We start from the raw sequence: 45,804 nt of genomic DNA on the forward strand, positions 1-45,804 counted from the left end.
CTGCTTTTAAAGCAAAATTGTAGCTTTCAAGCTCTTTTATTTTGCAAAAAGAACTTATCAAGGAGAGGATAAAGATATTTATATTTGGGGGTGTTTGATATTGTTGAAATTTTAAAGATAAATTGGAAAGACATATCTTGGAATAAATCTACTTATGCCCAAGTAAAAGAAAGTATAAAATACGGTTGCTCGAAGGATTTTTATCACAGTATGAACTCAAAAGAAGAAAATCAAAGCTTTTTCAAAGAATTTCAGTCTTTAAATAGAAAAGGTATTGTAGCAATGATTGGCACAGATGGATTAAGGCATACTACGCTATGGAATGGAAATGATTTTGTGGATACTGCACTAGGAATAAGCGTTAATTACCTTAATGATGTCACATATTTAATACGAGAATTATTTTAGGCTCAAGACAACTTAAACTCAAATAAAGGAGTTTTAAGTTATGATTACAGCGATGAAAAATAAGTATATCAATCGTTTCAAAATTTCAGAGGCTAAATTTAAAGAATTGTAAAGTATTTTTTTGCTTCGTTACAACTTTTGAGGAAGCCTTGTTCTTAAAGCCACACAAATTGCAAAATTAAGCAACAATTCTTGCCAAAGCATCAATAAAATAATCAAAAATATTAGAATTTTAACCCTTAAAGAATGTGAAAAATTTCAAAAAGGCGAGATCGAAATAGCTGAGAGTTATTTCGGTGCAAAACGTGTTCGTGGCAAGCGTGGACGTGGGGCTGGTAAGAAAACACCAGTTTTTTACTTCGTGCTACACACTCGTCCCTTTGCGAGAAGGAGCAAAGTTATAGAGTAAGACATAGGGAAAATGAGTTTGCAAAGGGCACAAATCACATAAATGGCATTGAGAATTTCTGGGGCTTTGCCAAGCATAGATTAAGCAAATTTAAAGGAATTAAAAAGGAAAATTTTGTCCTTCATTTAAAGGAAACAGAATTTAGATATAATACGAAAATTTTGAGACAAAATATTTATCAAAATTTATTAAAGTTGATAAGAAAAAATCTGCTTAAGTTGTCTTGAGCCTTATTTTATTTTCAAATCCAAGCTTAAGTTGAAAAAATTCACAAAGGCTCTTAGAGCCTTTATTGTCGGCTTGTAGGGGCTTTTAAGGGCTAATAAATCGCACATTTAAAACTTGAAATGTTTAAGCTAATGCCTTGCAAGATAATTTGTATCAAAGGTATTGTTTATAAAATCCTTATTATCCATCATATTAAGATGAAAGCTTTTTGTAGTCTTAATGCCTCTTACTATAAGCTCATTTAAGGCTACCTTCATCTTTGCTATGGCTGTGTTTCTATCCTCGCCCCACACCACAAGCTTTCCTATCATTGAGTCGTAAAAGGGAGGCACGCTGTATCCTTGATAACAATGACTTTCCATTCTGACATTTCGCCCAGCAGGTGCTACATATTTTACAAGCTTGCCAGGACTTGGCACAAAGCTTTTTGGATCCTCTGCTGTTATGCGACATTCTATGCTGTGCCCTCTTAGCTTTATGCTTTCTTGAGGGGGTAATTCATAGCCCTCAGCCACCTTTATCATAAGCTCTATAATGTCAATCCCACTTACCATCTCGCTTACGCAGTGTTCTACCTGTAAGCGAGTGTTCATTTCTATGAAGTAAAAGTCTAAATTCTTATCCACTAAAAACTCAAAGGTTCCAGCTCCCTCATAGCCTATAGCCTTTGCAGCCTTTATGGCTGTATCGTGTAGTTTTTTGCGTGTTTTATTATCAAGCAAAATCGCAGGGCTTTCCTCGATTAGCTTTTGATGACGGCGCTGCATAGAGCAGTCTCTTTCTCCTATGTGAATGATATTTCCAAAGCTATCGCCAATGACTTGCACCTCTATGTGTCGGGGGTTTTGAATGTATTTTTCCATATACATAGTCCCGTCTCCAAAGGCTGTCATAGCCTCGCTTTCAGCCGACCAATAAGCCTTTTCTATGTCGCTTTCTTTTTCTACCACACGCATACCACGGCCGCCCCCACCTGCTGCAGCTTTAAGTATGATAGGATAGCCTATCTTGCTAGCAAGTTTTTTGGCTGCTTCAACTCCATTTAAGGCTCCATCGCTTCCAGGAATGACAGGCACACCAGCCCTTTGCATCATCTGCTTTGCCTTGCTTTTATCAGACATCAAGCTCATAGCCTCAACAGAGGGTCCTATGAATTTTATCTTGTGTTTTGCGCAAATTTCAACAAAGTTTTGATTTTCACTTAAAAAGCCATAGCCTGGGAAAATGGCATCTGCTTCTGCTATTTCTGCTGCTGAGATGATGCTTGGTATGTTAAGATAGCTTTCTGTGCTTCTTGGATTACCTATGCAAATGTTTGCATCGGCATATCTTAGATAAAGTGCTTCTCTGTCGGCAGTAGAATACACGCAAATTGCCTTTTTTCCCATTTCTTTTATGGTTCTTAAGGCTCTTAGTGCTATTTCTCCGCGGTTTGCGATTAAAATTCTTTTAATTTCCATTAAATTTTCTCCACCACAAACAAGGGCATATCAAACTCCACAGGCTGACCGTCAGCCACAAGTAGCTCTAAGATACGACAGTCATACTCAGCTTGAATTTCATTCATAATCTTCATAGCCTCTATAATGCCTATGGTATCTCCTTTTTTAACCGTGCTTCCTGCCTTCACAAAGGGTGCAGCACCAGGGCTTGGTGCTTGATAATAAGTGCCAACCATAGGGCTATTGAGGGTTGGTTTGTTTCTTTTGCTAGGATTTGCTTCATTTACTACATTTACATTTATGGGTTGAGGGGTTGGTGCGGTTGGAGGGGGAGGGGTTGGTGCTAATTCACAGCACATATCCCGTTCTAGTTCTATCTCAAAGCCGTCTTGTTCTTTGATCTTAATCTTGCTAATGTTAGCCTCGGCAAACATATTGACGAGTTCTTTAATCTCTTCTTTTGTCATAAAAGCTCCTAAAAATTTTATGATTAATTTTTAATTGTAATACAAAATTTTTAATTTAACTTTAAATTTAACAAATTTTTTACATTTTGATAAAAAAGCCTTACTAAACAGCAAGTTGGCTTTTAAAATAAAAAGAAGGCGATTGATACTTTTAGCTGATATAATTACAGCCCAAAGCTTGGTACAATCGATCTTAGTATATATTTTTGCCATATATTTGGGAGCGAAAATTTAGACAAATTTTGGAGTGTTTTTGTGCTGATATTTATGTAAGTAAAATCGCTCTCTTTGCAAGGTTTCTCGCCCTTGTGTGAATAGGATAGTGCAGCAAGCTTTTAACCCTTAAAAAATGCGAAAAATATCTAAAATGAGTGGTGAAATCGAAGTTGATGAGAGTTATTTCGGTGCAAAAAGAGTTCGTGGTAAGTGTGGATGTGGAACTGACAAAAAGACGCCTATGTTTTTACTTCCTTAATCCTCTTGCAACTCTGCGAGAAGGTATGCTAAAATGCAATTGCACGAGTTTATGCACTCAAACGCTTGCTCTGCCAAAGAGTTGCAGTCCATAATAAAGGACTTTGCAGAGCTTAAAGAAAGTGAAATTTACAGCGATAACTTCAAAGCCTATGATGGCTTGGTGGATTTTTTACTTTGCTGGGCTTGTGTTTTTGTAAGAAGAAACAAAGACACATTATATGGTAAAATACGCCAAATTCAAGTTTGCAAACAAACAAAATCACATAAACGAAATTGTGAACTTTTTTATTTCCTTAAGCTTCTTGCAACTGTGTAGTAGAAGTTTGCAAAATTTATACTTGCTAAATTTAGAAGCACAAAAAAGAAAATTTTGTCCTTCACTTAAAAGAAACAAAATTGAGACGAAAATTTTAAGGCAATATTCTCATCAAAATTTGCTGAAATTGATAAGGGAAAATTTTGTTAAATTTAATTGAGCCTTAAAGATTTCATAATGATTAAGGCTTAAGCCTTTTTTATAAGTGCCTTTGCCTTTTCCCAAAGGCTAATGCCAAGCTTTTTTGCCTCATTTACATTAAAGTCCTTGTATTTTTCACCAACCACCCTTTCTAGCTCAGCAAGTTCTCTTAACTTGCTTTGAGCTAGTCTTGAAAGATCGTCTATTTTGGGATTTTTTTTCAATTCATTGAGGCTTAAAATAAGCTGTTCTCTGCTTTCGTGCATTAATCTTGTAAATTTAGCAAACACAGTATCTAACTCGTTTTCAAGCAGATCTTTTAATATAGCCCTAATAGGCTCGTCAAAGTCCTTTTCAAGCTCCTTTAAAAGCAAGATAAGCTCATCCTCTAAGCCTATCAACTCCTTTTCTTTAAGTGCTAGATCCTCTTCAAAGGTGCAAAAGCTAAAGCTTTTTTTGAATTTTTCCACCCCAAGTTCTATCCCATCTCGCACTCCTTTGATTGCACCTATACAAAGATCCTTTGAGAAATTTTTTGACTCAGCTGCTAAGTCAAATGCTACGTTTAAAATGATCTTAGAGCTTTGAATTATATTTTCTTTTTTAAATTTAGCCTCGCAAATGGCGTTATAGATCAACTCCTTTGAGATCTCACTTGCAGTAAGTTCTATATCCTCGTTTCTTTCAAGTGTTCTTATAAAGGCACTTTCAGCCACTTCTTTAAGCAGCTCTAAGCTTTCTAGCTCAAATAAAAAGGCCTCATTTAGTGCACTTGAAACTTGCTCCTTGTAAGAGGAATTTTCAAGGCTTTGTTTTAGCTCAAAGAAATTTCGTCCTATTTCATTTTTTATGGTGGTTTTTTGAGTTTCTATCTTGTTTTTTATTAATTCTTGCTCACTTATGAGTTTATATAGGGTGTTTTGTTCATTTTGTATTTTTGCTTTGATTAAGGCCTTTATGATGCTTGTTGCGTTTTTGGTATTTAATAAATCAAGCCTTTCAAGCACCCCTAAAAAGTCATTTAAGCTAGTTTCAAGCTTATCATTTGCAGGAAGTTTTTGCAAGGCTAGGTTAAAGACTAGATCCTCTAAAAGCTCACTGGCTCCTTCCTTTTGAGCCAAAAGGGAATTTTCAAATATAATCAAAGCGTTTTGCATTCTTTATCCTTTGTTTGTTAATCTTTATCAAGCCTTAAATTTTTTAAATTCAAGGATACATTTAAATCTTTGTCCTTTGTGAATTCTATCCTATTTAAATTTAAAAGCCTTGAATTCCGTGTAAAGCCTTTAATTAAAAGCCTATTTAATACACTTAGTTTAAATCACTAGCCAATAAAATTTAAAACAAGTTTAAAAAATTTGTGTTTAAAGCTTAGCCTTTTAAAAGCCATCAAGCCTTGAATTTTATTTAAATTCAAGCTTTTAACATAAATCACACTAAAAGCTTAAATTTAAAGCACAAAGCTAGCCCTTTTTTTAAGCAAATTAAATACACTAAGCCTATCCTCTTCGCTTTCTACAAGCACACTTAACATATAGCTTTGATACTTGCCATTTTGAAGCGAGTTCTTGCAAGAAAATTTTTTATCCCTTAAAAGCTCTTTAAAGATCAAAGCCACTTCTTCGTTTTTTTTAAAGATTACCCTATACTCCCAAAAAAGAGGATATTCAATCCTTGGCTTAGTATCAAGCTCGTTTAAATTTAACACTCTTGTTTCCTTTTGTAATCTTAGATCTTTAATATTCATAGTTTGATATAGGCACAGCTAAAATTACATAGCATTTTTAACATAATTAAAAATTCAAAACAACTTAGCTACTATATTGCTATCTAATTTTACCCTCACAAAAAGCGTGAATTTAAGCCTTAGTTTATATGCACCTTGATCTTTGCAATATTTAATGCCTAAATTTAATCTTGTTTATTCTTTAAAAAATTTCAAAAATTATAGCAAATTGCGTAAAATTTAAGCTAAAATATTTCAAAAGAATTTTAAAAGAGGGATTTTATGAGAAAAGAAGAGGAACTTGAAGATCTCCTTGATGATGAGTTAGATAATATAAGCTTGGATGAATATGATGAGCTTTCACATTCTAAGCATAAAAATTACGCTTATGATGAGGATGATTACAGCTTTGAGGATGAGGATAGCGATGATAGCTATGAGATGGACTAGGTTTAGGGGCTTTCAAAGGGCGTTAAACTTGTCTATTTTATAAACTTGTCCATCTTAAACAGTGCGTTAAGTTATCTTAAAACTTAGCTTTTTTTAGAAAGAGAAGTTTATTTGTTGAAGTGTAGTTTCTTTGGCAAAGGAACTTTGTCTTACAAGGAGTAGCTTCTTTGGCAAACTAAGTTTATTTATTAAACCGTAGCTTTTTGACAAAGGGCATTTTTAGAAACAGCTCTTTTGCCTCGCAAAGTCCTTTGTGTCGCTTTTCAACAAGGCTTCAAATAAAGTTTTTAACAAATAGAAGCTTCTTTGCTAAAATGCAATTTTTGGCAAAATTACAAGATTTTGTTTGAATTTACAAAGTATTTCTTTATAAACTAGCTTAAAACAGTTAAATTCAAAGCTTGTTTGTGAGAAACAAGACCTCTTGATAAAACATTTTAAATTTTTGATTAAAGGATATTTAAGTATGCAAAAAACACTAAATAAAAAAGATATTAAGACCCTAGGGCTAAGCTCCTTGGGCGGAACCTTGGAATTTTATGATTTTATCATCTTTGTCTTTTTTGCCAACATCATCTCTCAGCATTTTTTTCCAGCCAGTTTAAGCGAGACCTGGAAGCTTGTAAATACCTATGGAATCTTCGCAGCAGGCTATCTTGCTCGTCCGCTTGGTGGCATAGTTATGGCACATTTTGGAGACAAATTTGGACGCAAAAATATGTTCATGCTAAGTATTTTATTAATGGTGATTCCAACCTTCGCCCTTGCCATAGTGCCTACCTTTGATATGATAGGATATTTTGCTCCTATATTTTTGATCTTGGTTAGAATTTGTCAAGGCATAGCCGTTGGAGGCGAGCTTCCTGGTGCTTGGGTATTCATACATGAACACGCCCCACAAGGACAAAAAAACACCTATCTTGGCTTTTTAACCGCTTCTGTAACGGCTGGGATCCTGCTTGGAAGCCTTGTATATCTTGCTACTTATACTGTTTTTGATGACAAGCAGGTGCAAGAATGGGCTTGGAGGGTGCCATTTGCACTTGGTGGTATCTTTGGCATTGTTTCTGTATATCTTAGAAAATTCCTAGATGAAACCCCTGTTTTTAAGAGGATGAGAGAGGATGATTTGCTGGTTAAATTTCCTCTCAAAGAGGTGCTTAAAAGCTCAAAATCAGGTGTAATCATCTCAATGCTAATAACCCTACTTCTAACAGGCTGCATACTCGTTTTTATCTTAATCGTTCCAAATTTTGTTGCAAATATGGCAGAGCTTAAATTCAACGCCTTTGAAAAGACCTATTTTCAAATTTGCGGACTTGTTGCTATAGTTAGTGCCATCATTTTAAGTGGGCTTTTAAGCGACAAGCTTAGTCCTTATAAGGTTTGCATAGCCTTTAATGTGGGCTTTGCCTTCTTTGCCTTTTTATTTTTCAAAGAACTTTACTCTCAAAATATAAGCCCTATAAGCCTCATATCCTTTTATGTTTTAACTTGTTTTTGTGCTGGGGTTATGAATTTTTGTCCCATTTATATGAGCGATGTTTTCGAGGCCAAAATAAGATTTAGCGGTATTTCCTTTGCCTACAACATAGCCTATGCCATAGCAGGTGGCTTTACCCCTCAACTTGCTGTGTTTTTACACTCTAAGGCTGTGCAAAACAGTGAAAGCTTTTTTGCTTATGGTCTAAGCCTTTATGTGCTACTCTTAGCCCTAATTGGCATAGCTGTAAGCTTGGCTATGAGGAGGATCTATCTTGCAAGGGGAGATGATTAAGCTAAAAAGCCTTGCTTGATTTATAAAATAATTTTTTTTAAATCATTGTGTTTGCATTATGTTTGTAATTATTTTATTTTGAAACTGCATAAATTCAATATAGACAAGGGCTTGAATTTAAAAAGCCTAAATTCAAAGCCTTTCTTGCAAAATAAGCCTTTGTCTTGTTATTAACACACTCTTTTATGAGAAGATGCAAACAGTGATGATGCTTACAAAATGGATCAAGTTTAGAGGTTCTTTGTCAAAAAGCATCTTATTTATATTCTTGTATTAACCATTTTAAATTCAAAGAGAGCTTTTAGCTTTGTTTTAGCAAGATCTAAAAATGATAAAAAGTGAGTTAGCAAGTTTTGCTATATGAATTTTGTTACATTAACTTCGCACCAAGTGCTTTAAATTTTTAACTTGAATTTGTGAAAACCGTGCCTCAAATTTTTAAAAAGCCTTAAATTTAATCTTGTCATTTTAAACCTTGCTACGAAAAATTCCACAAAAGAGTTGTTAAATTCACAAAAACTGTGAATTTTTATGTCCTTGCCACAGAGGGCTAAAAAAATTCATCATTTTTAAAAAATCTTTTTTAAAGCAAGAATTGAAATTCAACAAAGAGGACAAAAAGAGCTTTACAAGCTAAGAGTTAAGATGTGCTAGGCTTTTTTTTGCTAGCCTTGTAAGCTCTTGCCATTTTTTAGCCCTAATAAGCTCCTTATCGCAAAGCCAAGAACCCCCCACACATAAGACATTATCAAGTGCGAGGTATTCTTTGGCGTTTTCTAAGTTTATACCCCCTGTTGGGCAAAATTTCACCTCCTTAAAGGGTGCATTTAAGGCTTTTAGCATAGGCACACCTCCTATTTGTGTAGCTGGGAAAAATTTCAAGGCTTTTAGCTCAAATTCTAAGGCTAATAGTATATCACTTGGGCTTGAAACGCCTGGTATAAAAGCAAGATCAAGCTCTAAAGCCTTTTTTGCTAGCGTAGCATTTATACCAGGGCTTATGGCAAAAGAAGCACCTAGATCTTTTATCCTTTGAAGCTGATTTGTGCTTATCACAGTTCCAGCCCCAACTGTGATCCTTGGAAATTCTTTAATCAAAGCCCTTAATATATCTAAGGCTTTGGGGGTTCTTAGGGTAAGCTCTAAGATCTCTATGCCACCCTCATATAAGGCCTTAGCTAAATTTAATCCTTCTAATTCATCATCCACACTTACAACAGGTATGATCTTACTTAGACTTAAAATTTCTTGTGCTTTCATTCTCATCCTTTAACTAAAAATTCCACCAAAGCTCATAGCACCTGTTTCAGCACTAGAACTATTGGCTCTAAAAGAGGCAAAAAGCTCCCTACCAGCTCCAAAGACCTCTTTTTGTTTAGGCTTTTTACGTCTTCTTTTTTGCCAAATTTTTTCATCCACCAAGGCTTGAAGTTTGCCATCCTTAATGTCAAGCAAGATCATATCCCCATCTTCAATCCTAGCAAGATCCCCATCCAACAAGGCCTCAGGGCTTGTATGAATGGCAGCTGGGATCTTACCTGAAGCACCTGACATTCTGCCGTCTGTAACCAAACCCACCTTAAAGCCTTTATCTTGCAAAACCCCAAGGGGTGAGCTTAGCTTGTGAAGTTCTGGCATACCATTTGCCCTTGGTCCTTGAAAGAGTAAAACAGCTATGAAGTCTTGTTCTAATTCTTTGTTTTCAAAGGCTTGCAAGAACTCGCTTTGAGAGTAAAATACCCTTGCAGGAGCCTTGATTATATGATGCTTTTCATCTATGGCTGAGCTTTTAATTACAGCCCTTCCTATATTTCCTTTTAAAATTTTAAGCCCTCCGTCCTTTGAAAAGGCATTTTTAACCCCTCTTAAAATATCTTCATTTTTACTCTCGCTAAGCCCTTCTTTGTAGCAAAGCTTTCCATCTATCAAAAAGGGTTCTTTTGTGTAAAAACTCATACCCTCACCCATAATGCTTTGCGCATCCTCATGCATTAGCCCCTCTTTTAAAAGCTCTTTAAAGATAAAAGCTAAGCCCCCACAGGCACTAAATGCATTCACATCAGCCTTGCCATTTGGATACACCCTAGCTAAAAGCGGAATTAGCTCTGAAACGCAGTTAAAATCATCCCAATCTATAATAATACCAGCACACTTAGCTATGGCTACTAGGTGTATGGTGTGATTTGTAGAACCTCCTGTTGCCATTAGCCCTATCATAGCGTTTATGATGTTTTTTTCGCTAAGAAGTTTTCCAAGGGGCATGATCTTTTGAGTAGCCATATGTCTTGCAGCTTCTTTTATAAGGGCTACTCTTAGGGGGGTATGTGGGTTTATAAAGGCTGAGTTTGGAAGATGAAGCCCCATAAACTCCATCATCATTTGATTAGAATTTGCTGTGCCATAAAAGGTGCAAGTTCCTGGGCTGTGATAGGATTTCATCTCGCTATCAAGGAGGGCTGATCTTGAAATTTTACCCTCGGTAAAAAGCTCTCTTGCTTTCGCCTTTTCGTAGTTTGAAATCCCACTTGTCATAGGCCCTGAGGGTACAAAGATACTGGGTAAATGCCCAAAGCTTAAAGCACCCATCAAAAGGCCTGGAACGATCTTATCACAAACTCCAAGATAAAAGGCTCCATCAAAAATTTGATGACAAAGCCCTATTGCCGTGCTTAGTGCTATTACATCTCTTGAAAACAAAGAAAGCTCCATACCCTCATAGCCTTGAGTTATGCCATCACACATAGCAGGAACCCCTGCTGCAAACTGTGCAAAGGCTTTGTGTTTTTGAAGCTCTTCTTTAATTAGATCTGGGTAGTTTTTAAAGGGCTGATGGGCTGAGAGTAGATCATTATAGGCTGAAATAATGGCGTAATTTAAGCCCTCATTTTGCTTGATCCTATCCTTGATATGATCAGGCATAGTGGCGTAGCTGTGGGCTAAATTCGCACAGCCTAGTTTTGATCTAGAAATTTTAGTAGTGTTTTTTTCTAGCCTTTCTAGGTAAGACTGTCTTGTTTTTTTACTTCTTTCTTGGATCTTTTTTGTAAGTTCTTTAAGTTCTTTTCTTGGCATCTTCTATCCTTTGAGGCTAAATTCTAATGAAAATTACTAAACAAAGTTATTTTAAAGCATTCTTGCTATAAAATTATGGGAATTTAAAGAATAGAAAGGCTTATTTTATGAAAGACTGTGATTTTATTTTATTTGGAGCAAGTGGGGACCTGGCTTTAAGAAAGATCTTTCCTGCCTTGTTTCAAATTTACTCAAATAAACTCTTAAATTCAAGGCTAAAAATCATAGCCTCAGCAAGAAGCAAATTTAGCCAAATTGAATTCAAAGAGCTTTTAAGCTCAAAATTAAAAACGCAGATAAAAAGGCTAAATGAGAAAAAGCTTAACAGTTTTTTAGAAAAAATTCACTATCTAAGTATAGATCTAAATAATTTTGAAGATTTTAAGTCCTTAAAAGAAATGAGTAGTAAGGATGCTAGGACTGTGATTTATTTTTCCATTTCACCTGAATTTTTTATAAAAGCCTGTAAGAGTTTAGCCCTTATAAATTTAAATAATAAAAATGTAAAAATCATCCTTGAAAAGCCCCTAGGACGAGATCTTAACTCCTGTAAAATTATAAATGAGGAGCTAAAAAAATACTACAAAGAAAGGCAAATTTATAGAATAGATCATTATCTAGGAAAAGAAACAGTTCAAAATATCCTATATCTAAGAAAATATAACCCCATAATCTCAAAGCTTTTCAACAACAAACATTTAAGCTTTGTGGAAATTACTGTGTTTGAGACCTTAGGAGTAGAAAATAGAGGTGAATTTTATGATAAGATGGGTGCTTTAAGAGATATGTTTCAAAATCACATGATCCAACTTCTTTGCCTACTCACCCTTAAAATCCCTAAAAAACTAAGCCCATATTCTTTAAGAAGGGCAAAGATAAGGCTCTTAAAAGAGTTAAAAGGCTTTTCAAAAGAAGAGCTTCAAAATAATTTAATAAGGGCACAGTACAAAGGCTATCTAAACGAAAAGAACATAAAAGCACAAAGCAAAACAGAAAGCTTCCTAGCCCTAAAAGCCTTTATAGACAATAAAAGCTACAAAAAAATCCCCTTCTATCTAAGAACAGGCAAAAAAATGCAAAAATCCTTCGTGCAAATAGTACTATCTTTCAAAGAAGAAAGCCTTGTTAATAAGCTCATAATAAGCTTACAACCACAAAGTAAGCTAAGTTTAGCCTTAAATGTAAAAGAGAAGGGTAGGGCTAATTTTAAAGAAGAGCATTTAAGCTTGAATTTAAACTATGAGGCTAGAAATACCAAGCCTTATGAGAGCTTGATAATGGATGTTATAAGAGGGGATCTTAGTCATTTTAATCACCAAGAGGAGCTTGATCTTGCCTGGCTTTGGCTTGATCCTATCATTAAAGCCGAAGATGAGCTTGCCTTATATCATTATGAGGCTAAGAGCTTTGGTCCAAAGGAGGCTGAGCTTCTCATACAAAAGGATGGCAACAGCTGGCATAATCCTTAACCCAAACTGTAACTTTTTGTAAGCTAGGACTTAAATTTATTTACTTAGATGCAAAATAAGCCCTTATATGCTTTATTTTTGATTATAATGCCTTACATAAATCTTTATTTAAAGGGATATAATGGCTTATGTCTTGCATGAATTCAAAGACACAAAGGCTTCGCAGTTAGCACTAAGTAAGGCGGTTTCAAGGGACATAAAAGAAGAAAAACTAAAACACCTAGCCCTATCAGGAGGTAGATCTCCTTTGGGTTTTTTTCATTTTTTAAGAAAAGAGGATCTTAGCTGGGAGGACATAACCGTGTCTTTGGTGGATGAGAGGGTGGTTGATCTTAATGACAAAGAAAGTAATACAAATTTTATAAAAAAAGAGTTTTTACAAGAAAAAGCCTCAAAGGCAAGGTTTATTCCTTTCTTAGAGCATTTAAATTTAGAAGATAAAGAGCTTTTAAAATTTGCTAGAAGTAAATTCATACAGCCAGATCTCGCAGTTTTAGGAATGGGAAGCGATGGGCATTTTGCTTCTTTGTTTGCAAATTCTTTGGGATTTGAAGAGGCCTTAAAAACAACAAAAAATATAAGCTTGATAGAACCACAAAATGCCCCCTTTAAAAGACTAAGTATGAGCTTAAAGGCTATTAAGGCTTGCAAGAAGCTTTTTTTACTCATACAAGGTGGAGAAAAAAAAGAGGTTTTTGATAGGGCTTGTTTGGGGATTGATACAAATTTACCCATTTCTTTGATACTTTCTGATCAGGAGGTGCTTTGCAATGTCTATTACTCAGATTGAAAACTCCTATCCAAGATTACTTGCAGACATAGGGGGGACAAATGCAAGATTTGCCATTGAGCTTAGCGCTAATAAGATAACACACATAGAGGTCTTAGCCTGCAATGAATACGATAGCATAGTAGATGCTGTGAGCTTTTATCTTAAAAAAATAGGAGGCATAGAGGTTAAATTTGCAGCCTTTGCCATAGCAAATCCTATTTTGGGCGATTGGATAGAAATGACTAATCACCACTGGGCCTTTTCCATAGAAACAACAAGACAAGCTTTAAAGCTTGATGAGCTTATACTTATAAATGACTTTGTGGCCCAGGCTTACGCCATTAGTAAGATGACTCAAGATGATCTAGTGCAAATTGGAGGCACAAATTTAGAACTAGGTCATGCAAAGGCTGTCTTAGGACCTGGCACAGGGCTTGGGGTGAGTGCTTTGATCCCACAAACTAATGGTAGCTATTTAGCCTTAGAGGGCGAAGGAGGGCATGTGAGCTTTGCACCCTTTGATGATACCGAGCTTATGATCTGGCAATATGCCAAGCAAAAATATGGACATGTCTCAGCTGAAAGGCTTTTAAACGGAGCCGGGCTTGTTTTGATCTATGAGGCCTTAGCACATAGAGAAGGACTTACAAAGGCTAAGATGACACCTCAGTTAATAAGCGAACAGGCGATAAACGGACAGTCTCCTCTTTGTCGCTTAACCCTTGATATTTTTTGTGCTATGCTTGGGACAATCGCTTCAAATTTAGCCCTAACCTTGGGTGCAAGATCGGGAGTTTATATTTGTGGGGGCATAATACCAAGATTTATAGAGTATTTTAAGCATTCTCCTTTTAGGATGCGTTTTGAAAACAAGGGAAGATTTAGTGCCTATCTAGCAGCCATTCCTGTTTATGTGGTATTAGCAAGGCATCCTGGCATTGATGGGGTTTGTATAGCCTTGAATAATTATCTTAAAGAAAAACTAAAAGGCTAGTTAAGTGTAGGCTAAATCAAAGGCTTGATAGATATAAATTTAATGGATATAAAAGGGTGGTTTAAAATTTGTTTCTTTTTAAGAAAGTATTGATTTGTCATTATTAGACTGTGGGCGAAGAAGCCGTCAATTTAAGGCATTTTTCCATAAATTCGTGGATTTTTGGCGCACGCTTAGAATGATAAGAATTTTGTCATTTTGAGCAGAATGCAAAGCGAAAAATCTCTTTTTGGTTTTGAGATACTTCGCTTCGCAAAGAATGACAAATATGGTATTTTGTCTAAAATCAATACTTTTTTGAAAAAGAGCCTAAAATTTTAACTGTTAATTTTAGTTAATTTATTTTGAATTTTTTAGTGTTGAGCTTTATTAAACGGTGCAAAAGTTTTCAAAGCAAGGCTTTTTATAAGGCTAAGTTTTAAGGATTTTTTTTAAAAAAAAAGAAAATTTTTGGCGCTTGTATAATTTCAAGCTTATTTATTAGAGCTTAGCTTGTTTTAAGCTTATCTTTTTTCAAAGGTATGAAATTTGACAAGTTTATGCCAAAAAATAAACACTTTTTAAAAAGTTTGAATTTAATCTTAATAGAAAGGACATAAAATGAAGAGTACTAATTTCGCCCTAGCAACGCTAACTGCTTTGTTTTTTGCTATGGGTTTTATTACGGTGTTAAATGATATTTTAATACCGCACTTAAAGGTGATCTTTGATCTTAATTATTTTGAGGCAGCCTTGATTCAGTTTTGTTTCTTTGGGGCTTATTTTATCACAGGTGGGCTTTTTGGTAAGCTTATTTCTAAGATAGGCTATCCAGCAGGGGTGATCTCTGGCTTTGTCTTAACAGCCTTTGGTTGTGTGCTTTTTTATCCAGCAGCCTCTACTGCTTCTTATCCTATCTTTTTAGGAGCCTTGTTTATACTAGCAAGTGGGGTTGTTTTACTTCAAACAGCAGGAAATCCCTTTGTAACACTACTTGCACCAAACAAAGAAGCAAGTGCGCTAACCCTAGTGCAAGCCTTTAACTCCTTAGGAACTACCCTAGGACCTCTCTTTGGAGCTACTTTTATACTCTCAGGAACAGCTCAGTACGCAAGTAAAATGCAAGAAGCACAGTCCGTGCAAGTTCCATACTTAATCATAGCAGGGGTTTTGATCCTCTTAGCCGTGCTTGTGTATTTACTAAGACTTCCTGATGTGAGAAAAAGAGCACAAGAAATAAGCGAGGAAAATCAAGACAAAAGACTTAATGTATTTGAATATCCACATTTGATCTTAGGGGCTGCGGCTATCTTTTTTTATGTGGGTGCTGAGGTTGCCATAGGCTCGTTTTTGATCCTCACTATGAAGGAGGTTGCAGAAATAGACGAGGTAACTGGGGCAAAGTATATAGCCTTTTACTGGGGAGGGGCTATGGTAGGAAGATTCATAGGAAGTGCCATTATGTCTAAGATAGCACCTAATAAATGCCTAGCCTTTAATGCCACTATGGCTATACTGTTAAGCATAATAGCCATAGTAGTTGATGGGCAAATAGCTATGCTAGCCTTACTTGCCATAGGGCTTTTTAACTCCATAATGTTTCCTACCATCTTTTCCTTGGCTACTAAGAATTTAGGCAAGCTTAGCTCTGAGGCCTCAGGGCTTATTTGTATGGCTATAGTTGGAGGGGCCTTGATACCTCCTGTGCAAGGGCTTGTGGCTGATTATAGCAACTTGCTCTTATCTTACATAGTGCCTGTGCTTTGCTATTTTTATATCTTGTTTTTTGCCTTAAAGGGCTATACGCCTAGATAAATTTGCAAAAGTTCCTTTGTGAATTTAAGGACAAGATTTTAAAGTTGGCGGTTTTTAAATTTGGCTATTGATACTTTTAGCCTAAAATGCTAATAGAGGCTTTGAATTTAAATCTTTTTAAGAAGCTTAAATTCAAAGCTCTTTTGTAAGACTCTTACTCTTTTTCACTAAGCCTTGCAAGGTATCACAAGAAATAAAAAAGCTTTTTTTGCGAAAGTTAAAGAAGGCAAAATGAGCTTGAGTTTTTATTTGTTTTATTTTGTGCTACTTGCTTAAAAAGAGATCCTTTGGCTTAATCTTGCACAATTTTTGCATAAGCATTACAAAATTTTTGCATCAATTTTACAAAAGCTATGGCAGTGGGTTTTGTTATGTTTGTTTTATATCAAGCCTTGAGATCTGCAAGATTTTAGAATAGTTTTTTAAAAAAGATTTCAAGCTAGTTTCTTGTTTTGCAAATTTGCAATGACAAAAGAGATAAAAATTTGTCAAATTCAAGCAAAACCATCTTGTCAGGCATTGTTAAGTATCTAAATTTTGGTAAACATAGCTTTTTTGGCAAAGAAAAATTTGCTTATAAAAATAGATCTGTTTGTAAATATTATCCTTTCAAGTTCCAAATTCTTTGAAAGGCTTAAGGCTAAAAGTTTTGTGCTAGGCTTGACATTTTTAAAAAGCCTTTGAATTTAATGTCTTAAAAAAGGTTTAAATTCAAAAAAGCCTTTGAATTCAAGTTTTCAAAGTGCTTAAATTCAAAAAAGCCTTTGAATTTAAGCTTTGCAAAAGGCTTCATTTAAAAAGCCTTAATAATAACCCACGCAAAGACTTGGCGTTATTTGTATGCGCTTTTCAAGGGGGGTTGGGCTAAAAAAATGACATTTTTCTATGTAGATGTATTTTTCATAGCTAAGCCCTAAGAGATCATAAAAGGCTTTTAAATTTACAAACTTAACCCCACAAAGTTCCTTAAATTCCAAGAGCTTATAAATTTGTGAGCCGTTTTTTTCTACCAGATGAGAAGGAGAAAGGGTGGTAAAAGAACAAAAGGCACTTGCTAATATGAAACCATTTAAGCAAGTGCATGAATTTAAGGCATCTTTGTGTTTAGCTAGGATGTGATTTTTATGCAAAAAGACAAAGCGAGAGCCGCTATACCTAGCCACAAAGGCATTTTTCCAAAATTTATAAGCATTTTTTGAAATTTTAGCTAGCTTGCAAAACTCAGCATTTAGCACATAATCATCCAAAAAGGCATTTGGGGCTAGGGTGATTTTAAGCATTTAAGATTTTATTTTTTGCAAAATCAGGAAGCTTGGCCTTGAAATTATCTACATTAAATTTTATGCCTTGTTCACTTGCTTCTTCTATTAAATTCAAGGCTATATTTACATTAGAGCCATCATTATAAGGATCAAAGATGGTATTTGCTATGGCTAGGGCATAGGCATTTTTTTTGATATGATTCTCAGCTGAGTGAGGAGAAGTAGCAAACACAACGCTTTCTGTAACTAAGTCATCAAAATTCCACCTATAAAACAAAAAGCCCAAAAAGGAAAGATGATCAACTCCTAAAAAATTCTCCTCAATAGCACTTAAATTTTCAAAATTATTTTCCTTTAAACTAGCCAAAAAGTCCTTGTCCTTGTGGCTTTGAATCAAAAAATTCGCAAAAACCATCATACCAAATCTAAGAAGCATAGCACAAGGAACAAGCAAGTGAGATAGCTTTTTATCTTCTTGTGAGATCCAATCTATGATAAATCTAGTCTCCTCGTGGCAGTTTGCCAAAAATGTGCTTGTTTCAAGATTATAAGGAGACATATCCACCTTTAAATTACTTCTTACCGCATCAGCAGCTATGATATTTCTAATATTAGCAACCCCAAGTAGATTGATCACTTGTTGTATGGTAGAGATCTCCCTTGAAAAGCCATAAAAGGGCGAGTTGGCAAGCTGCAATAATTTTGCAGTTACAAGGGGATCATTTACTATGATCTTTGCTACCTTGTTTATATCTATATCCTCGCCATTACTGTCTAGGTATTTTTGAAGTTCGATGATAGTTTGTGGGAGGGGGGGCATGCTTTCTATACTTTGAAGCAACAATTCATTCATATCTTGTTCCATCACAAAACCTTTAAGAAAAATTTTAGCTATTTTAGCACAAAAACTTAAAAAGTGTTTTTTTTTTTTTGCTATTTCTTAAAATTTTCTTTAAATTCAAAAGCTTATGATCTTAGACTTTAAAAATGCTAAACATTGTTATTCCAAGCGAAGTATCTCAACAATACACTCAAAACGGCACTCTTTGTCATACTAGTGTGTAGCACGAGTGAAGTAGCTCGCAAGCAAAAAAGAGATTTTTTGCTTCGGCTATGTTTAAAAGTCCTGCATAGTCGCTACGCTGGGAATGACAAAATTCTTCTCGCACTAAGCGTGTGCTAAGAATCTCAAAAAAACGAAGATATTTCAGCTTTTGCAAAGCCTCAATATGACAAAGATAAAAAATCCTCTGCCTTGCGGTTTTAGGGATGAATCAAATTTTGCCTTAGCAAAATTATCATTTTATGAAATTTGTGAATTTTTTTGTATTGTTATTCTTTGTGCTGCGATAGCAAGGCGAAGAATTTCTATTTTCCTAAGATATTTCGCTTCTTTTAATAAGAATTTAAAGGATTGTGTAAATTTTTATATTTGCTTTGGGTTTCATTACCCACCCTCAACCCCTCCACACGGCAGAGGGCTTGCTTTTGGCAAATTCTACTTCGCAAGATGTGTCAACTTTCCAAAATTACTAGCAAACTCAAAGCCACAGACAAATCCCTTGCAAGTGGGCTTAAAATCGCTGACAAGTCCCACTCCCACGGTTTTGTGGGTGGGTAACAGAATACAGAATATAGAAAACGGATCTTCTTTTAAGCAAGGTCTGTGTTGCAATGCGTCTTTTGCAATAAAATTCCACTCACACTGCCCTTGCGTAGGGATTTTGCAACACTTGATTTGCAACTAGCTGGGTTGATATGAATTCTAAGCTTTAGGCTTTATACTTGCAATTTTTGAAGTCTTTTGAATTTTTTAAAGTCTTTGAATTTTAGCATTTAAGGCAGAAAAACTCTTGCATTTTTATGTCTAAAATTTACTTTAATTAACACTGTAAGGCTAAAAAGCCAAAATAATTTCATAAATTCAAGCAAGTTGTCTTAATCTCAGATAAAAGTTGAATTTAAAGGCAAAATTTGGCCAAAAAGCTTGAATTTATCATAGCAAAAGATATAAAATTCACACAATGAAAGCAAAAATTCAAAGCAAATGCTTCAATTTTAGGCAAATTCAAAGATAAGCTTTCACATTTGTGAGGTGTGGTTAACTTGGAGCGAAGCTTAATCTGCTTTTGTGGTTTTTGTTAGCGCTACGATTAAAGATCTTAAACACTCAAACCGTTTTGTTTCATTTTTTACCTTGTTACTGTCGCAACTACAAGCAAACACACTTTGTTTTTGCTCTTTATTGTCATTGTTTAAGACTGCCTCCTTGAATTTATGTGTAGTTTAAGGAAACACCTTAAAAAACCAGCTCTTGCAAAGAGGGTTTGGGTATTTTGCCTTAGCAAAAAGTGAAATTCAAAAAAAGCTTGAATTTATCATAGCAAAAGATCTAAAATTCACACAATGAAAGCAAAAATTCAAAACAAAAGCCTAAATTCTAGTCATATTAAGCAAGGCAAAATATCTCGTAACTTACGCAAAATTCACAACTTCAAAGTATTTGTTCATAAATTCAATGCCTTTTAAAAAAGCCTCAAAATTCAAACTGTTTTAATTTTTAGGTCAAATTCAAGGCATTTTTTGAATTTAGCACGAGGTTAAATCTACTTTTAAGCCTTTTTCTTTCTAAATAAAATTTACAATTTTTGAGTTTGCTTAATAAACACAAACAATGATTTTGCAGTTATTTAAAGCATATTATAGCCTTCAAGTGCTTATTTTATAAGCCCTTGACATCGTTTTTTTTTTTTTTTTTGTTATTATGCGTTTTCAAACGACAAATTCTACAAAGGAGTATAAATGTCTAAATTCAGCTTAGTTGCAAGTCTTGCTTTGTCCTCGTTAATTTTCGTGGGATGTGCTCAAAATATCGCCCGCTTTTCAGTCGCCTCCACAAGCAATATCCCCATAGCAAACTCAACAAAAGGAGAGTATGTTATGGGCGAAGAATGTGTCAATGTAATTCTTGGTATCCCGCTAGGAAACCTACAAAATCGCGTAAGCGGTGCGGTGGCAAAGGCACTTGAAGAAGCTCAAAAAAAGGGACAGTCAGCTGATGCCTTAACAAATGTCGATATAAGTGTTAGTTTTTGGAGTACCATCATCTATGGACGAAATTGCGTTACTGCCAAGGGACAAGCCATAGGCGTAAAATAAGCCAGGCAAAGGGTTTAAAATAAGCCTCAAATGAAAGTATAAGTCGAAATTGCCTTGTGCTTTTTTGTGAATTTTAGCTGAATTTGTAGGCTTTTTGAATTTGGCTTGGTTTGTGCGTTCAGCTTAAGAAAAACGGAATATAGATAACGTATTTTTATTTTAGCTAGCCTTGCTTTGATAAAAATCCTTAATCCATTCTCTGTAATCCATAATCTGTTCTTCGTAATCAGTGTTCTGTATTCTGTATGCAGTTTTGATTTAATTTAACTAAAAATTCACAGCTTTGCGTGAATTTTCTCTTTCATTTTAGCTTTTTTGTGAATTTTTAGCGAAAACTCATAAAAAATTCACAGTTTATGTGAATTTATGAATTTTCACTTTTTGCTAAGCTTGTTAAAATTGAAAGGCTTTGGTTCTTGCTTTAATCTTTTTGGTGTTGAAGTTTGTCAATTTTTGAAAAAAATTCACATCTTTGCGTGAATTTTCTCTTTCATCTTAGCGTTTTTGTGAATTTTTAGCAAAAACTCACAAAAAATTCACAGTTTGCGTGAATTTTAATTTAAGTGCTTGAAGTTAAATTCTAGTGAATTTTTTGATATTTTTAAGGTAGATTTTTGCTATATCTTAAACATTCATGCTTTTGAATTTTTGGGAAAATTATCCCGTAAGCTGGGCTATATTATAGCTTTCAACTAGCTTTTGTACCAATAAATTCCACCCATCGACAAGGACAAAGATTAAAAGCTTAAAGGGCAAGGAGATCATCACAGGTGGTAGCATCATCATACCCATAGACATTAGCACAGAACTTACAACCATATCTATGACAAGAAAGGGCAAATATATGAGAAAGCCTATCTCAAAGGCGGTTTTAAGCTCTGAAATCATAAAGGCTGGCACTATGATGGTAAGTGGGACATCCTCAACTGTGTTTGGATTTGGCAAATTTCTGATGCGGTAAAAGAGGGCTAGATCCTTTTCTCTGGTATTTGCAAGCATAAAGTCCTTAAAGGGTCTGCTTGCTCTATTAAAGGCTTCCTCATAGCCTATTTCCTCTGCTAAATAGGGTCTTACACCCTCATCGTAGGCTCTATTTGCCGTTGGTTCCATTATAAAAAAGGTTAAAATCAAGGCAAAGGTTATTAATATGGTATTTGGAGGCATTGTAGTTGTACCCATAGCCTGTCTTAAAAAAGAAAAAACGACAACAAGCCTTAAAAAAGAGGTCATTGCAAAAACTATGGTGGGTGCAAGGGCTAGTATGGTTAAGACTATGACTATGTTTAGCACTGTTACAAGCTGGGTGGGGGTATTGGGTGCGCTGAGGCTTAAATTCACAGTTGGTATGGTAGCCTCTGGAGCAGCCAAAACAGAGCCAAAAAACAAGGCTAGTAAAAGAATTTTTTTCAAAACAAAACCTTAAAAGCTTTCTAGCCTAAAATGCCTAAGAACTAGCATTTTTAAGCCTTGTCATTATAGCTAAAATATACTTCTTTTTGGATTAAAGCTTGAATTTAGTTTTTAGCACTTGAAAAAGGCTTAACTTTAAATAAGTCTTTTTCAACAAAACTTAAATTTAAGCTTTTTACTTAGCTTGAAAGGATGAAGTTTAAGGCGATTGATACTTTTAGCTAAAATGAGCTAGGATTTTTCCTAAGCCATTTTAACAAAATTTTATACAAATTTTCATTCTTAACTTTTACATTAGATCGAAATTCACTCTCTTTCAAATGTGTGAAAAATTCCTTTGCCGTGAAACCCCTTAATCTAGCCTTTGTAAGGTCCCCAGAAATTCACAATTTCGTTGATATGGCTTCGTCCATTTGCAAACTCAAATTTGGCGTGTTTTACCCTGTAATGTGCCTTTGCTCCTTCTTGTAAAGTTGCGAGCCTAGCGTTGTAAAAAATCCACCAAGGCACCGTAGGCTTTGAAGCTCTCCTGAAATTGTGGTGTTTAGGGCATCTGCAAAGTCCCTTATAATCGGCAATAGCTCTTTGACAGAGCAAGTGTTTTAGCGTATAAACGCTAGCCTAGCGTTTTAACATACCTTCTTGTAAAGGGACGAGTGCATAGCACGAAGTAAAAATTTTTGCGACCAGCCCCTCGCTCACATTTGCCCCTTACTCTTTTAGCTTCTTTGGCTAGCAGTTGCAAGACGAAACGAAGTAAAAAATAACTCTCATCAACCTCAACCACCCATTTTCTAAAGAAACTTCGTTTTGCTAATTTTTTCACATTCTTTGGCTATCAAAAGTTTGCTGCACAATTGCATTCACACAAGGGCGAGAAACCTTGCAAAGAGGGTAATTTTGCTTACGCAAATGTCAGCACAAAAAAACACTCTAAAATTTGTCTAAATTTCCGCTTTCAAATATAGGGCAAAAATATATACTAAGATCGATTTTACCAAGCTTTGGGCTGTAATTATATCAGCTAAAAGTATCAATCGCCAAGTTTAATGTGCCAAGCTCACATAAGATAAAATGACAAAGCTTACAAGACTTGTATAAATTTAAGCGCCTTTTAAATACTGTTGATATGTTTAGGGCACTTGATGCTTTGAGCTAAAATTACATATGATTTTTACACAGTCATTTTGATAATATTTTAGGCAAATTTTTATTCTTAATGTTGGTAATATATAGAAATTTGCTTGCCTTCAAATGATGATAAAAAGGTGAATAAATACCTTATCAAAGAAAATTCAAATACAGTATAAATCTATCAAAGCCTTCGGCAATGGTGGATAGCTTTACAAAGCAATGTCTTAACCCTTGCAATGCCATTTTTTATTTAAAATTGCAACAAGTGAGGCAAAAAGCTTTCAAAGCCCTTTGTATGAGTTTGCCTATTTAGAAATTCGTTTATTTTCACTCTATAAATTTATTTTGACATCATCTTAAAAACTTACAAGTGTTGCAAGGTAAAAGTGCCTTAAATATTATAATTTTCTTGTTAAAAATTCTAAAACAAGCTTTGCTTGTTTTGGACATTAATTTAAAAAATGTTAAATTGAAATTTGAATTTGTTAAAATAAATTTGGCTCTTTTTCAAAAAAGTGTTGATTTGTAATTAGCGAGCCTACGGACGAAGAGGCAATAACTCAAGGCATTTCTTTATAAATTCGTAGATTCTTAGCACTTGCTCACAATAACAAATATGGTATTTTGTCTAAAATCAATACTTTTTTAAAAAAGAGTCATAAATTTATGTTTAGCTGATGTTCTTATAAGCTTTTCTAGCTTATTTGCTAAATGAAAAAAGGGCTGAAATTTTTGAGATCTAAATGCCAAAAATAGCATATGAAGAATGTTTGACTAAAATGATAAAAGCTTATTTATGTAATTAAAGTAAATCATTCTTGCTTTTTTCTTAGCTCATGGTTTTCTATCAACAAAACACTAACTATCAAAAGCAAAAGCCCAGGTGTAGCACCTAAGCATAAAAAAGAAAATGAAAAACTATGATTTGTAAAAAAATAAAAGGCACCAAAAATAAGCAAGGCAAGGGACATACCCTTTAAAAACTCGTAAAAATAAATCATACAGTAAATTTTACTTAGCAGAATTTACTCAATGCCCCTCGCTGATCGCAGTTGCACCTGCTAGATACACATAGGTTAGTATCATAAAGATAAAGGTTTGTAAAAATGCCATAAAGGTAAGCAAAACATAGGCTGGAAGTGGAGCTATCCAAGGAACCAAGGCCAGGATCACAGCTAAAAAGAGATCATCTCCTTTTATATTTCCAAACAAACGAAAGGAAAGAGAAATTACCCTTGAAAAATGAGAAACTATTTCTATGGGAAACATAAGCGGAGCAATGGCTGGAACAGGACCCATAAAATGTGCAAAATACTTAAAAAAGCCCTGAGTGCGAATGCCTTCAAAATGATAATACACAAAGACTGTAATGGCCATAGTTGCAGTTAAATTTAGGCTTGCTGTGGGTGCTTCAAAGCCTGGGATGATGCCTATTATGTTACTAAAAAAGACTATAAAGCCTATGGTGGCAACCAAGGGCAGATACTTTCTAGCTGCCTTTTCACTTCCCATAGTGTCGCGTCCCATACTTACAATGCCTTCCAAATAAGCCTCTGCCAAATTTTGAACGCCTCTTGGCACAAGCTGCATAGAACCAGTAGCAAACTTAGCCAAAAGTACCGAGATGATGGCAACTAAGCCTAAATGAAAAAAATAAGCAAAGGTGTGGCTTGGATCTATAAAGGAGCTGAATAGAAATAAGTCTTTCATTGTATATCCTAGTAAGAAATTTCATTTATTATAACACAATTTACTTAAAATATCACTTGATTTTGTTAAAAATCTTAGTTTTAAAAATAGCTCTTTCATAAAAAGCATTTATCTTAGCTAGTGTATCGTTAGCTTAGTGTTTCAAATAGTAGCTTCTTTATAAAACAAAGTAGTTTGCTACAACATAAGTTTTCATCAAACGAAGTTTATCTAGAAAGACGGTCGATATTTTTAGCTAAATTAGATCTAAAAGCTTGATAAAATCTATCTTAATATATTTTGCCTTTGAAAGAGAAAATTTAAGGAATTTGTAGAGTGTTTTTGTGCCGATCTTTGTGTAAGCAAAATTACCCTTTTATGTAAAATTTTTAGTGTTTGCGTGAATGTAACCTTGCAGCAAAGTTTTAATCGCAAAAGAATGTGAGAAGCTTTCTAAAATGAGTGGTGAGATTGAATAGGGTGAGAGTTATTTTTTTGCTTCCTTGCTCTCGCAACTGCGTAGTAGAAGTGGACTTGCAAAGGCTATCTTAGGTGGTTTCACAAAATTAAAAAGGAATTTTTTACGCACTTAAAAGAAGCCAAACTTAGATCTAAGATCAAGCTTAAAAATGAAAATTTGTATAAAATTTTGTCAAAATGGCTTAGGAAGATCATGGGCAATTTTAGGCTAAAATTATCAAGCACCTAGAATTTGAAAGAAATTTTTGTTTGCTACGCAAGCTCAAAATGACATTTTTATACTAAGCCAAGTAGCTAAAATTTGGCTTTTTAGCAAATAGAGCTTCTTTGTAAAAAAGAGATTTTGCTATCTAAAAAAAGCTTAAAATGACAAATTTATGTGGCAAATCAAGTTGTTTAAAAAAGCCTTTAAGGTGCTTAATCACCTCTTCTTTGCCATCTTTAAAAAAAGCTTCAAGGCTCTTTTTTCTTTGTGGCTTATCTTGTAATAAATTAATTCTTTAAGATAAAACTGTATGTCTTTTATGCTTATTTGTCTTGTGTTTGAGTAGTTTTGAAGTATGTATCTTGGGATGAAAATTTTCTTTCTTAAAAAGGGCTTTAAGATCCTTGCAAAATATGCCTTATTTTTTGTGCAAGAAAATCTTGCAAAAACAAAGGGAAGCTTGGTTTTTTCATACCAAAGGCTGCAAAGATCTATGAACTCGCTTGGATCTTGAAGATAGGCTCTAAGCGCCCTATCTCCTATGATCACCTCTCCTCTTGCTTGAAGTGCTAAGGCTAGGGCATTTGAGCTAGCTGATGCCTTGTCTTTTTTATCTTGGCTATTTTTTCTAAGAATAACGCTTTGAACCCTTTTATTTGCACAAATTCCTAAATCAAGGCTTTTATACTTTCTCCTAGCACTTTCTATGCTTGAAATCACCGCCGCATCAACTCTTCTATAAAACAAATCCTTATTCAGCTTACTTGGCACACCTTTTTTATACTCACTTGCCTTTTTTAAGCCACTTGGAAGGGGGTATTTTTTAAGATAAATATGCAAGGGCAAGAGGTTGATAAAGTCTATTTTGCCAAAGATCATTCTAGCTCCTTTGGATAATTTACTTGTAAAACAAGTTTAAATTCAAGCTTTTTCATACATAAATTCAAAAAAAATAACTTCAAAACAGTGAAACTCAACATTGCAATTTATTTTTATAAAAATATGACAGTTAAAATTCACTCAAGGCTTGAATTTTTTACACGCAAAATTTGGCCTTGAATTTAAAGATAGCTTAAGCAAAAAATTCAAGGCTTGATTATAAACAAGGCTCAATTAAACTTAACAGGATTTTCTCTTATCAATTTTAGCAAGTTTTGATAAAGATTTTGTCCCAAATTTTTCGTCTCAATTCTGTTTCCTTTAAGTGAAGGATAAAATTTTCTCTTTTAGCCCTTAAATTTCGCTAAACTAAACTTCGCAAAGCCCTAGAAATTCACAATTTCGTTTATGTGATTTCGTCCATTTGCAAACTAGTTTTTGGAGTGCTTTACCCTATAATGTGCCTTTGCTCCTTCTTGCAAAGTTGCAAGACAAAACGAAGCAAAAAATCCACCAAACCATCGTAGGCTTTGAAGCTTTCCTGTAAATTTCACTTTCTTTAAGTTCTGAAAATTCCTTTATTATGGGCTGCAACTCTTTGACAGAGCAATGTTTGACGATTTGCGTATAAACTCGTGCGATTGCATTTTAGCAAACCTTTTGCTTGCAGTTACGAGTGCGTAGCACGAAGTAAAAACACAGGTGTCTTTTTTCCAGCCCCACGACCACGCTTGTCACGCACTCTGCGAGCACCAAAGTAGCTCTCACCCTCTTCGATTTCACCGCTGAGATTTTTTCGCATTTTTTGGCTATCAAAATGCGAATTTGCTTGAAAATTTTGCACAAACTTTGATGACGAATTTGACAAAGTTCAGCGATTTTTTTGCCTCTAAATCAATTCTTGCAAAGGGACGAGCCGTAAGGCGAAGTAAAAAATAACGCAAAATTTCCCTAAATTATATCTGCGAAATTTGGGAACTGACTATGTATGTGTTTTTCATAGGCGTTAACTTAAAAACCTTTCAATTTGGTTTAAGTTTAATTGAGCCAAAATAAAGTTTAAAACAAAGCTTAATATTTTAACAAAGCTCAAACTAGTTCTATTAAGAAGTTTTAAGCTTTAAATTTATAAAGCCCTAGCCGCATTTAATAAGTTTCTTTCATAATCAAGCCTTTCTTGCATTAGATCGTGCGTTTTTTCAAGCCATTTTTCCTCACTTAGATCAACTAGATCCAAGCATATAATCCTTAAAACCCCACCTTGAAGTGTAAATTCCTTGCTATCAAGTAGGTTGGCACTGTCTATTATAAGCAAGGGTTGTACCTTTAAATTGAGCTTTTGGGAAAGCACCTTCGCTCCAACTTGAAATTTTAGGATTTTATCCGTTTTTGACCGTGTGCCATCAGGAAAGATAGCTAAGATCCTCCCCTCAGCCAATCTTTCCCTTGCCTCCTTTAAAAGAGTGATTATAGAGCGGGGGTTTTTTCTATCCACACATAAGAGCTTTGGTTTTATCATAGTTTGCTTAAAGATGGGAAGTTCTTTGATCTCTTTTTTGGCTATCCAGGCTAAATTTTTAGGATAAAATGCCTCTAAGGCTATAATATCAAGCATACTTTGATGATTCATCATGATCATCGTAGCTGCTGGGTTTAGCTCGCCTATGAATTCAACCCTCACAGGCATAATTTTAAGCTGAATTTTCGCCCAAATTCTTCTAATTTTCCAAATTTTTTCTTGATTATTTGTAAATGCAAACAAAAAGATCACAAAAAGCACGCTTAGTATAAAAAACACGCTATAAAATGCTGCCCTAATTCTTTTGCAAGGCTTCACTCTTCACCCATCCTATCTTGCCACTACTTAAAAGCACCTTTATGTAATCTTTTCTTTTATCTAGCACCTCGACCTCTTCGTTAGCTTGGCTTGTGTAAAAATATGTTGATTGAGAGGTTGGAAGAAGCTGAGCCTTTGAATTTGCCTTTAAAAGAGCCACCTTTGCATCCCCTCCTCCTACAAAAAAGCTTAAAACAAAGCTTATAAAAGAAAGCGTTAAAAAACTGTAACTTTTTTTAAAGACAAAAATAAGCCCCCCTATGAGAGCAAGTGCCCACAAAAAAAGCCTTTTATAAAGATCAAGATCGCTACTTTGAGGATTTAGATCACTTTGAGTGCTAAGCTTATCATCGCTTAGCTCAACCCTTAAAAGAGCATGTTCAAGGCTAAGAGTTTGGGTATTAAAATATGAAAAATCAAGCTCAGTTAAGCTAGGATCAAAAACAGCAGAATAAAAAGCAACCGAGCTATTAAGATCCCCTCTAAGCCCATCAATTCTTTGCATTATGATCTTGTCGTTATTAAGATGAAAATTCCTTAAATTCACACCCTCGCCGCTTAATTCAACCGTCATAATTAAATTTTTATTGTCAAAAAAATCGCTTTTAAAATGCCTAACAGTAAGATCCTTTGCCACAATCTGAGAATAATTCTTCCCAGCATCCACCCTCTTAAACTGCAAGGGATTAACTGTGAGGCTAGCTTGTTGAAAGATCTCTTTGTTTCTATTTAAGCTTACTATTATTTGTTTAAGCTCAGCATTAACAGTTTTAGCCTCAAAATAAAGCGTGGCTGTGTATTCATTGGCATTTTTTTCCCATTTTGTTTGGGTGTTTAAGAAGTTTAAGAATTCATTTTTCTCAAAATTAAGCTCAAATTCAAAGTCCGCACTCTCATCTGTTTTTGCTATAAGTTCTATGCTAAAAAGCTCACCAACAAAGTATTCACTCTTATAATCTTTGGTGCTTAAAACAAGAGAGCTTGTAGCTGAAAAGGGATCAAAGACATTTTGAGTATAATCACTCATTTCATCGCTCTCAGCTATGCTCTCATAAAGCCTTTGATCATTTTCATTAAGTATGGCAGGGCTTGAGGTTAAAACAAGCATTAATAATAAAAATTTACAAAATAAAGCCAAAGACCCTCTCATAAAAAGCCTTTTAATAGTTTAAGTCCTATGTCAGAGCCTAAAAGCGTTTCACAGGCACGTTCAGGATGAGGCATAAGTCCAAAAATTTTTTTACTCTCATCGCAAATGCCTGCTATATCGCACTTTGAGCCGTTTGGATTGTTTTCATATTTTAATGTAATTAAATCCTTATCTTGCAAGAATTTCAAGTCGCTTTCGTCTGCAAAAAAATTGCCCTCGCCGTGTGCTATGGGGAGACTTACTATTTCATTTTTGGCGAAATTTTTGCAAAGAGCATTGTCATTTGAGATGATTTTTAGGGGCTGATTTTTGGATACAAAGCTTAAATTTTCGTTGTGTTTCATAGCCCCTTTTAAAAGCCTCATTTCAAGTAGCATTTGAAAGCCATTGCAAATGCCAAGCACGAAGCCGCCGCGTTTTGCGTGAGCTAAAACCCCACTCATAGCCCTCGCAAATTTTGCAATCGCACCGCTTCGCAAATAATCTCCATAAGAAAATCCGCCGGGCAAAACCACTAAATCAGCCTTGAAATCGTTTTGCTCGTGCCAAACAATGTCCGCCTTTACGCCTAATTTTTCAAAGGCGTAAGCGGTGTCAAATTCGCAATTTGTGCCTAGAAATCGAATGATGGCTACTTTCAAGTTGTTTTTCCTTGCATTTATTTGATAAAAAATTCAAGCTAAAATTCACAAAAATTTACAAAATTTTACCACAATTTGTCATTCTGAGCCTTTTTTCAAAAAGGCGAAGAATCTCAAAGCCTCAAAGAGATACTTCGCTATGCTCAGTATGACAAAATGGGGCGAAAATTCACGCTTGCGTGAATTTTCCGTTAAAAAATTCAAGGTGCAGTATTTCGAGCGAGAAATCGCTTTTGGCAAACGAGGCTAGACTAGAAGCGACAGCGGTCTGCCGAAGTTTGTTAAAAGCGATTTCTCGCCGAAAGACGAACCAAGCCAAATTCAAAAAAGCCCTACAAACCGAGCCAAAACTCACTCACAAAGCCTAAAATTCAAACTAAAATTCACAAACACCCAAAATTCAAGCCAAAACTTTACACAAATTCATAATCCTCAATTACCGAATTTACAAGTAGTTCCTCGCACATTTTTTTTGCCTGTGTTTTTGCCTCGTTTAAATCCTGCGTGTTAAGTTCTAAAATAATTTGCTTTGCCATTTTTACCTCTTTTACCTCGCTAAAATTCAAGGCGTGCAAAGCCTTTTCAATCGCCTTTGCCTGCGGGTCTAAAACCCCATTTTTCAAAAATATATTTACCGCAATCTTCATTTTTTCTCCAAAGTTTTTTAAAAAATTCACGAATCTTGCTTGAATTTAAACTCAAATTTAGCCTTTAAATTCAAGGTGTAAAAATTTAAATTTGCAAGGCTTTAAATTTAAAATCAAATTTAAAGCAAACAAGCTTTCAAAATTCACGCCCTCAAAGTCAAAATTCAAGCCAAAATTCAAAAATTCACATAAATTCACTGAATTTTAGCTAGAAATTCAGCTTAAAATCCTTTTCAAAACTTCCTCATAAGCCATCTTTACCTTGCCCTTGCCCTCTCCTGTGCCTAGATCTTGTCTAAACCTATCCTTGTCGAGTTTTTCGTTTGTATCCTTGTCCCAAAAGCGACAACTATCAGGGCTTATCTCATCAGCAAGTAAGATCTTGCCCTTTTTATCATAGCCAAACTCGATTTTAAAGTCTATTAATCTAAGTTTTTTACTTGCAAAGAATTCAAACAAAATGGCATTGATCTTGCGGGCGATTTTTTTAATTTTTTTGATATGTGCTTTTTTTCGCACCAAATTCAGCAATAAACAATGCTCATCGTTGATAAAGGGATCTCCCAAGGCGTCATCTTTTAGGCAAAACTCCACAAGCACAAAGGGTAGCACAGTGCCGTCTTTGATGCCAAGCCTTTTTGTTAAAGATCCTGTTGCTACATTGCGGACGATGACTTCGATGGGGATAATCTCGCATTTTTTCACAAGCTGTTGTGTGGGGCTTAAAACCTTGATTAAGTGCGTTTTAATGCCATTTTTTTCAAGCAAGGTAAAAAGTTCAGTGCTAATCTTACAGTTTAAGGCTCCCTTGCCTTCCTCGCTTCCTTTTTTTTCGGCATTAAAGGCAGTTAGATCATCTTTAAATTCAGCGACTAAGCTATCTTTTTTATCGCTTTGAAAAAGTATCTTGCCCTTGCCCTCGTAAATTTTTTTCATCTTGTGCTTCCTTTTTGTATGTTTAGGATCTTTACTGCATCAACGGCTGCTTTTAGCTGTGCGTCATCGTTTAGCTGCAAAGGAGTAATGATATTTTTATCCTCTTTGCTTTCTTTTTTGGGTGCTTCCTTTACTCCACCTATCTTTTCAAGCTCGCCTTGCAAATGCTGTTTAAGATCGCTTTCTTTTATGGAAAAGCTTTCGTCGTTTGAAGAAATCTTGCCCGCTGCTATTTCAATGTCAGGCTTTACTCCAACTGCTTGTATGCTTCTGCCATTTGGTAGATAATATCTTGCTATGGTTAGCCTTAAAGCCTCTGTTTTATTAATTTGCATCACTGTTTGAACGCTACCCTTGCCAAAGGTCTTTTCTCCAACTATGATAGCCCTTTTAAAGTCCTGCAAGGCTCCACTTACTATCTCGCTAGCACTAGCACTTCCTCCATTTACAAGCACCACAAGAGAGCTATCGCTTACTTTTTTATTTTTCACGGCCTCGTAATTTCTATTTTCTGATTCTATCTTGCCCTTTTGAGAGACGATAACGCCCTTATCTACAAATAAATTTGTAAGCTCAATTGCCTGATCTAGCAATCCGCCTGGGTTGTTACGCAAGTCAAGCACTATGCCTTTTATCTTTGGATGAGCTTTGATCGCCTTTCTTGCTTGTTCTGCTACATTTTTATCAAAGGTGGTTACGCGTAGATATAATATATCTTCATTTTCTACAAGCTTAGAATACACGCTTTCTACCTTGATAATATCCCTTTTGAGAGTTAGATCAAAGGGCTTTTGAGCTGGTCTATATATGGTTACTGTGATCTCTGTTTTTGGCTTACCTCTCATTCTATCAACAGCATCATCAAGGCTCATCTCCAAGGTAGCCTCGCCGTTAATCCGCAAGATCACATCTCCTGCCTTAATGCCAGCCTTATCAGCAGGGGTGCCTTCAATTGGGGCTATGACGGTTAGGGCATTATCCTTCATACCAACAGTTATGCCAAGTCCTCCAAATTCACCGCTTGTTTGAATTTTCATTTGATTAAAGCTTTTTTCATCAAGAAAAGATGAGTGAGCGTCTAAATTTGAAAGAAGTCCTGATATGGACTTATCCACTAAATCGCTTATGTTTTGATCTTCTACATAATACTGCTCTACTATGGCTAGGGTTTTGGTGAATTTATCAAGGGCTTGAAGTCTTTTGTTTAGCTCATCTTGTTTGCTATCTTTTGCGTAACTGTTGCTTGTAAGCAAAAAGCACACAAGAAGGGTGCTTACAAAACCAAAGAGGCTCATAAGGGTTCGTTTTGTTTTCAATCTTAGCTCCAAAATCAAAAATAAAGCTTTATTTTACTTAATTTCTTTTAAAACTTCGTTAATCTTTGATTAAAGACTGTGAATTTTAAGCACTAACTTAGTCTTGCAAAAACTGTTTTTGTTGAATTAATCACACCAAGCTAGGCTTGAAAACAGCAAAATCAAGCTTGTTAAAAGCAAGATGAAGTTTTGCTAGACTATATAAATGCTTATTAAAGTAGATTGAGAAAGAAATGTTCTTAAATTTTGCTCTTAAATTTAAAAAATTTTAAGAAATGGTAAAATCTTCTTTTAAAAAGCATTGATCTATCACATAAACTTGCCATTTTTAGTTTCAATAAGGCTAAAAATTTATTTTGAGCTACTTCTTTTGGTATAAAAAATGCCATTTTGAATTTATCTAGCAAACAAAGAAACTCTTTTGATTTTATATTTTGAGCCTCTTAGTAGGGCTTTTCTTCATCAAAATGACAAGCTGAGCTTTTAGCTTTTTTGCAACGCTTAGTATAACAAATGTGAGCTGATAGTTCGCACAAAGCCTCATTATGAAAGATGATGAAGGCTTTGCGTGATTTATCGCTATCATCGCAATTTGCCAAAATTTCATCTTTTGTTTTTTGTATCTATGATAAAGGCTTCATTGTAATCTATTTTAATGCTTTAATTTATGCAAATATCATACTCTTTTAAGTGCGTGCCGATTTTTCGATTTTGCTTTTGAGTGCAAAAAGTGCATTGTCGCCAAAGATAAAGGCTTCTTTGTTAAGCTTGCTTTGTGGAATTTGGCTTAAGGCTTGATAAGTCTTTTGTGAATTTATAAGCCACCAACGCAATGGGTTGTAAGTCTTGCGAAACAAAACCCTTTGCAAGGTAGAAAGCTTTAAAAGGCAAACCTCCCGAAAGGCAGAGATCTTTTCATTAATTCACAAACAAGCTTCAAACTTCAAGCAAAATTCACACACAATCTTCAAATTTCAAGCAAAAATTCACAAACAACACCTAGAATTCACAAAATTCACACTCCGCTATCCGCTTTCCATTCTCTGTCCTCCGTCCTCCGTATTCTATGCTACATCCACTCCAAAACCTGGCTTAATTCTGTCGTTACAAAGCATTTAAGAGGCATTTCTTCAAGGGGTTTGGCGGGTATTATGGCGGCTTTAAATTTTTGCATAGCAGCTTCTTTTAGCCTTACATCAAGGCTAAAAACCTCCCTTATCTCGCCGTTTAAGCTAAGCTCGCCTATGAAAACGCTATCCTTGCTTAAAGGGCGGTTCTTAAAGCTTGAAATTATAGCAGCCACCACAGCCAAATCAGCCGCCGTCTCGTTTATCTTCACCCCCCCACTTACATTTACAAAGACATCATAATGCCCCAAATTCAGTCCAAGTTTTCGCTCTAAAAGTGCTAAAAGCATATCAAGACGGTTTCTTTCATATCCTGTTGAGCTTCTTTTTGGATAGCCACTTTCACACACAAGGGCTTGAATTTCAAGCACCAAGGCACGTGAGCCTTCCATCACCACGCCTAAAGCACTGCCAGCAACTGCCTTGCCACGCGTGAAAAAACGGTTCGCCACATCCTTTGCACTCACAAGCCCCCTTGCTCCCATTTCAAATATGCCAACCTCGCTAGTGCCTCCAAAGCGGTTTTTAAAGCCACGCAAAAGCCTAATTTCCTTTGTCGCATCGCCTTCAAAATAAAGCACCACATCCACCATATGCTCTAAAACGCGAGGACCAGCGATGGCGCCGTCCTTGGTGATATGCCCTATGATGAAGGTGCTGATATTATGAGCCTTTGACACACGCATAAGCTCAAAGGTTATCTCACGCACCTGGGTTAGCGAGCCAGCAGCAGAGGCGATCTTGTTTGAATAAAGCGTTTGTATGGAGTCGATGATTAAAAGCTCAAACTCGCCCTTGTGAAGCTCGCTTAAAACATCCTCCAAACAAAGCTCTGTTAAGAGATATAAATTCTTATCATTTGCCTCAAGCCTATCGGCACGAAGTTTGATTTGGGTTTTACTTTCCTCCCCGCTTACATAAAGCACCTTTTTACCAGCTTTGGCTAAATTTGAGGCTATTTTTAATAAAAGCGTGGATTTACCAACTCCCGGGCTTCCTCCAATTAGCACAAGCGAGCCTACAACCAAACCACCGCCTAAAACCAAGTCAAGCTCAACATCTCCTGTTTTAAGCCTTTGAAAATGCTCTATCTCAACGGCTTCAATGCAAACAGCAGAACTTGGCGTTTTACTTGCTTTTGAAAGCTCTTTTAAAACAGCAACTTGTTTAGCCTTTAACTCAACAAAGCTATCCCAAGCATTACAGTCAGGGCATTTGCCTAGCCATTTGCTCTGCTGATTCCCACAGGCTTGACATTCAAAAATGATGGTTTTTTTTGCCATAGTTTTATCCTTTGTGTGAATTTTACACAAATTCTTATTATTTTTCATCCTTGTTAATGCCTTTTTAAGCTTGAAAAGACTAAGATTTAAGCAAGAAAGGATTTAGTATGGGTGTTTTAAGGCTTGGCTTGGTTCAAATAAGTGCTAGGGCTTATGAGCTTGATGATAATCTTAAAAGGGCTTTAAGCTTGGCTAAAAAGGCTTGTGCACAAGGAGCGAAAATCATCGTTTTTCCAGAGCTTTTTGACTGTGGCTACTGTGTGAGCGATAAGGATGAGATTTTTGGCATTGATCTTAAAAAAGCAAGCTCTAATCCTAGCTTTAAGGCTTTAAGTGAATTTGCAAGGACAAATGAGGTTTATATCATAGCTTGTAGCATAGAAAAAGAGGGTAAAAAGCTTTATGATACAGCTTTTATTCTTAGTCCAAGGGGCAAACTAGTAGGAAAACACCGCAAAATTTATCTTTTTAATACAGAAAAAAAACGTTTTCAAAGGGGCAAGAAATACAAGGTTTTTGATCTTAAATTCAAGGACTTTTGCGTTAAAACAGGGCTTCAAATTTGCTATGAATTGGGCTTTGGCGAGGGTGCAAGGGCCTTGGCATTAAAAGGAGCAGATCTTTTAATCTATCCAAGTGCCTTTGGCAAGGCAAGGACTTATAATTGGGATTTATTAAGCCGTGTTAGAGCGCTTGAAAATGGATGCTTTGTTGTAGCTTGTGGGCTAAGTGGGACAAGCTTTGATGAGGGCTTTAAAGAAAAATTAGAATTTGCAGGAAGATCAAGAATCATCTCTCCAAAGGGTAGGATCATAAAAGAAGTAAGCGAGAATGAGGCTTATCTTGTTTGTGAGCTTGATTTAAGCGAGGTTGAGGCTCAAAGAAGGGCTCTTACTTATTTAAAAGACTTTGATGTTAAGATGCTAAAAAAAGCCTTTAAAGGCATAAAATGAGCTTGAATTTTTTAAATTTATTAGGTTTTTTGCTAGATCTTTTCTTTGCGAGAACTTACCGTGTTTTAAGGGCTTAAGCCTTGAATTTAAGTTTTAAAAGCCTTAATTTAAAGTCTTTGGGTTTTAAAAGATAAATAAATCTTACAAAAAGGAGTAAAAATGGCAAAAGAGATTTTAGTAGCTTATGGCGTTGATATAGATGCTGTGGCTGGTTGGCTTGGTAGTTATGGTGGAGAGGATAGCCCTGATGATATTTCAAGAGGGCTTTTTGCTGGAGAGGTTGGCATCCCTAGGCTTTTAAAGCTCTTTAAAAGGCATAAGATCCCTGCGACCTGGTTTGCACCCGGCCATTCAATAGAAACCTTTCCCGATCAAATGAAGATGATCGTAGATGCAGGACACGAGGTGGGTGCTCATGGGTATTCTCACGAAAATCCTATAGCAATGAGTGCTAAACAAGAAGAGGATGTCTTGCTTAAAAGCATAGAACTTATCAAGGATCTTACAGGAAAAGGTCCTACAGGCTATGTGGCTCCTTGGTGGGAGTTTTCAAACATCACAAACGAGCTTTTGCTAAAACACGGCATAAAATATGATCATTCATTAATGCATAATGATTTCACGCCTTATTTTGTGCGTGTGGGGGATAAATGGACTAAGATTGATTATAGCTTGGAGGCAAAGGATTGGATGAAGCCCTTGGTGCGTGGCAAGGAAACGAAACTTGTTGAAATTCCTGCAAATTGGTATTTAGATGATCTGCCTCCTATGATGTTTATCAAAAAATCCCCAAATAGCTTTGGCTTTATAAGCCCCAGAGACATAGGGCAGATGTGGATAGATCAGTTTGATTGGGTGTATAGAGAAATGGACTATGCCGTCTTTGCAATGACCATACACCCTGATGTAAGCGGACGACCGCAGGTTTTGATGATGCATGAAAAAATCATATCTCACATAAATTCACACGAGGGAGTAAGATGGGTGAATTTCAATGAGATAGCTGATGATTTTTTGAAAAGAAGTGGTAAAAACTAGGTTAAATTCACGCAAATTTTTGTGTGAGTGCTTGTAATTTGCATTGATGAGGTTAAATTCACACAATTTTTTGTGCGAGTTTTAATTTGCGTTGATCTTACAAAAAGCTTAGTTTATAAAAGCCTTTGAGTTTCATTTGGCTAAATTCATTTAATTAAGTGGATAATTTAGATCTTTGAGCCTTAAAGGCTTTTACATTTTTAATATTTCAAGGGCTTGGATTAAACTTTGAATTTAAGGGAAGATAATGTGCATTTTATGTGGTGAGTTTATGGGATCCTTTCATTGGAGCGATCTAAATTTAAAAGAAAAAACGACATCGATCATAGGTGAAAATTCAAAAGAGTATAAAAGACAAAGGCTTAAAAGGGTTGATCTTTTAAATAAAATTCTAAGTTTTTACGCACTTAGTGTGGAGGATTGGCAAGGGGCTAGGTTTATTTTAAGGGATAAAAAGGGGCAAAGTGAGCTTGTTAATGATCTTGGAGATCTTTGGATCAAGGCAAATAAATTAAGCACAAAGTCAATAGACATCTTGGATGAAAGCTTACTTAGTTTTTTACAACTTAGTTGTAAAGAAAATAGTAAGCAAAATTTACAAAAGGAAGCTAGAAGCCTTTAAATTCAAAAAATTTTTAGCACTTATTAAGCAAGGTTTTTGTGTCCTTTGGCAAATTTTTATTTAAAAAGCCTTTAAATTCACAAAGGATTAAAAGGCAGATTCTTTCAAAGCAAAGTTGAAAAAAATTCACAAAGCCCTTAAAAAAGTTGGCTCAATTAAACTTAAACCAAAGGGTTTTTAAGTTAACGCCTATGAAAAACAAAAGTCCGTTCCCAAATTGTCTCAAAAGAAATTTAGGGAAATTTTGCGTTATTTTTTACTTCGCCTTACGGTTCGTAACTTTGCAAGAAGCTCTCGATTTAGAGGCGAAAAAAATAGCTCAACTTTGTCAAATTTCAGAGCAAAGTTGTGTGTAAAAGCAAATTTTGTATTTTAACCCTTAAAGAATGCGAGAAGTTTTCCAAAATGAGTGGTGAAATTGAAGAGGGTGAGAGTTATTTTTTACTTCACCTTAGGACTCGTAACTGCTAGCAGAAGGAGCAAAAATAGTGCGTGGCAAGTGTGGGCATGGGGCCGGTCGCAAAACGTCTGTGCTTTTACTTCATACTATGCGTCTTGTAACTGCAAGCGGAAGTTTGCGAAGTTTAGACTTGCCAAATTTAGTGGCATTAAAAGAGAAAATTTTGTGTTCCATTTAAAAGAAACAGAATTAAGATATAAGGACAAAATCTTTATCAAAATTTGTTGAAATTAATAAGAGAAAATCCTGTTAAGTTTAATTTAGCTAAAAAGTGTATCGTACAAAATATGGCTTAAATGCTTGATTTAAAGGCTTAAAATTAGCCTAAACTTAGATCTTTAAAGGACAACAATGGCTAAGATCCCAGTAAGCCTTGTAACAGGCTTTTTAGGAAGTGGCAAGACAAGCTTCTTAAAAGAGTTTTTAAGCTCAAACAATCAAAGTGGCATAGCCCTCATCATAAACGAGTTAGGCGAGGTGGCACTGGATCAAAGGATACTCAAAACAGCCCTTCGTTTTGAATATGAAAAAATGCTTTATTTAAATTCAGGCTGTGTGTGTTGTAACAAGCGCTTGGATCTAAAATCCTCCCTAAAAAGCCTACTTGAAAGCTATGAAAAAGAAGGAAAAGAGCTTAAACATATCATCATAGAAAGCACAGGATTAGCCCTTCCAGCTCCCATTCTTTGGACTCTTTTAAGCGATGCCTTTTTATCCTCTCATTTTAGCTTACAAACTGTTATATCTTGCGTTGATGCGCTAAATGGCTTTTTGCATCTTCAAAACGAAGAGGCAAGGCAGCAGATCATAGCAAGTGATCTGGTTTTACTTACAAAAACAGATTTAAAAGAGGATAATGAAGAATTAAAGGATGAATTATTGTCCTTAAATCCTAGCCTCCTTATACTTGATAAATCAAAATTAAACTACAAGGAGTTTTTTGCCCCTCAAAATAAGCTTTATACTAGCCTTTCTAAGATCAATTCTTTTGAAATTCAAAGCGATCAAGAAGCTCACAAAGAGGGCTTTGAAAGCCTTGCTCTTGGCTTTTGTGGGAGTGTGGAGTGGAGTGCCTTTGGAATTTGGCTTAGTGCTTTGTTGCACAAATACGGCACTCAGATTATGAGGGTAAAGGGGCTTTTGGATATAGGGGAGGATTTTTTGATCAGCGTTAATGGAGTAGGACACATAATCCACACCCCAACCCACATAAAAAAGGATGAGGAGTTAGGCTCAAAGCTAGTTTTTATAACAAGAAAGCTAGAAAAGCAAAGACTTCTTCGCTCACTTCAAGCTTTCAAGTCGCTACTTAAAACAGAGTTTGTGATTTTGGGATAAATTAAAGATTTTTTGTAAAAAAAACTTTGTAATTTTGGCCTTTTTTGACAAAGAGGCTTAAAAATTCAAGCAAGGGGGTGAATTTTTATGATTTTATCTTCTTGAGAAATTGCATAATGTATCATAGAATGAAAAAATTTTTCTAAGATCAATGCTTTTTAAAGTCTATATTTTAAAAACTATCGATTTTAGACAAAATACTAATTTGTCATTTTAAGCAAAGTATCTCAACAAGATACTCAAAACGGCACTCTTTGTCATACTAAGGAGAGTGTGTAGTACGAGTGAAGTATCTCGTAATTCAAAAAGAGATTTTTCGCTTTGTGCTTTGCTCAAAATGACAAAATTTTTGTCATACTAAGCATTGCGAAGTATCTAAAAGCTTAGTTTTTTAGCAAACCTTGTCATACCAAGCGAATGCGAAGTATCTCATAGCTGAGGAAATTTTTTGCTTTGGCTATGTCTAAAAGCCCTACTGGGTCGCTAGGCTTAGAATGACAAAATTCTTGTCATTTCCGCGTGTGCTAAGAATTCACAAATTTATGCAGAAGCACCTTGAATTTAATGCATTCTTCGCCCATAGGCTAAAAATGACAAATAAACACTTGTTTGAAAAAAGAGCATTTTAAAAAAGATAGCTAAGCTTTTAGTGCCTTAGCTGTAAGCTATAAATTTAAAATGAGGTTTTAATTTAAGCTTTAAACAACTTGAAAATGTCATTTTGTCATTTTGTTAAGAAGCTAGAATTTTTTACAAAAGGCTTACAAAACGCATATTAAAATTCACTTAAAAGCTTGAATTTTTATTTATCCAAAAATGATCAATTTGACAAGAAAGCATTTTTTGCAAAAAAGCCTTTAAAAAAAGCTTTAAATAAGAGTTTATTAATCATTTATTCATAGATCCTTGCTAAAATGAGGCTTTAACTTCATTATAAAGGATACAAAATGAAAAAATCAGTTCTCATCGTAGGTGGCTCTATATCGGGCTTGACAGCGGCCTTGGTTTTAGCAAGTGCTAAAAATGCAGATCTTGACTTTGAGATCACAGTTGTAGATGATGGAAAGCCTGATCTAAACGCTGTGGCAATCTACAATGTCCCCTTGTTTCCAAAGGGAATTCAAGGAAAAGAGATCATAGAGGCTACAAAAAAGCAGATTGAAACCCTCATTACAGTAAAGTATATTCAAGGCACTGTTGCTGAGATTAGCGGTTCAAAGGGTGCTTTTGTGGCTAAGGGCGAGGGCATAGAGCTTAAAGCTGATTATGTTGTTTTAGCAACTGGTGCTTCTCGCTTTGACATAAAGGGCTTTGGCGACATAGTAAGGCCGCACGAGCTTATGAATAAGCCAAATAAGATCAAACTAGCCACCACGGGCCGTCAGCTTGTAAAAGACGGTGTTTATGCTGCTGGACTTGCTAGTGGGGTAACTACTATGGTAACTTGCGCCATAGGTAGTGGTAGCGAGGCTGCTTGCGCCATTTTAAGCGACATAAAGGGCGAGGTAAGCATAGTGCATGACACCCCTACAACTAGGTCTTAACTGCCGTTAATCTTTCTCTTGCCTTTTTTGGCTAGAATTTAGACTAAATTCTCAAAAAGGCAAGATTATGGAAAACATCTATCCCATCTTTTTAACCATACATCTACTCTGTGCTATCGTGTTTTTAGGCTTTATCTTTTGTGATATAGTGCTTTTGAGTGTGATTAAAAAAACTGTTAGTGAAACTGCCTTGCAGGCTATGATGAAGAGGGCTATAAAGATAATGCCCCTCTGTGTTCTTTTGCTAGTCATTACAGGAGGGGCTATGATGACTAGGTATTTAAGCTTTAGAACAGGCCTTGAGGGCTTTTTTGGCACACCCTTGCAAAGCTTTTTAAGCATTAAGATCATCCTAGCCCTTGTCATAGTATGCTTGGTTATTAACGCTCTTACTCATAAATTCATACTCAAAAGAGAAAATTTCCTAGCAGCCTACACCCACAAGATAGTTTTTGTGCTTGGCTTTTTCATAGTGGTCTTAGCAAAACTAGCCTTTTTTGTTTAGTCTTAAATTTAAAAAGATCTGATTTGGCCCTTAAATTCAAGCTGCTTTAAGTCTTGCTTTTAAGAGCTTTTGTCCATCTTGCCTTTAAAACTGCTTTGTTTAAATTCAAGCTTTTAGAGTTTTGTTTCAAAGCTACTTTAAATTTAACTAGTGTTTTTTTTGAAACTGTATCAAGCTTTTCTAACTTTGTTTTGAAATCTTTTAACTTTAATCTCAACCTTCTTGCCTAAATTTTTAGTTTTATTAAAATATTTTTTCTTAATTTCAAGCATTTAAGGACCTGTCTTAAAACTTAATTTAACTAGCACTTTTTGCCAAAGTTTTAAAATTTCTTAAAAACACCCTTTAAATTTTATCAAAACAAGAAAGCTTAAAAAATAATTTTTGCAACTTGGCTTTGCCATTTTAAATCTCCTTGCTTGAATTTTTGAATTTGTGAAAATTTTGTTTTTTGTTTAAAATCGTTTTTTTTAAATTCAAGCCTTTTAAGTCCTAATTTTATTTTCAAGTTCTTTAGATTTAAGCTGCTTTGCTTGAATTTATGCCTTTAAGCTTTTAAAATTCAAATCCAAAGTTAAGATTGGCTTTTTAAAACTCAAATTTCAAGTAAGCGAAACCGCTTAAAGCCTTAAACTTACCCCCCCTTAAAATGCTTAAATTTTAAGCCTACCTCTAAGTATAAACAGTTATTTATGCTATAATTTTTAATTTTAAACAAAAAGGTAATTTTAAGTGGAAAGAATTAGACTTCGCCGTTCAAGAAGAATCATCAAAAGCCCAACAGTTAGAAGTTTTATCGGTATTTTTATGGCTATTTTTTTAGCCTTTCTTGTTATCCTTGTTAGCCATTTTTATCTTAATGCCTCCTTTAAGGTTTGCGTCCTACTTGGCATCATAGCCCTTCTTGTAACCTTATGGACCAATAAAGCTTTGCCTATGGGCGTTGTATCCTTGCTTCCTATTATCTTGTTTCCAAGTTTTGGCATACTAGATACCAAAAGTGCTACTTCAAATTACGCAAATCCCATTATGTATTTATTCTTAGGCGGCTTTATGATAGCAGCTGCTACCGAGAAGATAGGACTTCATAAATTGCTTGCAAAAAGTTTTTTGGCTAAATTTCCTAAAAATCCCACAGGTGCCATAGCTGCTCTTGGTTGTGCTTGTGTTATACTAGGCTCAGCACTTTCAAACTCCACAGTTGCACTCTTGCTTCTTCCTGTGGCTATGAGCTTGTCAAAAGAGCCCTTTTTAAGAACCCGTTTTTTACTAGCCATTGCCTTTGCTGCAAGCATTAGCGGCATCACAACGCCCATTTCAAGTCCGCCAAATCTCATATTTTTGGGCTTTTTAGAAAGCTTAAAATTACCCTCCGTCAGCTTTACAACCTGGATCTTTATGATGCTTCCACTTACCCTTTTAATGCTCTTTGTTATGGTTAAAATACTTTCTTTTAATACCTCAAATTACGAGCTAAATTTAGCCCAGTTTGATGAGGTGCAAGTTACAAGTGAGCATAAAAGATTGCTTGTAATGCTTGGTGTTTTGCTATTCATACTCTTTATAAACTCCCCCATTCGCCCCTTTTATGATGGCTTGGGGCTTAATGAAAATGTGATCTTGCTTGCCTTTGGGCTTTTGATGTTTGTGCCAAGACTTGGTTTTTTAAGCTGGGATGATAGCAGATCCATTCCTTATGAGCTTATCTTTTTGTTTGGGGCTAGTTTTTGCATAGCTATGGCCTTTTCTCAAGCTGAGCTTGGAGGAGCCTTCGAGAAATTCTTTGCTCTTTTTAGTGAGCTTCCTTTTATACTCTTTGTTTTTATAGCAGGTTGTTGTGCTGTGGTAGCTACAAGCTTATTATCTACAACAGCTTTAATAGCCATCATCTTACCCGTCATCAATGTAGCCACAGCTAGCTTCTTAGATGATACTTACAGAATGCTTACTATGCTAATCATCACCATTTGTGCTAGCTTTTCCTTTATGATACCCATCTCAACACCTCCAAATGCCATAGTCTTTAATCAAGGAGGAATCAAGGTTTTTGATATGATTAGATTTGGCTTTGTTTTAAGTGTGGTTGGGGTGCTTTTGATCACTATTTTTGCGGCTTGGTATTGGTGGCTTTTTGTTTAAGCTAAATCTTGCTTTGAAAACAGTTAATTTTAAACCCTTAGACATTAAAGCTAGATAAATTTAAAAAGGCAAACAATGAATTTTAATGATATACAAAAAAAGATCTATGCAAAGAATTTAAAGGTATTAGAGGGTAGCTTACTTGAAAAGAAATTTAAGGCATATAAAAAGCCAAAGTGCTTCATCCCTCATTTTTCAAGCGACAGTCTTGATATAAACATAGAGGATCTAAGAACAAAAAGCCTTATTTATGAGTATCCCTTGCAAGAATTAAGTCAAAAATTAAGCCTATATCAAGATAAATATATCTTATATCCTTATTTGTATTTTTATGGGCTTGGAAACGGTCTTTTATACAAGGTTTTGCTTCAAAATGAGCAGCTTAGATGCATAGTGGTTTTTGAATCAAACTTAGAGCTTATTTGGCTTATTTTTCATCTTGTGGATCTTTCAAAGGAGCTAAGAAGAGCAAGGCTTGTCATACTTACAAGCTGCGAATATGGATTTTTTAAAAACTTCTTTTTAGATAAAAACCGCAGAAGCTTTGCAAAGAGCTATTTTTTAGCCTCTCACAGCTTATACTATGAAAAATTTACTGATGAGCTTAATATTATAAACGAGACTGTAAAAAGGGCTATAAACGATACAGCCTTAGAATTTGGAAACTCCTTAGATGATGCCTTGCAAGGCTTACACCAGCTTTGTTTAAACTATGTCAAATTCATAAAGGCACCAAACAACAAGGAATTTTTTAGCAAAAGAGTAGCACAGGATCAAACAGCCATTTGCGTAGCCACAGGTCCAAGCCTTACAAAGCAACTTCCCTTGCTTAAAGAAATTCAAGATAGAGTTGCCATCTTTGCTGCTGATTCTGCTTATGTTATTTTGATGCAAAATGACATAGTGCCAGATTACATTTTTAGCTTAGAACGCTTAGAGCTAACTAGCGAGTTTTTTAAAGAAGATTACAAGGATAAGGACAAAGACTCTGTTTTTGTCCTTGCCGATGTGGTTCATCCTAAGAGCTTAAATTATTTGGATCTTCACAAAAAACAATATGTAGGCTTTACAAGAAGTGGGGGGGGGGGGGGCAACTGTTGCCTTTTATGCCCTGCAAGCAGCTGCTTATCTTAGATACAAAAAGATCATACTCATAGGACAGGATCTAGCCTATGCAAATGATCTGGCATCTCATGCCAAGGGACATTTAATAGGTGAGTTTTATGACACAAACCGTTTTGAAAAAAAACAAGTCTTAGCTTATGGGGGCAAAGGAAAGGTTTTAAGCCACGAGCTTTGGCTTTACTTTAAGGGACAGATCGAAGGCTTAATATCTTCTTTTGATAAAAGCATAGCTGTTATAAACTCTACTGAGGGAGGTGCAAGGATAGAAGGAGCCATAGAAATGCCCTTTGTTAAGGTTTGTGAGAGCTTTATAACTAAGGATAAAAAACAGTTTGCCCCTTTAAGCTTGCCTAGTAAAAAAACGGTTGGCACTAGATTACTTAGAGCCTATGTGCAAATGAAAAAATACCTTCTTAAAAGCGAGCAGCTAAGAGAGGGGTATGAGCTTAGATTATCAGCCTTGCAAGGTGTAGTTAAAGAGCTTCAAGGGCTAAATTCTTTGGATTATAACACAAACAAAGAGTATTTTTCAAAGGCAGAAGAAATTATAACTGAGCTTAAAAACGAGCTTGAGGATCAAAAAAGATCTGGCTATGTGTATGAGATCATAGCCTCAGGGCTCTTGCATTTTGAGCAAGAACTTGGGCTTTTATTTGTCTATAAGCCTAAAAATGAGATAGAAAAAAACGAAAAAATGTTTTTGTGGATAGCAAGGCATATAGAATTACTGGCTAATTTAATTAACTGTTGCATTAAACAAAAAGAGCTTATTGAGGATTCTTTAAATTCTTTAAAAAATGCCATCAAAGAAGAAGGAAAGGAGCTTGCAAGCAAGATGCTTTTGATAGATAAAAAGGATGAGAAAGCCTTGATCTTTTCTTGAATTTTTATCTTGTTTTTATCTTGTTTTTATCTTGTTTTTATCTTGTTTTTATCTTGTTTTTATCTTGTTTTTATCTTGTTTTTATCTTGTTTTTATCTTG

Annotated in this window: 43 protein-coding genes and 3 pseudogenes; 22 read left to right on the forward strand and 24 right to left on the reverse strand. The window is 35.3% G+C overall.

The window, feature by feature from the left end; all coding sequences use genetic code 11:
* Positions 1-84 precede the first annotated feature (84 nt).
* On the forward strand, positions 85-408 hold the full coding sequence (locus DMC01_RS14955) for a type VI secretion system amidase effector protein Tae4 (RefSeq protein ID WP_246059045.1): 324 nt from the start codon (positions 85-87) through the stop codon (positions 406-408).
* Positions 409-448: 40 nt separating this feature from the next.
* Positions 449-1,044, forward strand: a pseudogene (locus DMC01_RS05565) (IS1595 family transposase).
* Positions 1,045-1,173: 129 nt separating this feature from the next.
* Here DMC01_RS05565 and DMC01_RS05570 read toward each other — a convergent pair.
* Both DMC01_RS05570 and accB read right to left on the reverse strand, forming a co-directional pair.
* A complete protein-coding gene (locus tag DMC01_RS05570) occupies positions 1,174-2,505 on the reverse strand; it encodes an acetyl-CoA carboxylase biotin carboxylase subunit (RefSeq protein ID WP_142693289.1) in 1,332 nt (443 codons plus the stop codon).
* Positions 2,505-2,954 (reverse strand): acetyl-CoA carboxylase biotin carboxyl carrier protein, encoded by a 450-nt coding sequence (gene accB, locus DMC01_RS05575; protein ID WP_142693290.1) that lies wholly within the window; start codon positions 2,952-2,954, stop codon positions 2,505-2,507. The genes DMC01_RS05570 and accB overlap by 1 nt, the downstream gene beginning before the upstream one ends.
* Positions 2,955-3,462: 508 nt before the next feature.
* Here accB and DMC01_RS16525 point away from each other — a divergent pair.
* Positions 3,463-3,747, forward strand: coding sequence for a hypothetical protein (locus tag DMC01_RS16525; RefSeq protein WP_427846098.1), 285 nt, complete (start codon positions 3,463-3,465; stop codon positions 3,745-3,747).
* A gap of 188 nt (positions 3,748-3,935) precedes the next feature.
* On the opposite strand, the gene DMC01_RS05585 is transcribed toward DMC01_RS16525, so the two are convergent.
* Positions 3,936-5,045 carry a hypothetical protein gene (locus tag DMC01_RS05585; RefSeq protein WP_142693291.1) on the reverse strand — a complete coding sequence of 370 codons (1,110 nt, stop codon included), beginning with the start codon at positions 5,043-5,045 and terminating at the stop codon, positions 3,936-3,938.
* A gap of 293 nt (positions 5,046-5,338) precedes the next feature.
* Positions 5,339-5,596 carry an HP0495 family protein gene (locus DMC01_RS05590; protein WP_142693292.1) on the reverse strand — a complete coding sequence of 86 codons (258 nt, stop codon included), beginning with the start codon at positions 5,594-5,596 and terminating at the stop codon, positions 5,339-5,341.
* 300 nt (positions 5,597-5,896) lie between these two features.
* Between DMC01_RS05590 and DMC01_RS13335 the strand changes: the two genes are divergently transcribed.
* Both DMC01_RS13335 and DMC01_RS05595 read left to right on the forward strand, forming a co-directional pair.
* Positions 5,897-6,064: a hypothetical protein gene (locus DMC01_RS13335; protein WP_185908744.1), complete on the forward strand. Its 168-nt coding sequence runs from the start codon at positions 5,897-5,899 to the stop codon at positions 6,062-6,064.
* Positions 6,065-6,530: 466 nt separating this feature from the next.
* Positions 6,531-7,841 (forward strand): MFS transporter, encoded by a 1,311-nt coding sequence (locus DMC01_RS05595; RefSeq protein ID WP_142693293.1) that lies wholly within the window; start codon positions 6,531-6,533, stop codon positions 7,839-7,841.
* A 633-nt stretch (positions 7,842-8,474) separates the two neighbouring features.
* Here DMC01_RS05595 and eda read toward each other — a convergent pair.
* Together eda and edd are read right to left on the reverse strand one after the other, a co-directional pair.
* Positions 8,475-9,101 carry a bifunctional 4-hydroxy-2-oxoglutarate aldolase/2-dehydro-3-deoxy-phosphogluconate aldolase gene (gene eda / locus DMC01_RS05600; RefSeq protein WP_142693294.1) on the reverse strand — a complete coding sequence of 209 codons (627 nt, stop codon included), beginning with the start codon at positions 9,099-9,101 and terminating at the stop codon, positions 8,475-8,477.
* A 9-nt stretch (positions 9,102-9,110) separates the two neighbouring features.
* The gene (gene edd / locus DMC01_RS05605; RefSeq protein ID WP_142693295.1) at positions 9,111-10,913 is read right to left on the reverse strand and encodes a phosphogluconate dehydratase; all 1,803 of its coding nucleotides are present in this window, start codon (positions 10,911-10,913) and stop codon (positions 9,111-9,113) included.
* 107 nt (positions 10,914-11,020) lie between these two features.
* Between edd and zwf the strand changes: the two genes are divergently transcribed.
* The 4 genes from zwf (at position 11,021) to DMC01_RS05625 (ending at position 15,942) form a co-directional block, all read left to right on the forward strand.
* Positions 11,021-12,382: a glucose-6-phosphate dehydrogenase gene (zwf, locus tag DMC01_RS05610; protein ID WP_142693296.1), complete on the forward strand. Its 1,362-nt coding sequence runs from the start codon at positions 11,021-11,023 to the stop codon at positions 12,380-12,382.
* Positions 12,383-12,503: 121 nt separating this feature from the next.
* On the forward strand, positions 12,504-13,172 hold the full coding sequence (gene pgl / locus DMC01_RS05615; RefSeq protein WP_142693297.1) for a 6-phosphogluconolactonase: 669 nt from the start codon (positions 12,504-12,506) through the stop codon (positions 13,170-13,172).
* Positions 13,153-14,148, forward strand: a complete 996-nt coding sequence (locus tag DMC01_RS05620) for a glucokinase (protein ID WP_142693298.1) — start codon at positions 13,153-13,155, stop codon at positions 14,146-14,148. The genes pgl and DMC01_RS05620 overlap by 20 nt, the downstream gene beginning before the upstream one ends.
* A gap of 600 nt (positions 14,149-14,748) precedes the next feature.
* A complete protein-coding gene (locus DMC01_RS05625) occupies positions 14,749-15,942 on the forward strand; it encodes a sugar MFS transporter (RefSeq protein WP_142693299.1) in 1,194 nt (397 codons plus the stop codon).
* 803 nt (positions 15,943-16,745) lie between these two features.
* On the opposite strand, the gene cheQ is transcribed toward DMC01_RS05625, so the two are convergent.
* Positions 16,746-17,222, reverse strand: coding sequence for a cheVAW transcriptional regulator CheQ (cheQ, locus tag DMC01_RS05630; RefSeq protein WP_142693300.1), 477 nt, complete (start codon positions 17,220-17,222; stop codon positions 16,746-16,748).
* Entirely contained in the window at positions 17,215-18,069 is an 855-nt protein-coding gene (gene cheP / locus DMC01_RS05635) for a cheVAW transcriptional regulator CheP (RefSeq protein ID WP_142693301.1), read from the reverse strand. Before cheP ends, cheQ begins: the two co-directional genes overlap by 8 nt.
* Before the next feature lie 549 nt (positions 18,070-18,618).
* Here cheP and DMC01_RS05640 point away from each other — a divergent pair.
* On the forward strand, positions 18,619-18,825 hold the full coding sequence (locus tag DMC01_RS05640) for a hypothetical protein (protein ID WP_142693302.1): 207 nt from the start codon (positions 18,619-18,621) through the stop codon (positions 18,823-18,825).
* Positions 18,826-20,006: 1,181 nt separating this feature from the next.
* Positions 20,007-20,363, forward strand: coding sequence for a hypothetical protein (locus DMC01_RS05645; protein WP_142693303.1), 357 nt, complete (start codon positions 20,007-20,009; stop codon positions 20,361-20,363).
* Between the two features lie 657 nt (positions 20,364-21,020).
* Here DMC01_RS05645 and fliP read toward each other — a convergent pair.
* From fliP to radA, 16 genes and pseudogenes are all read right to left on the reverse strand, one after another.
* Positions 21,021-21,773: a flagellar type III secretion system pore protein FliP gene (gene fliP, locus DMC01_RS05650; protein ID WP_142693304.1), complete on the reverse strand. Its 753-nt coding sequence runs from the start codon at positions 21,771-21,773 to the stop codon at positions 21,021-21,023.
* Positions 21,774-22,130: 357 nt separating this feature from the next.
* Positions 22,131-22,283 (reverse strand): hypothetical protein, encoded by a 153-nt coding sequence (locus tag DMC01_RS16530; protein ID WP_185908746.1) that lies wholly within the window; start codon positions 22,281-22,283, stop codon positions 22,131-22,133.
* Positions 22,284-22,389: 106 nt separating this feature from the next.
* Positions 22,390-22,599 (reverse strand): hypothetical protein, encoded by a 210-nt coding sequence (locus DMC01_RS05655; RefSeq protein WP_142693305.1) that lies wholly within the window; start codon positions 22,597-22,599, stop codon positions 22,390-22,392.
* Between the two features lie 1,120 nt (positions 22,600-23,719).
* Complete coding sequence (locus tag DMC01_RS14450) at positions 23,720-23,908, reverse strand: hypothetical protein (protein WP_142693306.1); 189 nt, start codon at positions 23,906-23,908, stop codon at positions 23,720-23,722.
* 28 nt (positions 23,909-23,936) lie between these two features.
* On the reverse strand, positions 23,937-24,617 hold the full coding sequence (locus DMC01_RS05665; RefSeq protein WP_142693307.1) for a F0F1 ATP synthase subunit A: 681 nt from the start codon (positions 24,615-24,617) through the stop codon (positions 23,937-23,939).
* A gap of 880 nt (positions 24,618-25,497) precedes the next feature.
* Positions 25,498-26,160, reverse strand: coding sequence for an MqnA/MqnD/SBP family protein (locus DMC01_RS05670; protein ID WP_142693308.1), 663 nt, complete (start codon positions 26,158-26,160; stop codon positions 25,498-25,500).
* Positions 26,161-26,390: 230 nt separating this feature from the next.
* A pseudogene (locus DMC01_RS05675) lies at positions 26,391-27,161 on the reverse strand (IS1595 family transposase).
* Between the two features lie 125 nt (positions 27,162-27,286).
* Positions 27,287-27,997, reverse strand: a complete 711-nt coding sequence (locus DMC01_RS05680; protein ID WP_142693309.1) for a lysophospholipid acyltransferase family protein — start codon at positions 27,995-27,997, stop codon at positions 27,287-27,289.
* Positions 27,975-29,147: an SH3 domain-containing protein gene (locus tag DMC01_RS05685; protein ID WP_142693310.1), complete on the reverse strand. Its 1,173-nt coding sequence runs from the start codon at positions 29,145-29,147 to the stop codon at positions 27,975-27,977. Before DMC01_RS05685 ends, DMC01_RS05680 begins: the two co-directional genes overlap by 23 nt.
* Positions 29,144-29,788, reverse strand: a complete 645-nt coding sequence (gene purQ, locus DMC01_RS05690) for a phosphoribosylformylglycinamidine synthase subunit PurQ (RefSeq protein ID WP_142693311.1) — start codon at positions 29,786-29,788, stop codon at positions 29,144-29,146. Before purQ ends, DMC01_RS05685 begins: the two co-directional genes overlap by 4 nt.
* 413 nt (positions 29,789-30,201) lie before the next feature.
* Positions 30,202-30,435: a phosphoribosylformylglycinamidine synthase subunit PurS gene (gene purS, locus DMC01_RS05695; RefSeq protein WP_142693312.1), complete on the reverse strand. Its 234-nt coding sequence runs from the start codon at positions 30,433-30,435 to the stop codon at positions 30,202-30,204.
* Between the two features lie 216 nt (positions 30,436-30,651).
* Positions 30,652-31,371, reverse strand: coding sequence for a phosphoribosylaminoimidazolesuccinocarboxamide synthase (gene purC / locus DMC01_RS05700; protein WP_142693313.1), 720 nt, complete (start codon positions 31,369-31,371; stop codon positions 30,652-30,654).
* A complete protein-coding gene (locus DMC01_RS05705) occupies positions 31,368-32,702 on the reverse strand; it encodes a S41 family peptidase (protein ID WP_246059049.1) in 1,335 nt (444 codons plus the stop codon). The genes purC and DMC01_RS05705 overlap by 4 nt, the downstream gene beginning before the upstream one ends.
* Positions 32,703-33,130: 428 nt before the next feature.
* Positions 33,131-33,286: a hypothetical protein gene (locus tag DMC01_RS13345; RefSeq protein WP_185908748.1), complete on the reverse strand. Its 156-nt coding sequence runs from the start codon at positions 33,284-33,286 to the stop codon at positions 33,131-33,133.
* Between the two features lie 87 nt (positions 33,287-33,373).
* The gene (locus DMC01_RS13350) at positions 33,374-33,544 is read right to left on the reverse strand and encodes a hypothetical protein (RefSeq protein ID WP_185908750.1); all 171 of its coding nucleotides are present in this window, start codon (positions 33,542-33,544) and stop codon (positions 33,374-33,376) included.
* 212 nt (positions 33,545-33,756) lie between these two features.
* Complete coding sequence (radA, locus tag DMC01_RS05710; RefSeq protein WP_142693324.1) at positions 33,757-35,097, reverse strand: DNA repair protein RadA; 1,341 nt, start codon at positions 35,095-35,097, stop codon at positions 33,757-33,759.
* Positions 35,098-35,204: 107 nt separating this feature from the next.
* Between radA and DMC01_RS05715 the strand changes: the two genes are divergently transcribed.
* From DMC01_RS05715 to DMC01_RS05760, 11 genes and pseudogenes are all read left to right on the forward strand, one after another.
* Positions 35,205-36,050 (forward strand): carbon-nitrogen hydrolase family protein, encoded by an 846-nt coding sequence (locus DMC01_RS05715; RefSeq protein WP_142693315.1) that lies wholly within the window; start codon positions 35,205-35,207, stop codon positions 36,048-36,050.
* Between the two features lie 159 nt (positions 36,051-36,209).
* On the forward strand, positions 36,210-37,088 hold the full coding sequence (locus tag DMC01_RS05720; RefSeq protein WP_142693316.1) for a polysaccharide deacetylase family protein: 879 nt from the start codon (positions 36,210-36,212) through the stop codon (positions 37,086-37,088).
* Between the two features lie 247 nt (positions 37,089-37,335).
* Entirely contained in the window at positions 37,336-37,710 is a 375-nt protein-coding gene (locus tag DMC01_RS05725; protein ID WP_142693317.1) for a hypothetical protein, read from the forward strand.
* Positions 37,711-38,198: 488 nt separating this feature from the next.
* Entirely contained in the window at positions 38,199-38,348 is a 150-nt protein-coding gene (locus tag DMC01_RS14965; RefSeq protein ID WP_246059047.1) for a hypothetical protein, read from the forward strand.
* Positions 38,285-38,466, forward strand: a pseudogene (locus DMC01_RS16535) (hypothetical protein); the annotation flags it as partial. The gene DMC01_RS14965 and the pseudogene DMC01_RS16535, both read left to right, overlap by 64 nt.
* Before the next feature lie 55 nt (positions 38,467-38,521).
* Complete coding sequence (locus DMC01_RS05735; protein WP_142693318.1) at positions 38,522-39,508, forward strand: CobW family GTP-binding protein; 987 nt, start codon at positions 38,522-38,524, stop codon at positions 39,506-39,508.
* Between the two features lie 947 nt (positions 39,509-40,455).
* Positions 40,456-41,052 (forward strand): NAD(P)/FAD-dependent oxidoreductase, encoded by a 597-nt coding sequence (locus tag DMC01_RS05740; RefSeq protein ID WP_142693319.1) that lies wholly within the window; start codon positions 40,456-40,458, stop codon positions 41,050-41,052.
* Between the two features lie 67 nt (positions 41,053-41,119).
* Positions 41,120-41,557 carry a copper resistance protein CopD gene (locus DMC01_RS05745; protein WP_142693320.1) on the forward strand — a complete coding sequence of 146 codons (438 nt, stop codon included), beginning with the start codon at positions 41,120-41,122 and terminating at the stop codon, positions 41,555-41,557.
* A gap of 732 nt (positions 41,558-42,289) precedes the next feature.
* Positions 42,290-43,696 carry an SLC13 family permease gene (locus tag DMC01_RS05750; protein WP_345788961.1) on the forward strand — a complete coding sequence of 469 codons (1,407 nt, stop codon included), beginning with the start codon at positions 42,290-42,292 and terminating at the stop codon, positions 43,694-43,696.
* Between the two features lie 75 nt (positions 43,697-43,771).
* Positions 43,772-44,830, forward strand: a complete 1,059-nt coding sequence (locus tag DMC01_RS05755; RefSeq protein WP_142693321.1) for a 6-hydroxymethylpterin diphosphokinase MptE-like protein — start codon at positions 43,772-43,774, stop codon at positions 44,828-44,830.
* Positions 44,772-45,704, forward strand: a complete 933-nt coding sequence (locus tag DMC01_RS05760; RefSeq protein WP_142693322.1) for a motility associated factor glycosyltransferase family protein — start codon at positions 44,772-44,774, stop codon at positions 45,702-45,704. Before DMC01_RS05755 ends, DMC01_RS05760 begins: the two co-directional genes overlap by 59 nt.
* The last annotated feature ends 100 nt before the right edge of the window (positions 45,705-45,804 follow it).

The sequence above is a fragment of the Campylobacter troglodytis genome (assembly GCF_006864425.1).
GTDB lineage: Bacteria > Campylobacterota > Campylobacteria > Campylobacterales > Campylobacteraceae > Campylobacter_D > Campylobacter_D troglodytis.

Excerpts from the sequence above, each read along its gene's own strand:
- DMC01_RS05570 (WP_142693289.1), bottom strand. The coding sequence starts at position 2,505 with ATGGAAATTAAAAGAATTTTAATCGCAAACCGCGGAGAAATAGCACTA.
- accB (WP_142693290.1), bottom strand. The coding sequence starts at position 2,954 with ATGACAAAAGAAGAGATTAAAGAACTCGTCAATATGTTTGCCGAGGCT.
- DMC01_RS16525 (WP_427846098.1), top strand. The coding sequence starts at position 3,463 with ATGCAATTGCACGAGTTTATGCACTCAAACGCTTGCTCTGCCAAAGAG.
- DMC01_RS05585 (WP_142693291.1), bottom strand. The coding sequence starts at position 5,045 with ATGCAAAACGCTTTGATTATATTTGAAAATTCCCTTTTGGCTCAAAAG.
- DMC01_RS13335 (WP_185908744.1), top strand. The coding sequence starts at position 5,897 with ATGAGAAAAGAAGAGGAACTTGAAGATCTCCTTGATGATGAGTTAGAT.
- DMC01_RS05595 (WP_142693293.1), top strand. The coding sequence starts at position 6,531 with ATGCAAAAAACACTAAATAAAAAAGATATTAAGACCCTAGGGCTAAGC.
- eda (WP_142693294.1), bottom strand. The coding sequence starts at position 9,101 with ATGAAAGCACAAGAAATTTTAAGTCTAAGTAAGATCATACCTGTTGTA.
- edd (WP_142693295.1), bottom strand. The coding sequence starts at position 10,913 with ATGCCAAGAAAAGAACTTAAAGAACTTACAAAAAAGATCCAAGAAAGA.
- zwf (WP_142693296.1), top strand. The coding sequence starts at position 11,021 with ATGAAAGACTGTGATTTTATTTTATTTGGAGCAAGTGGGGACCTGGCT.
- pgl (WP_142693297.1), top strand. The coding sequence starts at position 12,504 with ATGGCTTATGTCTTGCATGAATTCAAAGACACAAAGGCTTCGCAGTTA.
- DMC01_RS05620 (WP_142693298.1), top strand. The coding sequence starts at position 13,153 with ATGTCTATTACTCAGATTGAAAACTCCTATCCAAGATTACTTGCAGAC.
- DMC01_RS05625 (WP_142693299.1), top strand. The coding sequence starts at position 14,749 with ATGAAGAGTACTAATTTCGCCCTAGCAACGCTAACTGCTTTGTTTTTT.
- cheQ (WP_142693300.1), bottom strand. The coding sequence starts at position 17,222 with ATGCTTAAAATCACCCTAGCCCCAAATGCCTTTTTGGATGATTATGTG.
- cheP (WP_142693301.1), bottom strand. The coding sequence starts at position 18,069 with ATGGAACAAGATATGAATGAATTGTTGCTTCAAAGTATAGAAAGCATG.
- DMC01_RS05645 (WP_142693303.1), top strand. The coding sequence starts at position 20,007 with ATGTCTAAATTCAGCTTAGTTGCAAGTCTTGCTTTGTCCTCGTTAATT.
- DMC01_RS14450 (WP_142693306.1), bottom strand. The coding sequence starts at position 23,908 with ATGATTTATTTTTACGAGTTTTTAAAGGGTATGTCCCTTGCCTTGCTT.
- DMC01_RS05665 (WP_142693307.1), bottom strand. The coding sequence starts at position 24,617 with ATGAAAGACTTATTTCTATTCAGCTCCTTTATAGATCCAAGCCACACC.
- DMC01_RS05670 (WP_142693308.1), bottom strand. The coding sequence starts at position 26,160 with ATGATCTTTGGCAAAATAGACTTTATCAACCTCTTGCCCTTGCATATT.
- DMC01_RS05685 (WP_142693310.1), bottom strand. The coding sequence starts at position 29,147 with ATGAGAGGGTCTTTGGCTTTATTTTGTAAATTTTTATTATTAATGCTT.
- purS (WP_142693312.1), bottom strand. The coding sequence starts at position 30,435 with ATGAAGATTGCGGTAAATATATTTTTGAAAAATGGGGTTTTAGACCCG.
- purC (WP_142693313.1), bottom strand. The coding sequence starts at position 31,371 with ATGAAAAAAATTTACGAGGGCAAGGGCAAGATACTTTTTCAAAGCGAT.
- radA (WP_142693324.1), bottom strand. The coding sequence starts at position 35,097 with ATGGCAAAAAAAACCATCATTTTTGAATGTCAAGCCTGTGGGAATCAG.
- DMC01_RS05715 (WP_142693315.1), top strand. The coding sequence starts at position 35,205 with ATGGGTGTTTTAAGGCTTGGCTTGGTTCAAATAAGTGCTAGGGCTTAT.
- DMC01_RS05720 (WP_142693316.1), top strand. The coding sequence starts at position 36,210 with ATGGCAAAAGAGATTTTAGTAGCTTATGGCGTTGATATAGATGCTGTG.
- DMC01_RS05725 (WP_142693317.1), top strand. The coding sequence starts at position 37,336 with ATGTGCATTTTATGTGGTGAGTTTATGGGATCCTTTCATTGGAGCGAT.
- DMC01_RS05735 (WP_142693318.1), top strand. The coding sequence starts at position 38,522 with ATGGCTAAGATCCCAGTAAGCCTTGTAACAGGCTTTTTAGGAAGTGGC.
- DMC01_RS05740 (WP_142693319.1), top strand. The coding sequence starts at position 40,456 with ATGAAAAAATCAGTTCTCATCGTAGGTGGCTCTATATCGGGCTTGACA.
- DMC01_RS05745 (WP_142693320.1), top strand. The coding sequence starts at position 41,120 with ATGGAAAACATCTATCCCATCTTTTTAACCATACATCTACTCTGTGCT.
- DMC01_RS05755 (WP_142693321.1), top strand. The coding sequence starts at position 43,772 with ATGAATTTTAATGATATACAAAAAAAGATCTATGCAAAGAATTTAAAG.